Origin of the sequence: Exiguobacterium sp. TNDT2, assembly GCF_003331145.1 — a bacterium.
Lineage (GTDB): Bacteria > Bacillota > Bacilli > Exiguobacteriales > Exiguobacteriaceae > Exiguobacterium.
Genome location: NZ_QLVE01000005.1, coordinates 57,672 through 110,373 on the forward strand (window position 1 = coordinate 57,672; position 52,702 = coordinate 110,373).

Here is a 52,702-nt window from a genome sequence, read left to right on the forward strand (position 1 = left end):
TGAGGGTACTCCATGTTCTTTCTTCAAATGTCCGGTTTCCCCGGATCAGGTAAGTCGACGTTGTCTCGGGAAATCGCCCGACGGCTGGATGCGGTCATCGTCGATCATGATATCACGAAGACGGCACTGCTTGAATCGACTTCACAACACCCGCTTGACCCGGCGCTCGCCGGAAAAGTCGCCTATGATCTCGATTGGGCACTCGTCGAGTTCCATCTGTCTTTAGGACGGAACGTCATTCTAGATAGCCCTTGTCTGTATGACGTAATGATTGACCGCGGCCTAGCGATGACAGCAAATAACGGAGCCACGTATCGTTACGTCGAGTGTCTCGTCGACGACGTCGATGTAATCAATCGGCGGTTGCGCGAGCGCGACCGGAAGCTCAGTCAAATCGGAAGCGTCTCACCAGAAAATTTCGATCGGACCGTCGCCAGCAGTAAAAAACCACCGAATATGCATGCGCTTACAATCGATACGAATCGCCCGCTCGAGACGTATTTACCGGACGTCGTCGCCTATCTCCAGGCGATTGATTGACGATTCGATGCATCCTGAAACTTTTTCCCGGATGCATTTTTTTTAATTATTTTTGTATTTTTATTCTTTACAATTAATAATTATGCATATACACTTAGTCTCATATCTTGAAGGAGGAATTCATACATGAAAAAGTGGGTCATTACAGGGGGATTAGTGGCAAGTGCATTATTAGCAGGATGTAGCCAAGAGACGACGGGCGAAGAGAAAAAGACACTCGTCATGGGAACGAGCGCCGATTACTTCCCGTATGAGTTTGTCGATACGGCCAACGGGGACGAGATTGTCGGATTTGATATCGAGATTGCCGAAACGGTCACGGAACGCCTCGGCTACGAACTAAAAATTGAAGACATGGACTTCGGCAGCCTTCTCGGGGCACTAAACGCCGGACGTGTCGACTTCGTTATGGCCGGTATGACGCCGACCGAAGAGCGGAAAGAAAATGCCGCCTTCTCGGATATCTATTTGTCGGCGACAAACTTAGTCATGACGAAAGATGAGTCACTCGAGTCAATCGAAGCGCTCGCCGGCAAGAAAATCGGTGTCCAAACCGCTTCGATTCAAGAGAACATTGCCAAAGACCAAGCTCCGGAGGCAGAGCTCGTCTCATTGAACAAGATTCCAGAAATCGTCCAAGAGTTGAATACGGGTCGAATCGATGCGATGGTCATCGAGGATACGGTCGCCCAAAAATACTTGGACCAAGACGCAGGGCTCTATACGTTCGCGCTTAAAGAAGATGGCGAGAAAGGGTCTGCCGCCGCCTTTAAATTGGAGGACGACCTTCGCGATCAGTTCAACGAGGAGTTGAACAAAATGATCGACTCGGGTGAAATCGACAAACTCGCCAAAAAATGGTTCTCGATGGAGCCGACGGAATGAGACAAGTCTCGCTGCCGATTTATCCAGTCACCTATCCAGAAGGGTACCGTTTGAATCAAAACGAGAGTCAGTTCCCGGTGCCGTCCCGCCTGTATGACCAGCTCGCGACGATCTCGTTCCAAGACTTGCATGAGTATCCGGTCCAACCGATTGACGAGTTGTTCACCCGTTACGCGGCCTACGCCGGTGTCGAGCCGAATCAATTGCTCGTCGGTTGCGGCAGTGACGAGATGATTCACGTCGTCACTCAGGCATTGCTCGCACCGGAAGACGTCGTCTTGTCACCGAGCCCGGATTTCGCACTCTATCCGATCTTCACAACAATCGCCCATGGACGGCACGTGCAAGCCGATAATCTATCGTATGACGCACTCGTCCAGGCAATCGCGCAACATGAACCAAAGCTGTTGCTGTTGTCAAACCCGAACAATCCGACCGGAAAATTGTGGAGCGTCGCTGAATTGACCGAACTAGCGGGACTCGTGCCGTACTTGATCGTCGACGAGGCGTATATCGACTTCACGCCGGTGTCGAGTATGGTGGCTCACCTTGATTCATTCACAAATGTAATCGTGTTGCGGACGTTATCGAAGGCGTTTGGCTTGGCCAACGTCCGCCTCGGTTTCATGGTGGCGACGACTGAACTCGCGGCTTATTTCCGTCAGTTCGTCCCGCCGTTCAACATTAGCGGTGTCAGTGCGAAAATCGCCAACATGTTCCTACAAGATACGACTTATCTCGACGAGGCCATCGCTTGGCACGCCGACATGCGCGGACAGTGGACCGATTTGTTCGCCACGATTGGACACGTCCATCCCGCCGAGGCGAACTTCATTTACGTCACGCTCGATGAGCCGGAGGCCGTCTGGGCCCACCTCGCTTCTCATGGGGTTCACACGTCGAAACAACCGGACGGGATTCGCATCACGCTCGGCAATGAATCTGCTCTCGAAGCAGCACGTCAGGCAATAGTCACCTTTGCGTCACAACCGACAGCATAAGCAAACGACCCGACATCACGTCGGGTCGTTTCGTCATGGTATGAATTTGAGCACTTTTGCTGGATTGCCCCCGACGATAGCCCGTGCCGGAACATCTTTCGTCACGACGGCGCCAGAGGCGATGACGGCATCGTCACCGACCGTCACCCCTGGGTTTAGAATGGCACCGCCGCCAATCCATACCCGATGTCCGACCGTCACCGGCTTCCCGTATTCAAGACCTGAAATCCGTTCAGTCGGGTCGAGCGGATGCGTCGCCGTATAGACGTGGACACCGGGCCCGAGCATGCAATCGTCACCGAACGTGATCGGACAGATGTCGAGGAATACGCAGTCAAAGTTGGCGAAGAACCGTTCTCCGAGATGAATGTTATAGCCGTAGTCACATTTGAATGTCGGCTCCATATAGTAGGAGTTCCCGGTCGAGCCGAACAGCTCCGCTAACACTGCTTTTCGGACGTCGAGTTCGTCGATGCCGGACCGATTGAACCGCTCCGTCAAACGCCGGGCCTGACGCCGGTCGGCGACGAGCTCATCATCCCCGGCCAAGTAAAGTTCGCCTCGAATCATCTTTTCTTTTTCAGTCATCTGCATCTCCCCCTATTCTGTCATCATTATAGAGGAATTTCTAGCGAAACGGGGAATAGGAACATGACGAACTAGAGGAGGAATAGACAGATGAAACGAATTCTTGACTGTAGAGCCAGTGATTTCTTGACGTTCAACCGCTCGGATTTGATTGGATCGATTCGCAAAGCCGAAGGGCGGACCGTACTCGCCGAGGTCATCCCGACCGTACAACCGCTCTATCCAGAAGTGACGAACGCCGAACTCGCTCGGGCGTTCGGTGCCGATATGATTCTTTTAAACATGCTCGACGTGTTCCATCCGTACATAAAAGGTCTCGAAAGCCACGCCTTGTTCGGTAACGTACCCGGTGAGACGATGTCTGACAATCCGATTATGGAATTGAAACGACTCGTCGGTCTGCCGATTGGAGTTAACCTCGAACCAGTCGATTTCTCTGAGAAATCGGAGGATATGTATGATGTGAAACAAGGACGGCTCGCGACACGGGAAGCGTTCGCCAGAGCGTCAGAGCTCGGTATCGACTTCATCTGCCTGACCGGAAACCCGAACACCGGGGTGACGAACGAGGCGATCGAGCAAGCCATCATCAACGCGCGCCAAGAGTTCGCTGGGGTCATCATCGCCGGTAAGATGCACCAAGCAGGCGTCGGCCGTGTCCTCGACCGTGAAGCATACGTCCGATTCGCCGAGGCCGGTGCCGATATCATCTTGATTCCGGCACCCGGCACCGTCCCTGGCGTCCGGGAAGACGAGTTCTATGAAGTCACACGTGAGATTCAAGCGATGAACAAACTCGTCGTCGCTGCCATCGGCACATCGCAAGAAGGCTCCGATGAGTCGACGATTCGTGACATCGCCTTGTCCTCGAAACGTGGCGGGACCGACATCTTCCATATTGGGGATGCCGGCTTGTCCGGGATTGCCACACCAGAGAACATTCAGGCGTTATCGATCGCCATCCGTGGACGACGCCATACGTATATTCGCATGGCCGCCTCGGTCAACCGCTAATCAAAAGGAACGAAGCCGATTGTGACTTCGTTCCTTTTCTGTTACCAGTCAGTGACGTCACGGCGTGGTTTCGCCGGAGTCGTCGTCCCATGCCGTTTGGCGAGGAGCGCCTCGACGTCTTGTAACGACACGCCTTTAGCGGCGAGCAAGACGAGCAAATGGTACAAGAGATCGGCCGACTCTTCGACCAAATCTTCATCGTTCAGCGCCGCGATGACGACCTCGAACGACTCTTCCCCAAACTTCTTGGCAATCTTATCGACACCTTGATCGAATAGATAAGATGTATACGACCCTTCTTTCGGTGACGCCTGTCGTTCTTGAATCAACTTCTCTAATTCGTGAATCATCCTTCCACCTCCATGAAAAAGCAGCTTCGATTTCCCGTATGACACGTCGGCCCATTGGCACGGACACGGACCAACAGTGCGTCTTGGTCACAATCGACGTGGATGCTCTCGAGTTCGAGCGTATTCCCGCTCGACTCGCCTTTCATCCAAAGTCGCCCTTTCGAACGTGACCAGAACGTGACCGTGTTCGTCTCAAGCGTTTTCTGAATTGCCTCATCGTTCATGTAGCCTAACATGAGGACGGCGTCGTCCTCTGTCGACACGATGATAGCTGGAATCAATCCGTTTGCGTCGTAACGAACCGCATCGGCAAGTTGTGCTCGCTGCATACGTGTTTCACCTCTTCCACTGTCGTTTTCCGGTCATGCAAAATCGAGGCGAGTAACGCCGCATCAACTTTCTCAAGCGCGTCAACGACATGATTCGCGTTCCCGGCACCGCCCGAGGCGATGATCGGAATGTCGACGGCCTCGCGGAGCAGCTCAAGAATCTTTAAATCATACCCGTTCTGCTTCCCGTCCTGGTTCATCGACGTGACGAGCAATTCGCCAGCTCCGAGCTCGGTCACTTGTTTGGCCCAGTCGACCGCACGTAATTCGGTCCGATTCTTTCCACCGTACGTGTAGACGATGTATTCCCCGTCCTCAAATTTGACGTCGATGGCGATGACGATACATTGTGACCCGAACCGCTCGGCGGCCCGTTTAATCAAATCCGGTGATTCGACGGCGAGCGTATTGAGTGACACTTTATCGGCCCCGGCTTTTAAAAGTGAAGAGATGTCTTCAAGCGACCGGATGCCGCCACCGACCGTGAGCGGGATGAACACTTTCCTAGCGACGGCGCTGACGACGTCAAGCATCGTCTGACGCCGCTCCGTACTTGCGGTGATGTCTAAAAAGACGAGTTCATCCGCACCAGAGGCGTCATAATATTTGGCAATCTCGACAGGATCGCCGATGTCGCGTAACGCGACAAACTCGACTCCTTTGACGACACGACCGTCCTTCACATCGAGGCAAGGGATAATGCGACGTTTAAGCATGGCGCGCCTCCCACTCAATCAAGTCATCGAGACTGACTTGGCCGGAAAGTAGTGCTTTCCCGACGACCGCTTCATCGATGCCGGCCGCGTGGAGTGCTTCGACGTCAGTCTCGGTCGTCACACCACCTGAGGCGATGAGCGTGACCGAGACAGCGTCCCGGAGCGCCTTCATCCGTTCGAGATTCGGTCCGTTCAATTTCCCGTCCGACCCGATGTCCGTATAGAGAATCGTTTTGACGCCACGGTCGACGAGCCCTTTCGCAGCATCGATGTCTTGCAGTTCGGTCGCTTCTTGCCAGCCGTTGACAGCGACGATCCCGTCATAGGCATCGAGAGCGACGGCGACACGTTCGCCGTACTTCGCGAGCGCCCGGTCCAAGAAATCAGGATCCGTGAACGCTTTTGTCCCGAGCAAGACTCGGTCCGCACCGGTCGCCATGACCGCGTCGAGCGCTTCCTCGGAACGGATGCCCCCGCCGGTCTGAACGAAGAAACCGCACGTTTTGGCAAAGCGGACGACATCGAGATGTCTCGGTTCACCGGCTTTCGCCCCTTCTAGATCAATCAAGTGAAGCATCGGGACGCGCCCTTGCCACTCCTTCAATTTCTCATACGGGTCTCCGTACTGTTCTTCTGTATTGAAATCGCCTTCTGTCAAGCGGACGATTTTTCCGTCAATCAAATCAATGGCCGGTAGTAATCTCACGTTCGACCGCCTCCTTCCATTCTTTCAGTAAACTGAGTCCAAACGCGCCGCTCTTCTCCGGGTGGAACTGCATCCCCGTGACGAGTCCTTTTTGCACGATGGCCGGCACATCCTCCCCCATATAATCGGCAGAAGCAATCACATGGACCGGGTCGGTCACGACGTGATACGAGTGGACGAAATAGACGTCCTCATCGCGCAAAATTGAGTTCCATCCCACGTGCGGCAGACGTTTCGCTCGCATCCGTTCGACGCGTCCTTCAATCAACCCGAGTCCTTTTGTCGGCACCCCTTCCGTGCTCGACTCGAATAAGAGCTGCATGCCAAGGCAGATACCAAGGAACGGTTTTTCATGTGCCGACCGCTTCAACAGCGGAATCAGTCCCGTCTCGTTCAGCGATTGCATCGCCTGCGGGAATGCGCCGACGCCCGGAAGCAAGATAGCGTCAGCCGCCTCAATGTCGACAGGATCGTTCGTGATGGTAACGTAACAGCCGATGGCTTGGAGCGCCCGTTCGACATTGAACACGTTGCCCATACCATAATCGATGACCGCCACCTTCATCCTTCGATCAGTCCTTTCGTCGATGGGAGTCGATTCGATCCGTCTTGCCCGATCGCTTCAGCGAGGGCGCGACCGAACGCCTTGAACAACCCTTCAATCATATGGTGCGAGTTCGATCCGTAGAGCACCTCAAGATGAAGCGTCAAGCGGGCGTTCATCGCCACGGCCCGGAAAAACTCTTCGGCGAGCTCGGTATCAAAGTCTCCGAGTTTCGGATTTTTGATATCGGCCCGGTAGACGAGGAACGGACGGCCCGACACGTCGACGACGGCACGCGCGAGCGTCTCGTCCATCGGCAAATAACTCGTGCCATAGCGGCGGATACCGATTTTGTCACCGAGCGCTTGATTGATCATCTGCCCGAGGGCGATTCCGACGTCTTCGACCGTATGGTGGGCGTCGACCCACGTGTCCCCTTCGACATGGACCGTCAAATCGATTTGGCTATGGAACGCGAACAGTGTCAGCATGTGGTCAAAGAAGCCGACGCCTGTCTTGATGTCACTTTTCCCCGTCCCGTTCAAATCAAGCTTGAGCTCGATATTCGTCTCTTTTGTCTCTCGTTTCGTCTCAGCTGTTCTCAAGTGAAGTCACCTCTTCTATCGTTTGTTGAAGCAAGCGGTACGCCTCGTCCGTGCCGGCACTGACACGAATCCCGTCTGCGAACGCGCGAACGTGGACATCTTTTTCGAGGAAGCGGGCTGCCCATACTTCGCTGTCCGGTGTCTCGACGTATAGGAAATTGGCACGGCTCGGTAAGACGTTTCCAATCGGTGCGAGCAACGTTTCAAGCTTTTGTCGCTGCGTTTGGTGGAAGTTAATCGACTCATCGATGTAATCGGGGTCGTTCAACACGACCGTCGCCACGGCCGCACTCAGCCCGCTCACGTTGAACGGCGAACGGAACCGATCAATCTTCTCGATTAAGCATTCGTCGGCGATCATGAAGCCGATGCGCAGATTCGCGAGTCCGAACGCTTTCGATAGCGTCCGGAGAATGATGACGTTCGCATGGTTCGCGAGTCGGTCTTTAAATGAATCTTCCATCGTGAAATCAATATATGCCTCGTCGACGACGAGATATGGAACACGGCTGGCGACCGTTTCGAGTTCATCGAGTGACCACATCTTTCCCGTCGGATTGTTCGGGTTCGATACGAGCACGAGCTTCGGCCGTTCCGCCTCGATCGTCTCGAGCAATGATCGAATCGACAATCCGTCCGCATCCGGCTGCACAAAATTCCCGCGAGCAATATGCGTATAAATGCCGTACATCGAAAAATCGGGAATCGGGGCGGCGACGACGTCATCGGCGTCAAGAATGGCCTGACAGAGAATCGCTAGCAATTCGTCACTCCCGCTGCCGACCATGAGTTGTTGCGGGCTCACACCGGCATATGCCGCATAGCTTTGTTTCAGCGCCGTCAACTCGTCGACCGGATAATGACTCAAATCGAGCGGTAGCTCTCGGATCGCCGTCTTCAACCGCTCCGGGAACTCATACTGGCTCTCGTTTTGATTCAACGCATGTCCTTTGACCGCATGCGGGACGTAGCGGGGAATCGTCTCATAGTTCAGTCTCATACGTCCTCCAATCGGACCGCCATCGCCCGGGCGTGGCCGTCAAGTTGTTCTTGTTGCGCGATGCGAATCGCTGCGCGTGTGACACGTTCATCGAGCTCCGTCATCTGAAGGAACGTCTGTCTCCGGTAAAAATCATCGACCGAGAGACCGCTCGAGAAACGAGCCGTCCCGCTCGTCGGCAAGACGTGGTTCGGTCCAGCGATGTAATCGCCAAACGCTTCTGCGGCTTCATGACCAAGGAAGAACGAACCACCGTGACGGATGGCTTGCATATAGGTTTCCGGGTCGGCGACGGCAAGTTGGACGTGCTCGGCTGCCATCTCGTTGGCGACTTCGATTGCACGTTCGCTCGACATGATGCGTACCCCGCCTCGTTTCAATGCCTCGACCGCAATGTCACGGCGTGGTAACTCGGCCAACTGGTGTGTCAATTCCTGTTCGATTCGTTCGGCCAACTCGTCTGACGTGACGAGGGCGAGTGCCGTCGCTTCGACGTCATGTTCTGCTTGGGCGAGCAAGTCGGCGGCGACCCATTTAGGATTGGCCGTCTCATCGGCGATGATGAGTACTTCAGATGGCCCGGCGACCGAGTCGATACCGACGATGTGCGAAACGAGCGACTTCGCTGTCGCGACATAGGCGTTACCAGGTCCGACGATTTTATCGACCGGCTTAATCGTCTCGGTACCGAACGCCAAGGCGGCCACGGCTTGGGCTCCGCCGACGAGATGACACTCATCTGCCCCTGCGATTTTTGCCGCAATCAATAGCGACAAGTCAATGCCATCTGATTTCGGTGGCGTCACCATGACAATCCGTTTCACACCGGCCACTTTCGCCGGGATGATGTTCATCAAGACGCTCGAGGGATAGACGGCCGTCCCACCCGGTACGTAGACGCCGACCGAGTCGAGCGGCATGAAGCGACGTCCGAGTTTGAACATGCCATCTTCATACGCGTCGTCTTGGCGACGCTGACGCTCGTGGAACGTGCGAATGCGTTCGGCGGCGAGCGTCAACGCCTCGGTCAACTCCCCGTAAGCTTCAGGTGGCGTGAAGGCCGTCAAGTCGACCGTTTCGATTACGTCGACACCGTCAAATTTCTTTGTAAACTCTAGGAGCGCCTCATCTCCGTTTGACTCCACGGCCTCGAGAATTGGCTTAACCGCTTCCGCCCAGCTTTCACGCCGGCTCCGATTCGTTTCCGTGCTCATTTCGCTTCCTCCTTGCTTAAACGACGAATCCAAGCCTTCAATTCATCAGGATCGTTGGCGAGCGCCGTCTCACTCGTGATGAACTTGGCGTTCACCGTGAAAATCGTTTCGTATTCCTCGAGGTCGTTCGCGCGGAGCGTCGCCCCCGTCTCGACGATATCGACGATGCAATCGGCGAGTCCTGTGAGCGGTGCGAGTTCGACCGAACCGTTCAACGCAATTACTTCGACGTTCTGTCGCTTCGAAGCGAAGTGAGAGATGGCGATATTCGGATACTTGCTCGCGACTTTCAATTTTTTCGTCCCGTTCTTCCGTTCTTTCGGTCCGCAAACCGCCATCCGGCAACGGCCGAACGGCAAATCGACGACTTCGAGGACGCCAGGCGTCTTCTCTCGCAAGATGTCGCCACCGACGACGCCGACGTCTGCCGCGCCGTGCATGACGTATTTATAGACGTCATCCCCTTTGACGAAGATGAACTCATGCCCGTCGACTTCGACCGTCAGTTCGCGGCCGCGCTTTTCAGGCCAGACGGTTAATCCGACTTGTTCGAAATAGTCTCGGGCCGCTTTTTCGATGCGTCCTTTCGCGATGGCTACCTTCATAAAATCACCTCACCTAACTGTTCTAAATCAAGCGACAGCCCGAACGCCCGTCGCGATTGGCCGAAATGTCCATATAGTGAATCATAACGACCGCCCGAGAGGACGCGTCGTCCGTCGATGCTGCCTGTCACCGTCAAACCTGAATAGTAATCAAAATCCCCGGTCTGACCAAAGTCATACGATACGTTCAAACCGATGGAACGTAAATGTTCGACCGCCTGCTCGACTTCTTCGATTGCAGCCGTCAAACCTGGCTCGGCGACTTCACGCAACTCATTTAGTGCCGAGTCACCGATTAAGAACGGTAACTTCGCGATTAACGGGTATTGATACGTATTCGCGAGGTCACGGAGTGATTCCAAGTTACGGAGCGCCAAATATTGGCGGAGCGTCCGCTCAGGGATGCCGGCCTCATCCGCCACGGCGGCGACCAAGGCAGCCGAACCGACTTGGATTCGAAGCCCGTCTTGCGGCAACACCCGCTCAGTCATACTGAGGAATGACGCGATCAACTCCATATCGGGAGCGTCCCCGTCAATCCATTCGAGACCGAGCTGTTGACGCTCATGCGGCTGTCCCGAATGTTTCGGGGTACGCCGATACACGGCCCCGGCATAGGCGACTCGCATCGGCTCATGACCATCAGCGAGTTTCCGAGCGATTTGTAACGTATAGTCTGGGCGCATGACGAGCAACTCGCCATCGTTCCCGAAAAGGCGATAATAGGCCGATTCATCAAATAAGGCCAAGTCTTGATAGTGAGAATAATATTCCACGAGCGGTGGCTCAATGACACTATAGCCATTTGACTCGGCTCGTTCTAAAAATGACAACATCCACTGCTTCGGACGCAAGACGTCCTCCCCTTGCAATTCGTGCCATCCTTCCGGGATGGATCCTTTTGTATTGAACCAAATCATCGATATCACCCTTTATCTTATTATCACTTTACCAAACTAAAGTAGTGTGTTAAATTTATCAAACCAAGCCGGTGCTGTCAACCGGCGAACTCGAAAGGAATGTCGACTGATGATTGACTTTACCCGTGATGGTCACCTTCACACCCCATTTTGTCCGCATGGCTCATCCGATTCGCTCGAAGCGTATGTAAAGCGCGCCTTGAACCAAAGAATCAAGACGCTCACGTTCACGGAGCATGCGCCGCTCCCCGAACGATTCCGCGATCCGACGCCAGACCAAGACTCGGCGATGGCGCTCGATTTGCTCCCACGTTATATAGAAGCATTGCAGACGTTGAAGCGGTCGTATCCCGAACTTGATCTTCGCATCGGCTTGGAGATCGACTACTTGCCTGGGTATGAGTCCGAGACGCTGGCGTTGCTCGAACCGTATTCTGACGAATTAGACGAAGCAATCTTGTCCCAACACTTTCTCCTCGTCGACGATGAGCTCCTGCCTATCGACTTCTCAGCGGAGACGTTTCATGTCCTCGTCGAACGTATCGGCTCGTTCGAGGCCGTGATGAAACAATACTACACAGCGCTCGCTGCCGGCCTCGCATTCCCTTGGGAACGCTTGAAAGTGGACCGGATCGGACATATCGACTTACCAATCAAATACCAACACAATTACACGTGGGACCGCTCGAACGTTCAGGGCGAACAGACGGATTTGTTACAAACGATCGCTACGCGCGGTTTCGGTCTCGATTTGAATACGGCCGGGCTCCGTAAGCCTGATTGCGGCCAACCTTACGCCATTGACGTCGCGTCCGAGGCGGCCGCACTCGGCATCCCGTTCGTGCTCGGTTCAGACGCCCATACCGCCTTTGATGTCGGCGCCGGGTTCGAAATTATACAAAAAAAAGCCACGTTCCTATGAACGTGGCTTTTTCACAGCGATCTAGCTATCTAGATCCCCATTTTTGGTTGTCGATAACGATATGGCGTTCCATTTCTTCATCTATTGATAATAGTACCATACTGAACCCGCATTGCAACCCGAAAATGAAAAAAAGGATGACGTGGACGCCATCCTGACGAAGTTAGACCGCCATCTCAGCGTATAGGTCTTTCAACTCTTCCGTCGCCGCCTCGTCCATTTGTAACGCGACGAGTTCAACAAACCGGAGCGCCGGATCCGTATCTCCTGACAAAGCGACAATCTCAGCTGCGGCACCGTCGAGCGCTAGCAAAATGCCCGAGACACCGAGCGTCGGGTAGTAACGAAGCAACGCCCGAACGTGCTTCAACTCCGAAACCTCGTTTCCGTTGATTTTTAATGACTTAACGGCGAGCTCTTTATGCGTCCCGATGGCAAATTTATCTTCCCACACCTCTTCAAGTGTAATCAACGCTTCCACATCATAGGCACCATCTGTGAAACGAACTTGTTTTTCCATGTAACATTTCCCCTCTCGTTAATCTACTTTCATTATAAGAAAGAAATCCTCAAAAAGATTGTGAAATATTGAACATTATGTGTAAACTTTGTCTCACTTATACCTAGCCATAAAAAAAGGCCCCTCCGAAGAGAGACGAATAATGGAAGAGTAAAACACCATTGGCAGTACATTAATAATATAACATCGAATGTAAACGTTTACAATGTGTTTTTGAAACTTTTTTCAAGCGGCATATGTACCACGTCAATCCCACTCTCACGCATCAATTCAAGGCCATCACCATGCTCATAGCCGACCGCATAGACGACACGGGCCACGCGTGATGCGATTAAAGCGAGCGAGCAGGCGTGGCACGGTGAATGGGTCACGTACGCCGTCGCACCGAACGCGTTCGTCGAATCCGCGGCGAGCTTTCCAATCGCATTGATTTCGGCGTGGATTTCATGCTGTTTCGACCAGTGGTGGTGATCGTATGGGTCCGAACATTTAATAAATGTCACACCGTTATGGATGATCGAGACCGGTGCCTCGAGCAATTCGACAGCGTCTGTCGATACATATTCGGCTCGTTTATAAAAGCCGTCTTCCCGTTTTAAAAAGATTTCGTTACAGTTCGTATGCCCGGGTGGCGTCCCGTTCAGACCGATTGAAATCGGCTTCTCGTCCTTGACAATGACACAAGCGACACTTTTCGAGGCACATTTCGAATGGCGCACCGCCATCATGTCGGCGAACTGTAACCACGTTTCATCCCATAGCCGTTGTTTTTCCATGTTCTGATCCTCCTCAAAGAAAAGGAAAGTCTGAGTGCTCAGACTTTCCTCGTTCAATATCCAGTCTCTTTTGGCAACTCTTTGTTTTTTGAAGCGATTTCGATGACTTTTTCTTTCAACTCGTGCTCCATCCGATCAAGTTCACGTTCGGCCTCACGGCGCTTCTGACGTCCTTCTTGTTGAATCCGGAGTGTCTCATCGAGCGTCGAGAGCAAGTTTTCGTGCGCCACTTTGAGCGACTCGACCGAGACGATGCCTTTCTCGTTCTCCGTCGCGATCTCGATCGATGAGTCTTTCAACATCTTCGAGTTCTGTTCGAGCAACGTGTTCGTCGTCTTTGTGACGTCTTGCTGCATCCGGAGTGCCGTCTTTTGACGCGTCAAGCTGAGCGCGAGCACGACTTGGTTCTTCCAGAGCGGAATCGTGTTGACGACTGCCGACTCGATCTTCTCAGCCAAAATTTGGTTATTCTGTTGGATGACACGGATTTGTGGCGCCATTTGCAGACTGATCGTCCGGCTCAGTTTCAAATCATGCAATTTTTTCTCGAACCGGTCCGCGAGTTGAATCATGTCATTCAACTGTTGCAGTTTAACCTGGTCTTTCGACATCTCGACTTCTTGGCGGAGCGGGGCGATTTCATAGCTGCGTACGTGATCAAGCTTTGTCTCCCCAGCGGCGATATAGACGTTTAGTTCTTCGAAGTAACGTTTGTTCTTATCATACATTTGATCGAGCATGGTGATGTCCTTCATCAAACCGAACTTGGCCCGGTCTAAATTATGGATGACTTCTTCTAAATAGACGCTCATCTTTTCAAACTGAAGTTTGTAGTTCTCAGCCTTCTTTTTGGCCCGACCAATGAGCGGCAAGTTGTCCATGAAGCTCTTCTTCTCCGGCTGTAACATATCCGGGTCCATCTTGCGCACATTCTGCATCAAGTCGGACAACAGCTTCCCGGCGTCGCCGCCATCTTTCATCCGGACCTCGGTCAGAATTTGATCCGAGAATTGCGACAGTTCACGTTGCACGTTCGAACCAAACAACATCACCGAATCCGTCTTTTTGATGTCAATCGATTCGGCGAGTCGCGTGATCCGTTCCCGGTGTTCTTGCGGGACATCCGGATTCACTTGAATGGCTGGCACCTCGTGTTTCTCTGTCATTGCTGACCAGTCTACAGATGGGTCCGAAATTGCATCGGTCTCCGTCTTCGTTTTCGTCTGTGAGGTGAGCTCTTCTTCTGGCCATGACTGCCAGTTCGTTTCATTCGATGAAGTCATGCTTTTTTCTCCCTTCTGGTTGATCGGCCAATACTTTTTCCATCATGATCAACTCTCGTTCAAAGTCGACCGCGTCATCTTCTAACAGACGGCTGCGCTGTTGTTTGAACTTGTCGACGATGAGTCGCATATTGGTGATCAACTGTTCACGTGTCTCTTCTTGAATGACGACGCGTTTTCCTTCTAGTTCTTTAAATTTCAACACGACCGACACGAGTGAATCTAAATAAAACGTGAACAAGTCACGAACGTGTTTTGCGTCTTGTGGATTCTCGAACAACTCGGCGAACAATTCGTGCGCCTCCTTCGACACCGCCTTCATCTCACGACAGACCTCGAGGTCTTTGATTTCTGGCAAGACACGGTCGATTTGTTGCAGTTTCTCATACCCTTGTTCAATCGTCCGCTGTAAAAATTGAAGCTCTAAGTCGTCGGTCGCCTCAAACTGATGCACCGGAGCTGATTCCTCGAGTGGTTTCAAGATGCGCGAACCGACGAACGGTTCATCTTCATCGAGCAATAGTTTTTTCTTGGCCCGTTTGGCAACGGGCGCGGGTACCCGCTTCCGGCGTTTATTGTTCGACCACACTTCGTTTAACACGAGCGCCCCGACGATGATAAACAACCAAGAGAAATCAAAAACGCTTATGGCAAAATATAGGATCGCCCCGGTCAGGGCCCATTTCATCCATGTTTTCATCCGTTTCACCTCGTCTCATGATACTTCTATTGTACCTTACGTGACCCTTCAAAAAAAGTTTCGTCATCTTTATAAGCTTAGCATAATGATGCCATGCTCTCTCTCGGTCGCAAGAACGAAAAGTCATAAGCGCTCGGATACAAAAAAACCTCCCGATTCATTGAATCAGGAGGCGTTCGTCACGTTACACCGTGACCCAAGTTGACACCATGACGATAGCGACCGTCACCGGAATGACATAGCGAATCAAGAAATGCCAGACCGGGTACAGTTTGACACCAGCGCCCGATGTTTGAATTTCTTCTTTCAAAATACGTTGATCGACGACATACCCGACGAAAATCGATGTTAAAAGCGCACCGACCGGCATTAAGATGTAGCTGACGACGTAGTCCATCGAATCGAAGAACGTTCGACCGTTTAAGAACTGCATCTCACTCATGACCCCGAACGAGAGCGCCGATGGAATCCCGACCGCAAACACGATTGCTGATGACAAGAGTGTGACGTTCCGTTTTGACATCGTTTGTTTCTTTTCGTTCAGTCTATCGGTCACACCGGCAACGACAACTTCAAGCATTGCGATTGATGACGTGATCGAGGCGAACGTGAACAGTAAGAAGAACAACACCATGAAAAACCCACCGAGCGGGACTTGGTTGAAGACGGCCGGCAAGACGACGAAAAGAAGCGCCGGACCTTCCGCCGGGTCGAGCCCTGACGCGAACACGGCCGGGAAAATCGCGAGCCCTGCCAATAGTGAGACGGCGATGTTCAACAGGACGATCATATTCGCAGAACGATTGAGCGTCCCTTTCGTCTGAATGTACGACGCATACGTCAACATGGCCGCAACCCCGAGCGACAGCGAGAAGAATGCTTGACCGAGGGCGAATAAGACCGATTCCCCGCTTAAAGCTGAGAAGTCAGGCTGCAAGAAGAAGCGAACCCCTTCCATCGCTCCGTCGAGCGTCAACGAACGGATGACGAGCACGATGAAACTGACGAACAAGAGCGGCATTAAAATCTTGCTCATGCGCTCGATTCCTGCTTCGACACCTTTTAAGACAATTAAGAGCGTAATCAATAAGAACAAGAACTGACCGAACACGGCGATGCCTGGTGACGAAACGACATCTCCAAATACGGTACCGAACTCGTCAGGCGAACGTCCGTTCAATGTCCCGCTCAGTCCGAGGCCGACATAGATTAAGACCCATCCGCCGATGACACTATAGAACGAGAGCAGTAAGAAACATGCGATGACGCCGAGGTAACCGACGAGTGTCCAACGGCCGTGGCCTAATTTTTTAAAGGCGAGCAGTGCCGTCTTTTGTGTCGAGCGTCCAACGATGAACTCACCAATCAATAATGGTAACCCGAGTAAGAGCGTGAACGCTAAAAACATGAGCAAAAAAGCGCCGCCTCCACTTGTACCGGTGACATACGGAAATTTCCAAATCGCACCGAGACCAATCGCTGACCCTGCGGCCGCTAAGATGAATCCAATTTTTGAGGCGAACGAGTTTTGCGCCATTCCCATCCCTACTTCCTGTTTTCATATCTATTTTCATAATAATAGTGAAATACTAACATGGTTCAGAAACAAGAACAATAAAAAACAGAGAAAAGTCTGAATTCTTTTCTCTGTTTATTTTCATTGGGATGGGACAAGAAACGTTAACTCACTCGGTAAGACTTGGATATGCAATCGGTCCGCCTCAAAGTGTTCCCCATCGACGTCGATGATTTGAGATTCACTTAAATGGACGTTTAGTTGAGACATCTGTAAATGTACCCATTCCGGGGACGACTGTTCGAGTCCGAGCTGTTGGGTCAACAGTTGACGAATCATTGGGAAACCGATGGCCGAACTATGGACAACCTCGACGAGTCCATCCGTGAACGACTGGGTCGGCAACTTCGTCGGCACCGTCCCAAGATATGCCCCGTTTCCAATGTACAGAAAGCTGACCGGCCCGTCGTGGACGGCTTTACCATCCTGTTCGATGCGGACGTCGAACGGGTCGAGCTCTCTAAATTGACGAATCGTCGCTAAAAAATAACCGATTGACCCGAGTGCTTCTTTTTGGAGCGGATCGATTTGTCTCGACGTGTCGGCGATGAGACCGACACCGATAAAGTTGAGCCCGTACCGGTCATTGACCCGCATGACGTCGACCGGTTGGACATGACTCATCTTAAATAACCGGGCCGCCTCGATTGGTTCGACCGGTAGAGCGAGGGCACGGGCGAAATCATTACACGTGCCGCCCGGAATCAGACCGATTGTCGGTCGTTCATCTCGCGGAAGCTTCATCAAGCCATTGACGACCTCATGAAGGGTCCCGTCCCCGCCGATGACAATCAAGTGCTCGAACGCCCCACTCGTCTCGGCAAAGCGGACGGCGTCCCCTTGTCCTAGCGTCTTACGAATCAGGATCTCGTCATACAAGGATTCGACCGTACCGACGACCTCACCGAACATCGTTTCACTTGCACCGGATGTTGGGTTCGAGATAATCATGGCTCTCATAGGAGACCTTCCTGCTCCAGAAAGTCTTGTGCGACGTCATAAGCACGCTCATTCCCATACGCGACGCGGCGGTTGAGTTCAGACATTTCTTCATCTGTAATTTTGCCTGCCAATTGATTGAGAGCGTCTTCAATCTCAGGATGCTCGTCTAACGTCTCTTGCTTGAGTAACGGCGCCCCTTGATAAGGTGGGAAGAACTGTTGATCGTCTTCGAGGACGAGCAAATCGTTTTCGGCGATGTCCGGATCCGTCGCGTAAGCATCGACGAGGTTGACGTCACCACGGGCGATGGCGCGATACCGAAGCTTCTGCTCCATCGAGACGACCGATGGGAAGTCGAGCCCATACGCTTGCTGAAGTCCCGGATAACCGTCTTCCCGGTCCGTGAATTCGAGCGTGAAACCGGCCGTGATATCCGATTGCACGTTCCGCAAATCAGAAATCGACGTGATGCCTTCTTCTTCGGCATAGTCACGTGGAATGGCGATGGCATATGTGTTGTTGAACTGCATCGGTTCAAGTAACGCATAGCCGTCGTCGGCCAACGCGTCACGAGCCTGTTCATAAACTTCGCGGGCGTCATTCGAGTTCGGCGTCTCTTTCACGAGACTGGCGAGTACCGTCCCAGTGAATTCCGGGTAGATGTCGACATCACCAGATTGGAGCGCGCCCCAGACGAACGTCGTTTCACCGAAGTTAGGACGAACGGAAACCGTCAAATCGGTCTCTTCTTCAATTAACAGTTTATACATGTTCATCAAAATTTCAGGCTCAGGCCCAAGTTTTCCAGCGACGACGAGGTCGGTCTGTTGCGTGCGACCGAGCGCGAGCGGTGCCGCGATGATGAGCGCTAATACAGTCGAGACAGCGATCAATTTCGTCTTGTTCCGCGTCGCCGTCGCTCCTTCCATCTGTCGAAGCAAGAAGTCAAATAAGAGGGCGAGGATGGCGGCCGGGATGGCACCGAGCAAAATTAAATAGTTATCGTTTCGATTGATTCCAAGAAGAATCAACGTCCCGAGTCCACCGGCTCCAACGAGGGCGGCGAGCGTCGCCGTCCCGACGATGAGGACCATCGCCGTTCGAATCCCAGCCATGATGACCGGCAAGGCGAGCGGTAGCTCGACTCTCAACAAACTTTGGTTCGGCTTCATGCCGCAAGCCCGAGCCGCCTCGATGAGTGATTTATCAACTTCGTTCAAACCCGTGAACGTGTTTCGAAGAATTGGTAGCAAAGCGTATAATACGAGGGCGATCGTCGCCGGCAAGGCGCCGATCCCGACGAGTGGAATCATCAGTCCGAGAAGTGCCAAAGAAGGAATCGTTTGGATGATGGCAGTGACGCCGATGGCGGTCTCGGCCACTTTTTTGCGGCGTGTCAACCAGATACCGAGCGGGACGGCAATCAAGACGGCAATCAGCAGGGAGACGACGGAGAGCTGCAAGTGCTCGATGAGCGCCTCGACGAGTTCACCCCGCCGGTTTTGAAATGTCTCAAGCATCAACTTCACCTCTTCCGCGTTGTGTAAAATCGAGGACGAACGGGTCCGTGCTCGTTCTGATTTCATCCGGTGTACCGACGACGACCAACTCGCCGTCACGCATCAAGGCGATGCGATCGCCGAGCTTCATCGCTTCTTGCATGTCGTGGGTCACGAACAGAATCGTCTTTCCGAGCTCATCATTCAATCGTTTAATATCGTCTTGGAGCTGCCCCCGGCTGATCGGGTCGAGTGCCGAGAACGGCTCGTCCATCAAGATGACGTCAGGGTCGGCCGCGAGCGCGCGGAGCACCCCAACCCGTTGCTGTTGTCCGCCGGAAAGTTCAGTCGGTTTTTTTGCCCGTAGGACAGGGTCCAGTCCGGCAATCTTCATGAGTTCGGTCACGCGGTCTTTCGTTTTCTGTTTTGGCCAATTCAATAATTCAGGGACAACAGAAATATTTTCTTCGACCGTTAAATGAGGGAATAAGGCAATTTGTTGGAGCACATAACCGATGTTGCGACGTAACTCAAAAATATCGAATTGATAAATCTCTTTCCCGTCGATTAAAATTTTTCCGTCGGTATGATCAATCAGTCGATTCACCATCTTCATCGTCGTCGTTTTGCCACACCCTGATGGGCCGATCAAGACAAAAATCTCTCCTTTACGTACTGTCAAATCCAAGTCTTTGACGGCTAACGTCCCATCTTCATAGCGCTTGGATACATTTTGAAATTCTATCAACTCTACCCCTCCTCGGCTCGTAACTTTTCATGAAAGTCAAATATTAGTTTGCCCGTTTCCAACGTTTGTTAAACAACGCAACGTGCTCGACGCGTGGCCGAATGACCGTGTCGGATGAATCGACGCAAAAAAAGGCTCTCCCGAAGGAGAACCTGTAAATCATGGCAATGTGATTGTGATATGGCGTCGGCCCCAATTGATGGCCTCACTCTTCGTGTCGACGAGTAAATCGACGATGTTCCCTTTGATGCGTCCCCCGGTATCGAGGGCGATTGCTTGACCAACCCCATCGATTTGTACGACCGTACCGAGCGGGATGACAGATGGATCGACGGCGATGATGCGCATGCCGTTATAATAAATCGAATCTGTCACGTCATGGCCCGTCGCCGTCAAGACACGTCCTCCGTAAGAGCCGTTGTCCGCCGCATCGTTCGTATACGCCGTCGACTCCGCTTGAATGACACGTCCTTGTGTCGAAATCGGTGTCACGGTCGTACTCGACGCCGCTTGTTGCTTCTTCTCGGCCTTCGCTGCAGCTTGACGTTTCGCTTCTACTTGTCGTGCCTTCTCGGCAGCGACACGTTTTTCTTCGGCCAAACGCTCTGCTTTCGCTTTACGCTCGGCTTGTTCACGTTTGGCTTTCTCTGTTGCCAAGCGCTTTTCTTCGGCTAAACGTTTTTCTTCAGCGAGTCGCTTCTCTTCAGCAAGGCGTTTCTCACGTTCAATTTTTTGTTGGCGCTCCAACTCGATCGCCTGACGTTCTAATTCAAGTGGATTTTGGACAATTTTCTGCTCAGTCCCGATTCCAATCTGCGCGGCATCGGCAGTCGCAGCAAACACAAATGTTCCAACAGAGGCAAATAAAATCGCGATCATATATTTTAAGGAATGCATGGTCAATAGGTCAGCACCTTTCTCGTCATCTAACGAACAGGAGTAAATTTACCATGTCGTCACGACCACGAGAAGAGAGTGTGATAAAGTGAAATATTTCTGACACATCGAGCTCGGACTGGTTACAATTTGTAATATTTACAATAGACCCTTGTCTATCAACGGTTTTCATAAAAAATTACAGATTCGTTACAACATGACGTGTAACAAATCTGTAATCTGATTGTCATTCTGATTCAGCTTCAATCGAGCGTAAATCATGGGGTCGCACCATGCCCCAAGGTGCGACATCGACATCCACTTCGAACATTTTCGCACCTTCGATCGCCGACGTTTCTCCTTCGGCGACCCGATACGAACTCAAGTCATCGATGTACACTTGCCGGTCGTAATAGTTGGCCCGCGTGCCACCGATGAACGGTCGTGAACTGACCCGGTCGATGGTTGCGTACCCGTCGTCCCCTGTTTTGAAGGAGACGTATACAGTTCCCGACTCGACATCTTGTCTGCCTTCGAACGAGTCATACTCCAAATAGACAACATCACTAAAGAATGGGTCAAACGGTTCGTAAGAAGTCGCTTTGAACGTATACGTCTCCCCGAACCAGGAGACCGCATAAACGAGCAGTATAAACCCGACGGCAATCACTACTTGCACAATCGGTACTAGCCAAGGCGTCAATCGTTTCATGTCCGTGCATCCCCTCTCGTCCGACTACGGTTGCGCCACCACAACGCGAGCGACAATGCGAAGACAATCAATGCTCCAATGAGGAAGAACAGTGAAATGTCGAGTTTATCCCAAACGTAAATGAAATAAATCGTCAGTTGGACGAGCAAGAAATAGATGAAGGCGAGCACAATCGGTTTGCGGTTATAGTCTTGATAGACGAGATAAGCGAGAGCAACCACTTCAAGTAGAACTGCCAGCAAAATGCCCGAGTCTTCGAATAACGAGAATGGGATGACGGCTAGCAGGCTAACCCACATCAAGTCCGGACGTCGGAGCACCAAATAGACGGCGACAAGAACGACCGAAAGAATCGTTGCTTCGATGACGGACGGCTGTCGTTGTGACAACCAGCTCTCTGTCGCATTGATCGAGTACCCAATCGATAGGATGGCCGCGACAAACAGGTACAGATAGTTCCACTGGGCCCGCTCGCGATAGATGAGGAATAAGACATGCAAGGCGGCGAGGGCCCATAGCGGCCAAAAGCGACCTTCATAGCCGGCGTATTGACCAATTGTGATGAGAAGACCATAAAAGCCGAACCAGGCGAAAATGCGATCGAACTCGTTGTCTCCATAATGGAACCAGACCCAGGTCACAATTAACCCGAACACGATCAACGTGAGTCCGATGCCTTGAAAACTGTTCGTGATTGCCAAAAAAGCAGCGAACGCGGCCAAGAACGTGTAGATGGGATGCTTATAAATCAATTTGTGCAGGACGGCCACGGCAAGGAAGAGCCAAAATAAGAATGGGATTTGCGAGGACAAATTATAAGTCGTAAAGATGACGATTATCGTGGCGACGAAAAAAGCGACGCCCAATAGACGGAACAACGTCACATAACGTGACGCCTTCACTTGCAGCCGTTCGGCTGCGACGTACATGCCGACCATGAACGATAAGAAAATGGCTACTTTGACAAGGTCAGGAATTGCTTGCCAGTTTGCCGCGACAAAGCTAAAGAGGCTGAGTGCGAGCAAAATCGACCCGATAATCACAAGAATAGGCGGTTTGTGCTCACGTTTGTCACCGACCGCCAACTTCTTATGTTCATATTCGACCAAGCGCTGACCGGTCACTTCATCAAGTAAACCGGCCTCTTCCCATTCACGAACTTTTTTGTCAATGGACACCTGAATCATCCCTTTCAATCAAAAGGTCAGCTGGCGCGTTCGATCAATTCTAATTCAGTTTTCAGTAAAACTTGCTTCTCGAATTCGAGACCCAGTTGTTGAAATTCTTCCATGATGGAAACGTCCCCGATGACCGTATTGGTCAATACGGCAGTCACTTCAGCGACCCAACCTTCACGAGTTGACTTGACGATATCACCCACAACGAATTCTACAGACACACCCATTCACTTCCAATCTTAAATTTGTTTCTATCATTATAACCAAATTATATCGGTTTGAATACGTTTTCTTTAAGTCGTTTAAGAAATTGTGTCAAAATTTTTCCAGTCAATCCCCAAATAATGTAGTCCTCATGTTCATAGAAAGGTTCTCTCATTTTAATTACCCGTTTTTCGTACGCTTTAGCATTCGCCATCCGTTCAAACGGAATATTTTGATCTGGATTCATCGTCCATTCCATCTCGCCGTGGAACGGGTCAAGCAAGAGCAGCGTTTCGACGGGGACGGAAAACAAATGGTCGACCTCATCTGTATGACGGACGTCTGGTAGTCTTGGAATCACTCCGACGAACGGATAGATGAGCTGCCGATGCGGTGTCGCGAGCGGTTGCAGGCGACCGATGACTTCAATCTCTTCCATCGCAAGCAATAGCTCCTCGCTCGTCTCTCGGACAGCGGCTTCGACCGGTGTCTCGCCCGGATCTAGACGGCCGCCCGGAAACGAGATTTCTCCTGGTTGACGCCGCATCGTATGGGCCCGTACTTCAAAGATGACGTGCCACGTCCCGTCGATCTCGGTCAACGGGATCAAGACGGCTGCCGTATGTTCATAATTTTCTTCCATCGAGAAACTATCACGTAATTGTTGTTCCGTGATCCACGATTTGTCCATTCTCTCCACCTCGTTCTCTTTGTTTCTACACTTCCACCATTGTCTCCTCGTTTAAACGCATCAAATGTCGGAAATATCATTATTAACGATAGGAGTTGGTAGATGTGGTGGACAAACAAGTTGATGTATTGATTGTCGGAGCGGGCCCGACCGGACTCACGCTCGCGTTGACGTTAGCCAGATATGGGATTTCATTTGAAGTCATCGATCGCAAGACGACCCCGTCGAATAATTCTCGTGCCATCGGGATCCAACCGCGAACGATTGAAGTGTTTTCTCGGCTCGATATTGCCAAAGAAGTGCTCGCCCGGGCACGGACCATCGAGAAAGGGAATCTGTACTTTTCGGGTCAATGGACAGCCAAACTTGAATTTTCTCGCCTCGTCACGCCATACCCGTTCGTGACGCTGTTGCGTCAAAATGAGACCGAGGCGATTTTAGAGCAGGCGTTAAACGGACACGGGCATTCCGTCCAGCGCGGTGAATCGCTCGTTTCGTTGACACATTACCCGTCTCGAGTGCTCGCTCACCTTGAGTCAGATGCGTCAAACCGGACGATCGAAGCCAAATACGTCGTGGCGGCCGACGGGGCGAACAGTTCGATCCGACGAATGCTCGCCCTTCCATTCAGCGGTAAGTCGTTCAAAGAGTCGTGGGTGCTCGCCGATATGAAAGCCAAGTGGAACATCTCGCGCGAGGAAGTGCATATCTTCTTTTCCGACCGGGGCGTTTTAGAAGTATTCCCGCTCACGGATGATACGATTCGCATCACAGGGAACCTCGCGAGCGACGAATCGTTCAGCGAGTCGGAACTGCGTGAGTTAATTGAGCAGCGAAGCCATATGAACGTCGCCATTGATGAAGTCGAATGGTTCTCGCTCTTCCGGGTCCATAACCGCATGGTCGACTCGTTCATTCACAACCGCGTCATATTAATGGGAGACGCCGCCCACATTAACTCACCTGTTGGCGGACAAGGAATGAATACCGGGATCGCCGATTCGTTCAATCTCGGTTGGAAGTTATGGCTCCATTTGAAAGCCGGTGCCCCTTTCCGCGTCGTCGACTCGTATCGCGATGAACGGGAGCACGTGGCCCGTAACGTGCTTCAGACGACAAACGTGGCGACGGAGGTGTTACAGACGACGTTACCTGTCCTTTTGCCGTTCCAAGCACTTGGCGCCGACGTCTTCACGCGCGTCAATTTGGTCAACCAAAAAATCACGGAACGAATCGCCCAACTGCACTTATCTTATCCCGGTCATTCCCGAATTCCGTTCTTGCGTGTCACCAAAGGCAAGATTTTCCCGGAAATCGAGATCATCCGGACCGATGACGGATTGCGCACCAAAATCTCGGAGATCGCGGACGGGCGTTTCCAAGTGCTCATCCTCGATGATGATAAACGTGATGCGACCGCACTTTACGACTATTTGAACGATTATCAATCCTACTTCCAAATCATCACGCTTTCGAAGACGAGCCGTCCCTTCTTCGACCAAGGCAACGAGCTTGCGAAATCGTTGTTCATGAAGCGTGGTGTCCTCGTTATCCGGCCGGACGGCTATCTGCTTCATAAACAGCGGCACATGCGTCCTGATTCGTTGCAACAGACGATGGCCGCTTGGCTGCCGACTCTATGACAAGAGCTCCACTCATCTCGAGTGGAGCTCTGTTAGGCTTGATTGTAATAGAGTGTACCTGGCTTCGACAGCGTCAAATCGTAAAACGCCTCAAATGCTTCGATGTCCTCTAACTTGCGAAAGTCGACTTTATCTGTCTCTTCATTCGGAATTGCGATGATGATGCCGTCTTCCGTTTGTTTAATCATCCCGGTCTGCCCGTTATGGATGCGGATATAGAGCACATGCTTGTCTTCTAACAGCGTCACAGCTTCGCGACGCGATTGAATCGTTGTTTTCATGGTCATCCCTCACTTTCTTTTGAGTATACCGGTCTATCATTATTGCTTTCAAGCGGTTGCGCCCTTAAAATTATGTAAAGAAGGGGTTGAACGCTTTGAATTTGGAAACAATATTGATTATCGTCTTAGGAATCACATTCGTCATTCTTGTCTCGATTCGCACCGTCCGCAACTTGCAGTGGGTCCGATTCGGCGAGGCGTTCGGCAAACAAGGCGAGGCGCTCCTCGACGACTATACGTATTTGACAGAACAAGGCATCACATGCCGCGTCGAGCACGGTTTGCCGACCGGCCGCTTGTTCCGCCCACTCGCGAAAAACTTGGACGACCGGGTCGCCTTGTTCGTTCATCGCAAAGATGCAGAACAGGCACGGCAACTATTGAAATGAAAATGGCGCTGACTCTTCAGCGCCATTTTCATTTATGTACTTGCCGCTCCGAGCAATAGTAAGCGATGTGTTTGATCGTCGCTTCAGACAACAGCTCGAGCTTCGTCTTCGAAATGACGTCATCGATCACATCGAACGTATCGGCACAGTTGGCCTTGATACGTTCGACCTTGAGACGGGATGTCTCAGGGAAAATTAAAAACGACGTGACAGGGACCGCTTGACCGCATTGCCTCTTCAGGACGCTCCTGACGTGCTTCGTCATCCGCTCAAGCTCTTCCATCGGATGCGGATAGATGTTTTTCCAACCGAGCGACGTCTCGAGACGACAGTCCCGGTTCGTCATATGGACGGCCGACGTCGTCCGATTGATACGGACTAAAAATACGCCTTTTGGGCCGACCAACACAGAATCGAGCACATCCTCGCCGAGTTCGACCTGTTCAATCATCATCCAATCAAATCGGCACGTATGGCGGATGATCTCGACAATCTCGTCCGTGTACGACTTCGGCGGTGCGACGACTTCTTCTTTCGTGCGGAACAAGCCTTTCGTCTGTCGTTTCTCAGGTTCTTTTTTGACGGCCGTCAATACATGTAACATCTTCTCCACCTCCTCACTTTATTCGCTCGGGCCGACCTGTTTTCCGAAGACGGCTTTTTCTAAATTCGAGATCCGACGCAACATGTCGTAGTTCGATGCGACAGGCTGGGCCGGTTTGACCGGTTCTGCTTGTCCATTCGAACCGCGGCGGAGCGACTCGTTCTCTTGGCGCAACCGTTCAATTTCTTTCGTCATCTTCTCATAATCGCGGATGACGACGTCCAAAAACTGGTCGACTTCTTCTTGTGAGTACCCGCGAAGGGCGGTCTTGAATTCTTGCTTATAAATGGCTTCGGCTGTTAATTCAGTTTGCATCATTTTTCACTCCCAATGTTGTTCCCATTGTTTTTCTTCTTCAATCACGCGTAATTCTTCCGGTGTGATCAAGAATAACTCCATCTGGTGTTTTCGTTTAGCCCCTTCGACAAGAAAGCGCGGGCTTCCTCCCGTCTCTTCGTCATACAAGGTGATTAGTCCTGCTGCTTTGTCTAAAAAGAAGGCAGTTTTCGCCCGCAACTGACTCGGGTCCTCGTATGGACGTTGGGTCAGCGCTTCAAAAAAGTCAGCCTCGAGCTGCAAACGAATGAACAATTCTTGCTCATACGGCTTATACTTCTCTTCCATCTGCAAAAAAGGCGGAAATACGGCGATTTTGATCGGATACGTTTCTCTTAACTCTAACAATACTTCTCCAGCCCATAATTCACAACCGTTCGTGCCACTAAAGATGAACCATTCAGCCCCAAGTTCGATGGCTTCGACTATTTTTCGCTCGTATGCTTCTTTGATGATGTCGATGCCGGGATGGTCGGCTTTGAAGATGCCGAGCTCATGCGGCCGGTATCCGGTGATGGCGACAACCTTCATGATCGCTTCCTTTCTAGCCGATTCATCCGATGGCGCAGCGCCCGCATCTCGGTCAAAGCGGTCTGTCGAAGCACCGTCTCTTTCCTTTCCGCCAAGGCGATGGCCCGTTTGGTATAGATGATGGCCTGATTGATGTCTTTTTCGCGATGTTCGGCGTTTTTCGCCAATTCGACGAGCGCCTCGACTGTGCCGACCTGTTCGAATAGTGGCACCGCCTGTTCCATCTGGCCGGTTCGTTTCAATAACAACGCTTGACGCATCAAGGCTCGCTTCGTCGGTCGTTCAAGGCGTCCATATTCATGAAGCGCCGCTTCAGCATTGCCGAGATCGTTCAACCAGTGGGCCCGTTCTTCACCGAATGGCGTCTCATCGGCTTCGACGAGGTGACAGAGACGTTTATAGAGCGAGACGAGGCTTAGACAGTCGGCGTGATGGTGCTCGATGACGGGCTGGATGATATCCGGTTCCCGGTCCTTCACATATTGGAAATAGTGCATCGGTGCCAAGAAGCCGGGCAAATCGTCCGTCCGGGCATGGCCGAAATGGGCCTCGACCGCTTTGAGCGACACCGATTCGAGCGTCGGTTTCAAAAGACGACGTGAGGCGTGCAACAGATCGATATGGCCCACGGTCGGGAGCGCCTTGACTTTTGAGCGGACGAACGTGTGCCGTGTCTTGATTTGGGGCCAGTCGAACGACTTGCCGTTATACGTCACGAAACGGACCTCGTCGCCGATGTCGTTCAAGAAGTGATAATAGAACGCCGTCTCGAACGCCGGGTGCGGCAATACGTATTGAATCATCTCCAGATGATCGTCTTGGAAGCGCGCGAAGCCGATTAAAAAGATTGAAGTTCCCGATCCACGGAGTCCAGTTGTCTCAGTGTCCATGAACAACACCTGCTCAGACGGGACATCGACTTGGAAAAAGGGATGGGTCGACGTCGAGAGCGATGCTTTTGCCTCTTGGAACGTATAGTCATGATGCATTTCGTCTAGTGGATAAACCTGTTTCAAGCGGACGCACCACTCTTGTTCGAACGTCAAAATTTCTCCACCCCGGGCCCGCCATTTTGCTTGTTCGACGTCATCCGGCGTCACGGTCGTCTGTTTTGGTTCGTTCGTTTTAATGAGTCGTGATAGTTTTGCTTTCATATCGTTCCTTTCAATGCGTCCAACTGTCTGACGACCTGCTGTTTGAAATCACCGTACCCAATCATGCCGACGCAACGCGGACAACCGCTCTCGCACGGACAGTCCTCGACCGTACGGATGGCCGCGTCCAAAACGTCGTCGGCGTCGCGATAGAGTGCCTCGCTCAGCCCGATGCCGCCTGGGTAACGGTCATATAAATAGACGGTCGGTTTGTTCGTATGGGTCGCCTTCATTTGAATCGTCGTGAACAAGTCGAGCGTGTCACACATCAAATAGAGCGGGGCGAGTCGCCGCAATAAATCACTGACTGCTTCGAGCTGGTCTTCCATGTCGGCCTCCGAGTAAGCGAACCGTTCGTCGAGTGTGAACCAAGTCGCCGTCGTGTGCAGCTCTCGTTCCGGCAAATGAATCGGCCCGGAACCGATATTCTCGTGCGTCCCGAACTTGATTTTCTTGAACAACGTCGCCATCGCGATGACCGATACCTCCCCGAACGTCTTCACGCCGGTCGTCTTGTTCTCTTCCAACACTTTCAGTTCGACCGCCAAATTGGCGTCCGTATAGTAGTCGACGTCGACACGTCGCACATACGCTTTCTTCTCTTCGAAGTCGAGTCGCTCGACCTGATATTGCTCGGCCCCATGCAAATAAATGGCCTCGTCATGCAGTAACGTCATCGCGCTGAACGTATCCATCTCGCCGATGACTTGGTTTTTCGCGGTCTGGTCGACGATGACGACGTTCTCTTGGTCACTCGTCCGGAGCGAGATGTCATGGGCCGGGAACGCATCGGTCATCCAATAATATTTATCGGCCCGTTCATGCAAGATGTGAGCGTCCGTCAAGAAATCGAGAATCTCTTCCGTCTCTACCGTCCCGAACCGCTCCCCTTTTTGGAAAGGCAGTTCGAAGGCGGCACATTTCATATGGTCGACGAGGATGATTAAATTGTTCGGGTCGAGCCGCGCCGCTTCCGGAGACCGGTCTAAAATCAAATCAGGTTGTTCGACGACAAGTTGGTCGAGCGATGACGACGAGGCGACGAAGACCACGAGCGCCTCGGAATGACGGCGTCCGGCCCGGCCCGCTTGTTGCCACATCGAGGCGACCGTACCCGGATAGCCGTTCAAGACACACGCTTGCAACTGGCCGATATCGACACCGAGTTCGAGCGCATTCGTCGAGACGACGGCTTTAATCTCACCGTTACGGAGCCGGCGCTCGATTTCACGACGCTCCGACGGTAAGTAGCCGCCTCGATAGCCGACAATCGACTTCGGACCGAGCTCGCGCCGCGTCAGTTCTTGTAAATACGTCAACAATACCTCGACCCGAACGCGGGAGCGGGCGAAGACGATCGTTTGGATATCCGCTTCGACAAGTTTTGAGGCGATCCGCTTCGTCTCGAGCGTCGCACTCCGACGAATCCCGAGCGCCTCATTGACGACGGGGGGGTTATAGAAAATCAAATGTTTCTTTCCTTGAGGCGCCCCGTTGTTGTCGACGAGGACGACGTCTTCTTCCGTTAGCAGTTCAGCCAGCTCGACCGGGTTGGCGATTGTCGCTGACGTCATGATCCATTTCGGATGGCTCCCATAATAGGCACAGATTCGCTTCAAACGACGAAACACGTTAGCGACGTGGCTACCGAATACGCCTCGATACGTGTGCAACTCATCGACGACGATATATTCTAAATTCTCGAACAAGCGAATCCATTTCGTATGATGCGGTAAGATCCCAGAGTGAAGCATATCCGGATTCGTGATGACGATATTGCCGGCGTCCCGTACTTTCGTACGAGCCGCTGGCGCCGTGTCCCCATCGTAGGTGAAGCAACGCAAGTCGCCTTCGAGCGCTTCGACCATCTCCATCAAATCGCTGTTTTGGTCTTGGGCGAGCGCCTTCGTCGGATACAGGTAGAGTGCCCGGGCGTTCGGCTGTTCAATCATCTTCGATAAAACCGGCAGATTGTAACAGAGCGTCTTCCCGGAAGCGGTCGGCGTGACGATGACCGTCGAGTTGCCACGAGACGTCTGCTCGATCGCTTCGGCCTGATGCGTATACAGTTGTTCAATCCCACGATTATGGAGCACCCGGACAAGGTCTGGCGGCACGCTCGATGGAATCGGCGCATACCGGGCCGGCTGCGCCTCGACCGTGTGCCAATGTGTCACGTTGCTCGAAAAAACCGGGTCGGTTTTGAGCGTCTGAATCATTTCTTCCACGGAACGTTTTTTCCGCATAGAGTTCACCTTCTTTACGATTTAGAAGGTGCAAGATGTTCCACGACAGTCTTGACTTGGCTGATCCGTTCGTCGCGTACGAGCCGGTGGACGGCTGGCAAACGGAGCACGTCCATCGCTTTGAACGAATCGGCGACATGCTCATTTTCTTCTTCGAGACGTGTGATCGCATCGTCAAACAACCGTTGCGTCGACCGTCCGAACAAGACGATGGTATGTAGCTTCGTACATTTCGAATGGACCGCTTGCAAATGCTTCGTGTAACGCTGCACCGTTTTATGATAGTCTTCATGCATCGTGAGCGCTTGGCGCTTGCCCCGCAGAAGTTCAGGATAATATGACTCGTCGCCGAGAAACATTGTCTCGACGCCGATCCGTTTCAAATAAGGATGGCCAATCGTCTCTGCTAACGCTGGGTCGTCAATCAATCGTCCAAACGGGATAGACTCATCTAACAAAAGTCGTCCTATTTTCAATCCATTGATGCCATGAAGTGGGAACCCAAGATCATCGTCTTGTAGCCGGTCAATCACAAATAACACTTTCATCTTACGTTTCAATGAGAGTTGTACCATGTGTCACCATCCTATTCGCTTTCTTTTCATTATAGCAAACCATACAGAAAAACAGGGCGCTGATGTCGCCCTGTTTGCAGTGAATCAAATTATTCGCGATCGTCAGTTCCACGATCGCCATTTCCGCGTCCATTCGACTCTGAGTTCGATTGGCGGGTCACTTCCCCGTTCGAATCCGACTCCCCGTCTGTTTCATCGGTTGCCGGTTCTTCCTCGGTCGGTTCTTCCGTATTTTCTTCAGGATTTGTATTGTTCTCGTTATTTTCATCGTTGCCATTGTTTTGATCGGTTTCGCTTTGGTTATTTTCGTCATTTTGCTCGTCAGCGGCCGAATCTTCTTCTGGAAGGGTTTCTTCTGTAGCCGGTTCTTCCTCTTCTTCAGTCGGTTCTTGACTGCGTTCAACCGTGTACTGCGTTTGGAGTGGGCTTGATTGTTGGTCCCCTACGAGCTGGTTCGAAGCGTTCGCGACAATCGTGAACGTCGTCGTCCCGTTACGAAGTCCAGAAATATCGATACTCGTACCTTCAGTCGTCCCGACGACGCGTTCACTGCCGTCCGGACGTTTTTCCGTCACAGTGAACGAGAGACCTTGATAACCGTCCGCTTCGACCGCTTGACGATTGTACGACCACGTCAACGTCCCGCTGTCAGACGGAATATCGTAATTGATTGTCGCGCCGGTCGGTGCTGGAAGTTTTTGCGGTTCCAAGTCCTTCGGCTTCGTCCCTTTAACGTATAGTTCGTTGCCGAGCGATAAAACTGAATCCGGTTGCTGGAAGCGATCCGGTTGCCCTGTCGCCTTCGTCACTTCTTGCATCATATAGTCGAAGTAAAACTGAGCATGGTTTCCAGCAAGTGCATTTTTATCAGCTCCAGGTGCTTTGCCGGTCCAGACTGAAATCGAATAGTCGGTCGTATAACCAGTGAACCACTTGTCGTTTTCGTAGCCTTCCTTATCGTTCGTCGTCCCGGTCTTTCCGGCGACGTCATACGGGAAAGGATCGGGCACATACGTACCGGTTGGTGTGTTGACCACATCACGCAGTATATCCGTCAACATGTAGGCCGTGTAGTCTTCCATCGCCTGTTTCGCTTTGATCGGTGAGTTGATCGTCGAGCCGTCATTGAATTCGATTTTTTGAATCAAGTGCGGCTTCGTATACATCCCGTTCGCGCCGAGTGCCGCGTAGGCGGCCGCCATTTGTGTCGTGCTCGCTTCCGCTACGCCAAGACTGTTGGCGGGCAATATCTCGTCACCCGAGCGTGCCGGCTCGATACCGACGTTCTCGACGAACGACTCGATCGCTTCCGGACCGAACTCTTCCTGTACTTCATAGAAAGCACGGACGGCCGGCGTGTTCCCGGAAATTGTCAAGTAGTAACGCATCGTGTTGGCGCCGCGATACTCTAGATAATAGTTCTTTGGATTGAATTTATCTTTATCATCAATCGGCGCATCCATCAAAATTTTCCCGGTCGACCACTGCGCGTTCTCGATCCCTGGACCGTAATCGAAGAACGGTTTCGCCGTCGACCCGATTTGACGTTTCTCGCGCGAATAGTCGCGATAGTTCTTATCGCCTTGTTTCGGTTGCTGACTGTCGATGACGGCAACGATTTCGCCTGTCTTCGTGTTCAGCACGGTCGCTCCCATCCGGAGATCTTCCGGGAATTTCCCGTTTGGAATATTTACGTTGTCTGATTTGATGTCTTTATTGAATTTCGCATGCAGATCTTTATTGATGGACGTGTACACCTTCAAGCCTGTGCCGTAAATGTCCGACTGCTCGAGCCCATAGTCTTCCTCAAGTTCAGCTTGGACGCGGGCATAAATCGAACGTGTATACGACTCTTCTTCCGACTGGGCACCCGGCGAGATGACGTCCGCGATCTCGACGTCGAGCGCCTCGTTGTATTGTTCCTCGGTGATGTGACCGTCACGCTTCATCGCTGAGAGCACTTGCTCTTGACGGTAACGCGTGAGCTCTTGGTCACCGGCGATCGGATCATATGCGCTCGGCCGTTGCGGAAGACCAGCTAAAATCGCGGCTTCTTGATAATTTACTTCTGACACCGGCTTATTAAAGTACGTCTTCGAGGCTGCTTGCACACCCCATGCACCTGAACCGTAGTAATTCTTGTTCAAGTACATCTCAAGAATCTGTTCTTTCGTGTATTCACGTTCTAACTTGATTGCGAGCCATTGCTCTTGCAATTTACGAAGCAACTTCTTATCTGTTGACAAGAACGACTGCTTGACGAGTTGTTGCGTGATTGTCGAACCACCTTCGGCCCCGAAGCCGTCGGTCACGTTCGCGAGGACAGCCCCTCCGATACGGCGCACGTCAATCCCGTTATGTTCGTAAAAACGACGGTCCTCAATCGAGATGACCGCTTGTTGCATCACTTCTGAAATATCGTCGATTGACACGTATTCACGAATCTGACCACTTTCTTCAAGCGGTTCACCTTCAGCCGACAACAGCTGAATCGGGTACGTATCGACTAATTTTTCTTCATCGAGCGGCGGTGCGGTCGCAATCGCATAAGCTGCGTAAGCTCCTCCAGCGACGACTCCGACGATCAACAGTAATCCTAGAATAAATACGAGGCGTTTCCACATCGGTTTTTTTATTTTTCGCTTTGGCTTTGTTTGTTGCTTTGGCTTTTTCGTCGTATCTTGTCGACGTGCCATCCGACTTCGTTCCATTCACGCTTCACTCCTTCTATTTCAATCGAGCCACGCCTCAATCGCCGTCAAATAATCGACGGCGGGCATCGCCCGGGTTGGAACTTCAATTGCTTCTTGCTCGATATAGGAGAGCGGAATCGATTTCCGTCCCGAATCACGCTGTTCCCACCAAACTAATAATTGTTCCGTTGATAACACATATTGCGTATTATAGCGGCTAAACCGTATGATGACAAAACAAACCCCTCCATGCCGCTCACACTCGCGCATATGGTGGATTTGATGCTCGTGGAAGTTACTGAGCGGAAACGATGTTTTATTGTTCGTCTCTTTCGCCTCGAAATCGATGTACTTCCCGCGATACACCCCGTTATAATCGGTCGTCGACGCTTGCTTGAAATACGCCTCGGTCACTTTCGCCGCGCTCCGTTTCGGGTAATCGACTTTCACGATTTGCAGCGGTGTCGGCTTCTTATGGATGACCGCTCGTCCATGAAGTCGGTAAAACTCATTTGTGTCGTTCAGCAACGTCTCAAGGTTCATGCCTCGATTCGCATACGTCTGCGGATTAGAGCGGACCGGCGTTGCCGAAGATTTCGGCTTTTTCCCGTTCGGATAATGGAACAATGTCGTCACCCCTAGTCTCTAGTTTAACAGGTTGGTCCAGCCGTTCCTTCCGTCTGAAGTCTGATTGTCGAGTTCTGTCGCTCGACTCCTGTGTGGATTTTCCGCAATCCATATCGTACCAAACTCCCATATGTTAAACTAGTAGGTAGTTCATTGTGTAGTCAAATTGACACGACCTTGTTACGGAAGCGCTATTTATTTTTCTGAAATAAGTCTTCTACTTATTAGCCATAATCAAGACAGATTAAACGCAGATTGACGTAAGTTTGAAAAGTGTGCAAGTAATGTGCAATCAGCAGCGTAAACCAAGGTTGGAAAACAATTAGCAGGCTCAATCGGATAAGCAGTTGAGCCATGGTTGGAGGAGTAAGATGGAAACACAAAAGAAGTATGTCATGTTCGTCGACGAGACGGGCACGCCAAAAGGAAATACCCAGTTCAACCTCACCGGCGTATTGATGGAATACAAATATGCAATCGATGCCGACGAGGCCGGGATGCCGTGCGAGTTGAAGCGCCGGTTACATGCCTTCAAACGCGACGTGTTCAAGACGGAGAATATCCCACTCCATTTAAAAGAAATTTTAAAAGCCGAGCATCCGTATGGGAAAGAGGATGGCATCACGATCGATATGCTTCGTGACTTTTGGAACAAGTTGCCGGACTTCCTACGCGATATCAACTGTACAATCATCAGCGTCGAGGTCGATAAACAAAAACTTCACGACTTCTATTCAACGCCGAAAGACCCGTACGTCGTCGCATTCGCCCACTTGATGAAATCGTTTTATGCGTTTTTAGAAGAGACCGAAGCGGTCAGCGCTCGCGTTGTCTTGGAGTCACGGGATGACTATCAGAACCTACTCATCCAGAAGGCATTCTTCGATATCTTCAACTCGGGGACGGTCCATCTCGACGTCGAGAAGAGCCGCCAAAAAATCAAAGGCTTCATCTTCTCTGAGAAACAGAATACAATCTATCAGTCTGGGCTTGAAATCGCTGACCTCGTCTGTCTCCCGCTCTCGCGCGTACGTCGCGGCGTCATCGAAGTGAAACCACGGTTCGTCCATTATGGGGATGAGAACCGAATCTTCAAAGCCATCAAGGACAAGATTTACATTCGTAAAGAAAGTCCTGACCAAGATTTCCGTAACTGGGGATTCAAAAAAGTACCGATCACAAAAAAACGCCGCGAATGGAGCGACCATCCGTGGAACCATTAAACAACTGCCTTGCCGAAGCTTCGGCAAGGCAGTTGTTTGATTAACGCAAGCCCGGGAGTGTCTCCCGCAAACGACCGAGCGCATTGAGTCCGGCCAGGAACGGTAAGACGGCCACAAGCCCGATCGCCCAATCGATGGACAATATGTCGGTCAACACCCCGGCAAAGATGGCCCCAAACGCATAGCCGCTGTCGCGCCAAAACCGATAGACGCCCATTGCTGAGGCGCGCCAATATGGCTCGGCGACGTCACTGATCGAGGCTTGGAGCGTCGGATAGACCATTGCCGTCCCGATGCCGAGCATGACCGCGGCGAGCACCCATTGCCAATAGTCGGACATGACGAGAATCGCCCAAAGCGAACCGGCCTGGACCCACATCCCGGCGACGATCAATCCTTTGCGTCCGATGCGATCGCTCCATACCCCGGTGAACAGTTGGAAGAAGCCCCACGCCGCCGGATAGACCGCCACAATCAATCCGACTTCAGCTAGACTGAGCCCTTGTGCGGCGAAATAAATCGGGAACAAGCCCCACGCCATGCCGTCTTTCAGATTGGTCGACAGACCGGCCACCGTCAGACTCGAGAGCGAACGGTCTTTCCAAGTCGTCGTCATAAATACGTCTCTCGCAGAACGTGTTTTCTCAGACCCGCTCGTCGGTTGGAGCTGTACCTGATTCGTCGTATCGCGGACGAACAATGATAACCCGAGACCGATGAATGCGACGAGGACGCCAATATAAAACGGTTCCGGCCGACTGCCGTATGTGACGGCAATCATCCCAGAGACGGCCGCCATCACGGCGACGCCGCCATCACGGCGACGCCGCCATCACGGCGACGCCGACATAACCGGCGAATTCATTCAGTCCGACCGCGAGCCCACGCTCCGTCGGTTTGGCCAAATCAATCTTCATATTGACCGTCATCGACCACGTCAGTCCTTGGTTGACCCCAAGCAAGACGTTCGCCACGATGATCATCCACCAGGCCGGGGCCAACATGACGAGCACGGGGACGAATACCCCGATCCCCCAGCCGAAGACGAGCACTTTCTTGCGCCCGAATCGATCAGCGATGGCCCCTGCGAAGTAATTGACGACAGCCTTCGAGAACCCAAAGCTGATGATGAACGATAGCGCCGCACTCGTCGAGACGAAACCGAAGTCCTCTTCTCCGATGATGGGCAAGATTGTCCGTTCGAGGCCGACCATCGACCCGACGAAAAAGTTCGTCACGACGAGCAAGATAAAGTTCATTTGATTTTTTTTTATTCCAATCCGGATTTCACCCATATACATCCTCCTTGCCAATTGCTAACTGGATTGAGTATACCAAAAAAATACCCCCTCACGTATAAAAAGCGTCTTCCTGATCATTGTAATCAGGAAGACGCTTGTTCATTGTCCTGTCGCTTGCTTGGACTTCATTCGTTTCTTGCCTTCGCGGCACATGTGCAACAGCGGGCACGTCTCGCAGGCAGGACGTTGCGCTTTACAGTGGTAGCGTCCGAAAAAGATGAACTGATGATGGAGCTGAGACCATTCTTCGCGCGGGAACTTCTTCATGAGCGTGTCCTCGACTTGACGGACGTTGTCTTTCCAGCGACAGATGCCGAGCCGTTTCGAGACGCGCTCGACGTGGGTGTCGACAGCGAACGCCGGTTCATGAAACGCGACGGACAAGACGACGTTCGCCGTCTTGCGACCGACGCCAGGCAACGCCTCGAGCGATTCACGGTCGGACGGGACGATCCCGTCATGACGCTCCACGATTTGCATCGAGAGCGCCTTCACGTTTTTCGCTTTATTCCGAAACAGGCCGATGCGTTTGATGAGCGCCTCGATGTCCGCGACGTCCGCCGCCGCCATCTGCTCCACGGTAGGATAGGCCTCGAACAGACCGGGCGTCACTTTGTTGACGAGCGCATCTGTCGCCTGCGCCGACAAGGCCACGGCTACGACGAGCTCGAACGGGTTGCGGTGCGTCAGCTCACAGTGGGCGTCCGGGAACATGCGACGCATCGTGTCCGACACCTCAGTCAATTGGGCTCTCGTCAACATCACTTTTTCCTCCGTTGATAATCGACGAGGTCCTCGAGCGACTCGACGTTATGGTCTTGCCACACCCGGAGGATCTTGTCCATGTATTTGAAGTTACGCACGTTGCGTAGTTTCGCTTCCCGAAGCGCAGCCATGATCAGCTCCTCGCCGAAGCCGTCCTCGGTCAACCAGCCGACAATCTGTTCGATCTCAAAGGGGGTGATCGTCCCGAACTCGCGCTCAAACGTATGAATGATGTTCTCATTCAACGAATGGGCCGATTTATCAGGTGTCGCCCCTTCCTCGAGCGCCAGGAACAACGGGAGCAGACTGTATCGTTCGACCTCGGCCGACGCGTCGATGGCGATCAACTCTTTTTGGAGCAGGCCGAGCAATACGGCACGGGCCTCGCTCTCGGCCACGTTCATCCGGTCCCCGAGCTCACTCGGAAGCGGCATCTCGATGCCTTCCCCGATCATTTCAAGCAGATGGATGACGAGATTGAACTCGACCGGCGTCAAGTTGAGGCGACGTGCCTCGGTGAACAGTTTCCTCGGAACGACGACTGGATTTTGTTCGAACAGCTTGATTATATTATGTGCATCCATGTCGCACATCCTTTCTAGACAAATCAATCGGGGAAGACAACGTCATCCCCGATCGGCGATTATGGGTGAATGCGGTTCAAGAGACGTGGGAACGGGATCGCTTCGCGGATATGCTCGATACCGCTAATCCAAGCAACCGTCCGCTCAAGTCCGAGGCCGAAGCCAGAATGCGGGACCGACCCGTATTTACGAAGTTCGAGATACCAGTCGTACGCGTCCGTCTCATCAAGACCTTCTTTGATGATTTCTTCTTTCAAGCGGTCGTAGTCGTCTTCACGCTGCGAGCCGCCGATGATTTCGCCGTAACCTTCCGGTGCGATCAAATCGGCACAGAGGACGAGTTCCGGGTTCTCCGGGTCGACTTTCATGTAGAACGGTTTGATGTCTTTCGGCCAATGGGTGATGAACACCGGGAGGTCATGCGCGTTGGCGATGGCCGTCTCGTGCGGTGCACCGAAATCGTCGCCGTACTCGATGTCGTCGAAGCCTTCCTCTTTCAAGAACTTGATCGCATCCGTATAACGGACGCGCGGGAACGGTGCTTGAACTTTTTCAAGTTTTGACAAGTCACGCCCGAGCAGTTCCAATTCGTTGCGGCAGTTCTCAAGTGCCGATTTGGCGATGTACGAGACGTAACGCTCTTGGAGCTCGAGGCTCATGTCGTGGTCGAAGAACGCCATCTCTGGCTCGATCATCCAGAATTCGATCAAGTGACGGCGCGTCTTCGATTTTTCGGCCCGGAACGTCGGTCCGAACGAGAATACTTTCCCGAGTGCCATCGCTGCGGCTTCCATATAGAGTTGGCCCGTTTGCGACAAGTAGGCCGGCTGTCCGAAATAATCTGTCTCGAACAATTCCGTCGTGCCTTCCGGTGCGCTCGACGTGATGATCGGTGGGTCGATCTTCACGAATCCTTCTTGGTTGTAGAACTCGTACGTCGCCCGGATCAATTCGTTACGGACTTTCATGATCGCGTGCTGACGACGCGAGCGGAGCCAAAGGTGACGGTTGTCCATCAAGAACTCAGTCCCATGCTCTTTCGGTGTGATCGGATAGTCGACCGACTCCGCGATCACTTCCATGTCCGTCACCTCGAGTTCGAAGCCGAGCGGTGTGCGTCCACCGTCTGATTTGACGGTACCGGTCACCCAGACCGATGTCTCTTGCGTCACACCTTTGGCGAGCGCAAACAACTCTTCGGCCACATCGGCTTTGACGACGACCGCTTGGGCGAAGCCGCTCCCGTCACGAAGTTGAAGGAACGCGATCTTCCCGCTCGAACGTTTTTTGGCGATCCAAGCTCCGACCCGGACCGTCTGGCCTTCATAGTCTTTAAATTGGCTGATTGAAATAGTTGTCATGTTCATATCCATCCTTTCGCTTATCGAGCGTTACGTGTAATGAAGTCTTCCACTCGATCGAGCGCTTCTAATACCCGTTTTAATTCTGTTGCATAAGACAAACGGACGTAGTCGTCCTGACCAAAACCTGAACCCGGGACGAGCGCGACGTACGCCTCACCGAGGACGGCCTCGCACCACGCATCGACCGAGTCGTAACCGCTCATCGTCGCCGCCTCTTTGGCGTTGGCATATAAGTAAAATGCGCCTTGTGGCTTCAAGCAGGTGATTCCTGGGATCGCAATGAGACGCTCATAGACGATCTCGAGTCGTTCCGCGAATGAGACACGCATCATCTCGACGTCATCTTGCGGTCCGTTGTACGCTTCGACCGCCGCAGCTTGCGCAATCGACGTCGGGTTCGAGGTCGAGTGCGACGCGAGGTTCGTCATCGCCTCGATGATCGTCTTGTCACCGACCGCATAGCCGATGCGCCATCCTGTCATCGCATGCGACTTCGAGACACCGTTGATGATAATCGTCCGCTCCCGCATGTCAGGCAATGTTGCGATTGAGACGAACTCCGCCTCGCCGTAGACGAGCTTCTCATAAATCTCGTCGCTGACGACGAGCAGATCGTGCCGTTTGACGACGTCCGCAAGCGCCGAGAGTTCAGATTCTGTATAAATCATACCGGTCGGGTTCGAGGGGCTATTCAAGATGACCGCCTTCGTCCGATCCGTGATGGCCGCCTCGAGCAGCTCCGGCGTCAGTTTGAACATCGTCGCCTCGTTCGTGTCGACGTAGACCGGGACCCCGTCAGCCAGCTTCACTTGCTCCGGATAACTGACCCAGTACGGCACCGGGATGATGACTTCGTCCCCTTCATCTAAAATTGCTTGGAACAGTGCATAGAGCGCGTGTTTCGCACCGGAAGCGACCATGACCTCTGGACGAGTGAACGTTAAGTTGCTGTCGCGTTTCGTCTTCTCGATGATCGCGTCTTTGAGCGCGACCGTCCCGCCAGATGGGGTATACTTCGTGTCGCCGTCGCGTGCGGCCTGACAGGCTGTCTCGATGATGCGTTCAGGCGTATTGAAGTCTGGCTCACCGGCCCCTAGCCCGATCACGTCTTGCCCCGACGCTTTTAACGCTTTCGCTTTCGCCGTGATGGCGAGTGTCGTTGAAGGTGTCAACTGCTTTACACGTTGTGCCAATAGATGTTCCATTGAGATCCCCCTTTAGTTTCGTCAAGGCGAGTCCGTCAATTGGACCCGTCGAATGAATTCGCCCGCTTGGAGCGTATAGTACGAGTACGTATAAGACGTGCCCGCTTTTGTCACGACCTCAATCAATGCCCGTTCGTCAAAGCCGAATTTACAGCTGACGAGCGTCCCGCCGGTCTCTGCGACCGAGTCGGCACAGACTTGTTCAGAATCGACCGTTGCGATGTCCCGTGTCTCGATTGGCAATTTGTCATCGACCGGCACGAACTGGACCCGATCCGTCTCCTCGAAGACGACGTACGGTTCCGTCCCGTTAAACAGTTCGGCCCGTTTTATCGAGACGGACGGCTGCTCGTCAACGAGTCGCTCTCGGGCTTCCTCGATCATGTTCTCTTTCATCCGCTCAGTGTGGCCGACCGTGAACCAATAAATGCCACTAAATACGATGACGACACCGATGAGTGCCGTCATGAACGCAATCACTACTTTTGTCTTCCGTGTCATTCCGTCCGATAGATGGTGAACACCATCTCTTCTTTCTTCGGATCATTCACTTTTTTCTCTAAAGCAAGACCGAACATCAAATCTTGGCTCTTCAACGTGCGATTCAACAAGTCGACGATTTTGTATACATCTGCCGTCGGCTCGATTCGAACGGTCGCGAGCGTCTCAATATTCGAATTCATGATTACTCCTCCTTCAAAAACACTATACCCATTATTATAAAGCGATAATTTCACGATGCCTAGCGTTATCTCTGATTTCCTAGCCCTGTCTTCTCTTTCTCGTCTAAAAACAGCTCCAGTTCGGCGAGTGCGGTCTCGAGCGAACCGTCGATTCGGTCGACCGCCGGCAAACTGTTGATGAACTGCTTCCCGTAACGGGTCGTCTCGACGCGACGGTCGAACACGAAGATGGCACCGTAATCCTCTTTCGAACGAATCAGGCGACCGACCCCTTGTTTGAAGCGGATGACCGCTTGCGGAAGTGACAGCTCAAAGAACGACGATTTACCGGTCGCCTCGATCTTTTCAGACCGAGCCTGCATGACCGGCTGATCGGGTGGCGCGAACGGGAGCCGGACGATGATCAGGCAAGTGAGCGCCTCGCCCGGAATGTCGACCCCTTCCCAGAAGCTTGCTGTCCCGAACAAAATTGACTGGTCGATCCGCTTGAACTGTTTCGTCAAGCGGCTACGCGAGCCGCCGCTGACACCTTGGGCGAGGAGCGTGTACGCCTCATCCAATTGGTCTTTGACGGCCTCGTGCGTCAAACGCAACAGTTCGTTCGACGTGAACAAGACGAGCATCCGTCCTTTCGTCACGTTGGCGATTTGGGCAATCGAGTCAGCGATCTGTTCGACGAACCGCGGCAACGGAACTTCGTTGATGAGCGGGATATCGGACGGGACGAACAGTTTCGCTTGCTTTTTGAAATCAAACGGTGACGCCAAGACGACGCGGCGCACGTTCTCCCCATCGAGTCCGAGACGACGTTCGATGAAGCCGAATCGTCCTGAGACGGTCATCGTCGCCGACGTCAGAATGGTTGGGCGCTTGGCGAACAGTCGTTCATGCAAGAGCGGTCCGATCTCGACAGGCTGGGTGTACACTGAGGTCAACTTGCGATTGGCCAGATTGAGCTCGACCCAACTGACGGCATCGTCATCCCGCGTGAGCATCGTCTCGTAGAGCACGCTCTCGATATCACGTACGTCGCCGAGGAACGCCTTCAAATCACTGAGCACGGCCCGTTGTTTGAACGTCATATGTTCTTTATGCTCATCGAGAAGACGGTGCAGTTGCCGAAGCGTCGTCCGCAACGTGCGCAGACGGTCTTCGAGCCGTTTCGCCACTTCGCGGATTGGTCGGAACGGCTCTCCTTCCCGCTCGAAGCGGACGGTCTGCCGCTGCTCACGCTTCTTACCGAGTGACTGGAGCGCCGTGAGCAAATCGTTCAGTTCATCGTCGACGCGGGCGAGCGCTTGATCGGTCGCCTTGCTGAACGCCTCCGCTTCTTCCGCGACGGCCGTCAAATCGGCGAGCCCGAGCACGCGTGAATGGAACTTGCCGTCGGCACCGTAGCCGAACCATTTGAACAGGCGGTCAAATTGAATCGCGTCGAATGTCACACCGAAGTGATGCGACGCGACTTCTTCGACTTGATGCGCCTCATCTAAAACGAGCGGCGTATCGGTCGGTAGAATCCCGGCTTGATGTTGTAAATCAGAGAACAATAAGGCGTGGTTTGTCACGATGATGTCGGCCTCTTTCGAGCGCAAGACGGCCCGGGTGAAGAAGTCTCGGCTATACCACGGGTCAAAGCGACCGAAGTCCGAGGCTGCGTCGGCCTGGATCAGCCGTTTGAACGAGGCCGGCCCTTGTGACGCCGCGCCGGGCAATGACAACTCTTCCAAGTCGCCTGTCTCCGTCTCGGTCAACCAGACGAGGACCATCGCCTTGCACATCGCCGGGAGCAGCCCATCATTCGTTTCTTCGAGAATCATCTCGAACTTGCGGAGGTCGATGTAGTTGCGTCTTCCTTTTAAGAGCGTGAACTCGATTTCAGGGAAAATCGCTTTTAAGATTGGTAAGTCTCGATTCAACAGCTGTTCTTGCAACTGAATCGTATGTGTGCTGACGACGACCGGGCGCTTCGTCTCGAGGGCGTGATGGGCGCTCGGAATCAAATACGCCAACGTCTTTCCGGTCCCTGTCCCCGCCTCGATTAACAGCGTCGCCTCGTCATCGAGCGCCTTATAAACGTGACGCATCATCTCGAACTGGCTTTGCCGTGGCTCGAATTGACCAAACAGTGCCGGGAGCGTCTCTTCAATCGTCCGGTGAAGGAACGGCTCGAACGGCTCGCGTTCGACGGCGGGTTCGAACGTGTCGACGAGACGTCTCAGTGCGATTTTCCGATGAATATCGTACGTCGTCTCGTCATCGGCCCGAATCCCGACTTGAATGATCAAATCGTCGAGCAGCGGCTCGACGTTGCTCATCCACAACTCGGACAACCGCCGCAATTGTTTCAGCGTGACGAGCGGTAACGCGCGCAACCGCTCGACCAAGCGAACGAATAGTTCAGCCGTTGCCTCGGCGTCGCTGAGCGCGCGGTGCGCGTCGGTGTGCACGAGGTCAAACGTCTCGGCGAGCGATTCGAGCGCATGGCTCTCGAGCGTCGGGTATAGGATCCGGGCCAGTTCGACCGTATCGATCGCTCGCCCTTGGAACGGCAAGTACCCGGCTTGCTCGAGGCTTTCATTCAAAAAATTCAAATCAAAAGACACGTTGTGGGCAACAAAAATCCGCCCATCTAGCATCTTCCATATATCCGGGATCACTTCCTCAAACGTCGGGGCTTCCGCCACATCTTGATTCGTGATCGTCGTCAACTGCGTGATAAAAGGCGGGATCGGGCGACTCGGGCGTATCAAGGTACTGTAGCGCTCAATCACTTCACTCCCTTGAACGACCACCGCCGCAAATTCAATCAGTTCGTCGCCGGACTTGACGGAATGACCAGTCGTCTCCAAATCCACTATCACATAGGTGTCCATAACATCCATCCCATCTTCGGCACGCTCGTGCTTTCTGTCTGTCTCATCTTACCATAGAACGATACACGAAAAAACGGGGATGCCTCTATCGGCCATCCCCGCTCGTGTCATAGAATCGTATGCGCGATTTCTTCATAAAGAAGTTGATCGATCTCGTTCCGTTCGTTCAAGACGGCGACTTTCGGACGATGCTGTTTCGCTTCCTCGGCCGTCATCTGGCCGTACGCCATGATAATGACGACGTCTCCGACTTGGAAGTGACGGGCCGCAGCCCCGTTCAGACAGACGACACCTGAACCTCGCTCGCCCTTGATGACGTACGTCTCGATGCGAGCCCCGTTATGGTTGTTCGTAATGTGGACATGCTCGTTCTCCATGATGCCGACCGCATCCATCAGGTCTTCATCGATCGTGATCGAGCCGACGTAATGCAAGTTCGCCTCGGTGACGGTCGCTTTGTGTAGTTTCGCGTGCATAAATGTTCGAATCATTGGATTCATCCTCTCTTCCAAATCACATTATCAATCAAGCGGGCCCGTTCGAACTGCACCGCTACGGCAATCAATAGTTCGGTCGACGCGGAGGTCACCTCGGTCAACGTCGGATAGTCTTTGATCTCGACATAGTCGATCGTACTGTTCGGGATGTTCTTCAAGCGGTCCTCGAGATGTGCTTTCACGTCTTGAATCGCCTCACCTTGCGCGAGAGCGTCTCGTGCCTCGGTCAAAGCACGGTTGATGTCACTCGCATCCGATGTCTCTGTCTCCGACAAATAGACGTTCCGGGACGACTTGGCGAGACCTGATTCTTCACGGATAATCGGACAGCGCCGAATCACGACCGGGACGAAATAGTCTCGGACGTATCCTTCGATCAAGGCGACTTGTTGCGCATCTTTCAACCCGAAATAAGCGCGCGTCGGACGGACGAGATTAAACAGTTTCGAGACGACAGTCAAGACGCCATCAAAATGACCGGGTCGGCTCGCCCCGCATAGGACGTCTGCGCCGGTACGTACCGTGACGCGTGCCATATCGAGCGGATACATCGTCTCCGTGTTCGGGTAGAACAAGACGTCGACACCCGCCTCACGAGCGAGCGTCTCGTCCCGCTCGAAATCACGCGGATAGCGGTCAAGGTCTTCGTTCGGACCAAACTGGGTCGGGTTGACGAAGATACTCATGACGACGAAATCATTCTCTGACTTGGCCGCCTCGACGAGACTGAGGTGCCCTTCATGCAAATAACCCATCGTCGGGACAAACCCAATCGTCCCGGCGTCAGTTAACAGTTGCTGTAAGGCATGTGGTGTTGTGACGATGTTCATGCCTTACCCCCGTAGAGCGTGTCGAGCAGCGACTCATCCATCGTGAACGTATGTCGTTCGAGTGGGAACGAGCCGTCTTTCGTCGCCTGGACATAATTCCGGATCGCCGTCGTCGCCACTTCGTTCACGTCGGCGTACGCCTCGACGAACTTCGGCAGACGGTCGACGCCATATTTCAAAATATCGTGATAGACGAGCACTTGACCGTCCACGTCGGCGCCGGCACCGATACCGATGACCGGGATTGTAAGTGCTTCGGCAATCTTTTTGGCCAATTGATGCGGCACACACTCGAGAACGAGCATCTTTGCCCCGACCCGTTCCGCTTCGAGGCTGTCCGCGATCAGCTGTTCGGCATCCTCGAGCGATTTGCCTTGCACTTTATACCCTTCGAGCACACCGACCGATTGCGGTGTAAGACCGAGGTGGGCCACACACGGCATACCGACTTTCGTCAGACGCTCGATCGTCTCAAGCACCTTGCCAGCCCCTTCGAGCTTGATGGCGTCGGCATGTCCGTCTTGGAACAACAACGCGGCTGCTTGAAGCGTGCGGTCGAAATCACCATGATATGTCGCGAACGGCATGTCGACGACGACAAACGTGTCCCGTGCCCCGCGGCGTACGGCCTTGGCGTGATGGACCATGTCCGAAGTCGTCACTGGAATCGTCGAGTCGTAACCGAGCACGACCATCCCGAGCGAGTCGCCGACCAAAATGATATCGACGCCTGCCGCCTCGGCCAGCTTTGCCGACGGATAGTCGTAGGCCGTCAACATGACCAATTTCTCTTCTTGCTTCATCTTCTTCAATAACGCAGTCATCGTGTGCATATGATTCTCCTCCTAAATGTGGAGACAGGTTACAAAAAACGCCTTCCTACGCGAATGGTAAGAAGGCGCACGAAAGCGATCTCAAGTAGTTGAGTGTCCTTCTGTCCCTGTCAAAATGATCAAGGCAGACAAAATATAAAGTGACGGTCTGCAGTTCCGGTACACTTCGTTAGCGATAGCGTCCGGCACATTCATTATAGACCACGAACGCGTTTCCATCAATCATTCCAAACCGCGATTTCAGCTGAGTAGATTGGCACGACCAGCCCTTCCTGTTCCAACAGAAGCGCCCCTTCATCTGAAATCCCGCGCATCGTTCCAATCCGTTGCTTACCTGACGCGGTCAACGTGACCGGCTCGTCCACATAGGCGGCGTGTTCGAGCCAATGATCGCGCACAGGGCCGAACCCGGACACGAGGAACAGGTCGTATTCCGTCTCGAGCTCGGCGAGCAAGTTGGCAAGCAGTTCGCTTCGACGATACGTCTGTGTCAGTTCAAGTTTGATCGACGTCGCACGATGGGCGAGCTCGTCCGGGATGACGTCACTATTGACGTTTAATCCGAAACCGAGGATGACGGCTTGTATCCGGTCTCCTTCCGTCTGCATCTCGGTCAAAATCCCACCGATTTTCTTCCCGTTGAGCAACAAGTCGTTCGGCCATTTGATTGTGGCCGGGATGCCTTGAGCATGCAGGGCGCGCGCGAACGCGCTCGCCGCCATGAGCGTCAGCTTTGAGGCGTCGCGAATCGGCAAAGCCGGGCGCAAGATGAGGCTCGCCGCGATATTGACGTGGCTCGGGTTATACCAGTTCCTGCCGAGTTGTCCTCGCCCGGCCGTCTGTTCCTCGCTGATGACGAGTGTCCCTTCCGGAGCGTCTTTTTGCGCCAGCTCATGGGCGATGCGTTGGGTCGTGTCGATTTGCTCGAACGCATGGACCACCTGCCCGAACCGGCCTTTCCGGAACGACACGAACGCCGGTTCATCGAGTCGGTCGGTCTGACCAGATAATTGATACCCTTTACGGGGGATCGTCTCGATTGCGTACCCATCTTGCTTTAACGTTTCGATATGCTTCCAAATAGCGGTACGTGAAATATTCAATCGACGGGCCAATTCTTGACCGCTCCAGACCGCCCCGTCCTGCAACAGATTTAAGACTTTTCCGCGTGTCGAAGCCATCGGTCGGCCTCCTTTCGTAACGGTTCCGGCTCGTTGGCGAGCTTTCTCTCGAGAACAAGTCGCTCGACATGGGCGAGCAACTGTTTGATGAGCGCGCCCCGGGCCCCGATTTGGAGCGCGTCACGGCCGTCGAAGCGAAGCTCCCGGCGCGATTGGATCGCCAACTGCCGTTTCAACTGTTCAGCCGTCTCAGTCCGACCCGACATGTCGAGATACGTCGCCAGCGTCTCGGTCTTCGTCTCGTAAATCGTGAACGTATCGAGGCCGGTCGTGAACAATCGGGCGAGCACGCCCGCCTCCCGTTTCAGCGCGTTCGAACGTTTCCACGGCGTCAACCAATCGGTCGTAGCGGCATGATGGACGAACAACGCCCAGCCCCCGACCGGATTGATCGGGGTCCGCTTGTCAGCGATGACGCGGCGGATGAGCGTCTCTGTGACGTTCGGCAAGTATTGGTGAATCCCGAGGTCGACGAGCGCAGCAAGTGCCTTCCGGTAAGCCGGTCCCATCATCAGTTTCTCGAATTCGATGGCGATCCGTTCCATCGCGATATCCTGCAGTTTATGGCCGAGCGTGCGTGAGGCGCGCTGCACGTCGTCGTCGAGCCTGAAATCGAGCTGGGCCATGAAGCGGAACGCCCGCATGATACGGAGCGCGTCCTCATTGAATCGTTCGTACGGGCTGCCGACGGTCCGGATGACACGTGCTTCAAGGTCCATTCGACCGCCGAACAAGTCGACGACGTTGCCGTCGTGGAACGCCATCGCGTTCATCGTGAAGTCGCGCCGTTTCATATCTTCCTCGAGCGAGACGCCGAGCGAGACGTGGTCGGGCCGTCTCGAATCCGAGTACGTCCCTTCCGAACGGAACGTCGTCACTTCGAACGGGTGATGGTCGAGGATGACCGTCACCGTGCCGTGGTCAATCCCGGTCGGTACCGATTTCGGGAACAAGCGCATGACTTCGTCTGGAAAGAGCGATGTCGCGATATCGATATCATCCGGCAGTGTGCCGAGCATATAGTCGCGGACGGCGCCCCCGACAATATACGCCTCCCCGCCATGGACGTTGATCCTCTCGATGATTCGTTTGGCGTATTCCCATTCTGTCATCGGCCCACCACCTGTTCATACAGCGCTTCATAAGCCGTGACGATATCGGCCGAAGCGAACTGTTTGGCCCGCTCGAGCCCGCTCTTACGGAAACGTGCATGCAGTTCCCCGTCGAGCAAGATTGCCTCGAGCGCTTTCGTTGCGGCGATTGCATCTCCGCGTTTGACGACGAATCCTTCCACCCCGTCCGTGATGACTTCCGGCAATCCGCCCGCATCGCTGACGACCGACGGGACACCTGTCGCCATCGCCTCGAGGGCGACGAGACCGAACGCCTCTTTGTCTGACAATAGGATATGAACGTCGCTGATGGACAGAAGTGCCGCGACTTGCTCTTGTTTCCCGGCGAAGATGACTTGCTCTTCAAGCCCCATCTCGCTCACGAGGCGGCGCATCGCTCCCATGAGCGGACCATCGCCGACGAGGAGCAGCTTCTTGTGCGGCACGTTCATCTGCTGGAACGCCTCGAGCACGAGATCGATTCGCTTCACTGGGCGGAAGTTCGAGATATGGATGACGACCCGGTCCTGTTCGGTCAACCCGTATCGCTCCCGCAGCGATGTGTCGGCCTGCGGCTGATAGACGGCCTCGTCGATAAAGTTATGGATGACGTCGATTGACAAGTCGGACCCGATCCGCTCGAGCGTCTCGCATTTCAAGCTGTTCGAGACGGCCGTAATCGCGTTCGATTGGCGCAATCCGTACAAGATGGCCGGCTTCAATTCCTCATCTTCCCCGAGCACGGTAATGTCAGTTCCATGGAGCGTCGACACGATTGGCGTCTTCGTCCCGGCCATCTCGCGTCCGAGGGCGGCACAGACGGCGTGCGGCACTGCGTAGTGGGCATGGATGACATCAAGACCGAACGCCTGGATGACGCTTGCAATCTTCGACGCGAGCGTCATGTCGTAAGGCGGATAACGGAACACAGAATACTGATTGATCTCGACTTGGTGGAACGTGATGTTCGGATGATACGCGTTCAATCGGAACGGCATGCTTGACGTGATGAAATGCACGTCATGCCCCCGGTCGGCGAGTTTCATGCCAAGCTCGGTGGCGAGAATGCCCGACCCCCCGACCGACGGATAACAGAGGACCCCGATGCGTAGTCTCATGTGAGATCACCTGCCTTCGCGACGACGTATGGACGGGTCGTCATCAACCCTTCCGCATACGCGGTCCCGATTAAACTGCCGAAATGACGTTCACGGGCCAACACCCGCTCGAGATAGGCGTCCGTGAGTGGTGTCGCCACTCCGTCGACCGGTGTGAACTGACTGGCATAGGCCTGTAAAGCGTTTAGTTTATGCTCGATTGTCCCCGTGACGTCGATGCAGACGTCCGGTGTCGTATGGGCGTTGATCATGTATTGGTAGACGCTTGAAGGTCGATACGCCGGGACATCGGGCATAAATTTATGGATCCCGGCGTTAAAGAGCGCCTCCTCGACGAGTCGGGCGCAAGCGCCGTGGTCAGGATGGCGGTCGATGCCGTATGGATAGAGGACGTGCGTCGGACGTTCGGTCCGAATCAACCGGACAATCGCCTCGAGTTGTGTGGCGTCCCCGGTCAAACCACGGTCCGGGAAACCGAGATTGATGCGGCGGATACCGAGCACCCGATTGGCCGCTTCGGCTTCGAGCCCGCGTGTGACGACGTCCCCGTTCGAAGACAGCTCCGCTCTCGTCAAATCGACGTATAAGACGTCGACCCCGGCCTCGGTCCATTGGGCGGTCATGCCGGCGATGCCGATTTCGATATCGTCCGGATGGGCCCCAATTGCTACTATTTTCATAAAATCACCTCTTCTGTGAAAAGTATATCGGACTCATCGCGGAATGTCATATGTGGAGGGTAGTCAATCGAGAGGTTTTTCGAGTACGCTACTAGGTGGGAGGTGAACCAAATGACGGTACAATTACCGATCCGGTTTCGCAATATATTCTTTATTTTAATTGGTTCTTTTATTTTCGCGTTCGGCGTCTATCATTTCAACGTCCAGAACAATTTGGCGGAAGGCGGATTCACGGGCATCACGTTGATTCTGCGTGGTTTGTTCGATTGGTCGCCGTCAATCACGAACTTGGCGCTCAACATCCCGCTCTTCTTCGTCAGCTATAAGCTGCTCGGGCGGACGACGTTCATTTACACGCTCATCGGGACGTTCAGCTTCTCACTCTGGTACGCCCTCATCGCCAAGTATTCGAACCTCGTCATCGATTTGACGGACGACATGGTGCTCGCGAGTCTGTTCGCCGGTCTCTTCATCGGGGTCGGGCTCGGCATCATCTTTAATAACGGCGGCACGACCGGAGGCGTCGACATCATCGCACGGCTCGTCCAACGCTATGTCGGCTGGTCGATCGGCAAGACGTTCCTCGTGTTCGACTTTTTCGTCATCGTCCTCAGTTTGACGTATCTCGATATTCGCGAGGCGATGTATACGCTCCTCGCCGTCTATATCGGTGCCCGCGTCATCGACTCGATGCAGGAAGGGACATATGCCGGGAAGGCCGCCATGATCATCAGCGACCATCGCACGGCCATCGCCGACGGCATCCACGCCACAATGAACCGCGGGACGACCCGTCTTCTCGCCAAAGGCGGCTATTCGAATAAGGAACTTGAAGTCCTCTACGTCGTCGTCGGTCGGAACGAAGTCAACCGGTTGAAGACGATCGTCAAACAGATCGACCCGCACGCTTTCGTCACGTTCCACCACGTTTATGAAGTCGGCGGTGAAGGCTTCACGTTCGATGAGAACCGTGTACCACTGAAATAAAGTAATGTAGATTGTTCGTTCATCTGAGTTGCTTCGATTCGTATCCAAATCGTGAGCCAGGGACCAGTCGATTAAAACAACTCGCATTGTTTCAAGGAGGCTACATTGTGGAGAATCGTTTTTGTTCAGCGTTGTCAAACAGGCATCTCTTGACCATTTCGCTGGTGATTCTTTTGACTTCAGCATGCATGGCGTACCTGTTTGGGAATTCTTCTATCGTTTCCGTTACTGAGAGGACGACCATTGTTGCAAAGAATCGGTCTGAGACAGGACAATGGATCATTCTTGCAAATGAGAAAAAAATAGATGTGGTTGATTTCAGTACGTGGGCTTTACTTGAAGAAAATGAGGAGTACACGGTGTCTTACGAGTCAAAGGAAGCATCGACTAAGTATGTTTTGACCAACGTCGTTCCAAGCGATTATAACGGGCAATTTTGACGTTGCTCTGATTGCACTCGTCATGAGACAAAATACGAGTATGATAAAACAGGCCACTAGAAGCAGCTTAATCGCTTCCAGTGGCCTGTTTTTGAGTAAACGGTCGTAGACTCGGGTTGGGTCTAACCATTATTTGTCGATCCGGACAATCTCAAAGTCGAGTGGGCCACCCGGTGAATCGATTGTGACGGATTGACCGACGGTAGCTCCAATCAAACCGCTGCCGAGCGGTGACGTCGCGGAGATCGACCCGTTTGCCAAATCGGCCTCGAGCTCACCGACGAGACGGTACGTCTCGTC

The 52,702-nt window shown here is 53.0% G+C and carries 56 protein-coding genes and 3 pseudogenes (1 of these 59 running past the window's edge); 11 read left to right on the plus strand and 48 right to left on the minus strand.

Features of this window, described 5'->3' with window-relative positions:
* The 4 genes from DPV68_RS04800 to DPV68_RS04815 all read left to right on the plus strand — a co-directional run.
* On the plus strand, positions 1–3 hold the 3' end of the coding sequence (locus DPV68_RS04800) for a nucleotidyltransferase domain-containing protein (protein ID WP_114165674.1). Its footprint begins 720 nt before the window's first position; 3 of the gene's 723 nt are visible here — the last part of the coding sequence; its start codon lies beyond the left edge, outside the window; the stop codon is at positions 1–3.
* A 9-nt stretch (positions 4–12) separates the two neighbouring features.
* Entirely contained in the window at positions 13–540 is a 528-nt protein-coding gene (locus DPV68_RS04805; protein ID WP_114165675.1) for a P-loop nucleotide/nucleoside kinase family protein, read from the plus strand.
* Between the two features lie 126 nt (positions 541–666).
* Entirely contained in the window at positions 667–1,425 is a 759-nt protein-coding gene (locus tag DPV68_RS04810; RefSeq protein WP_034777396.1) for a transporter substrate-binding domain-containing protein, read from the plus strand.
* The gene (locus DPV68_RS04815) at positions 1,422–2,426 is read left to right on the plus strand and encodes a pyridoxal phosphate-dependent aminotransferase (RefSeq protein WP_114165676.1); all 1,005 of its coding nucleotides are present in this window, start codon (positions 1,422–1,424) and stop codon (positions 2,424–2,426) included. The genes DPV68_RS04810 and DPV68_RS04815 overlap by 4 nt, the downstream gene beginning before the upstream one ends.
* 33 nt (positions 2,427–2,459) lie before the next feature.
* On the opposite strand, the gene DPV68_RS04820 is transcribed toward DPV68_RS04815, so the two are convergent.
* Positions 2,460–3,014, minus strand: a complete 555-nt coding sequence (locus DPV68_RS04820) for a maltose acetyltransferase domain-containing protein (RefSeq protein ID WP_114165677.1) — start codon at positions 3,012–3,014, stop codon at positions 2,460–2,462.
* A gap of 90 nt (positions 3,015–3,104) precedes the next feature.
* Between DPV68_RS04820 and DPV68_RS04825 the strand changes: the two genes are divergently transcribed.
* Complete coding sequence (locus DPV68_RS04825; protein WP_114165678.1) at positions 3,105–4,028, plus strand: DUF7916 family protein; 924 nt, start codon at positions 3,105–3,107, stop codon at positions 4,026–4,028.
* Positions 4,029–4,069: 41 nt separating this feature from the next.
* Here DPV68_RS04825 and hisIE read toward each other — a convergent pair.
* From hisIE to DPV68_RS04875, 9 genes and pseudogenes are all read right to left on the minus strand, one after another.
* A pseudogene (gene hisIE / locus DPV68_RS15175) lies at positions 4,070–4,707 on the minus strand (bifunctional phosphoribosyl-AMP cyclohydrolase/phosphoribosyl-ATP diphosphatase HisIE).
* Complete coding sequence (hisF, locus tag DPV68_RS04840; RefSeq protein ID WP_114165680.1) at positions 4,656–5,423, minus strand: imidazole glycerol phosphate synthase subunit HisF; 768 nt, start codon at positions 5,421–5,423, stop codon at positions 4,656–4,658. The pseudogene hisIE and the gene hisF overlap by 52 nt, the downstream one beginning before the upstream one ends.
* The gene (gene hisA / locus DPV68_RS04845; protein WP_114165681.1) at positions 5,416–6,129 is read right to left on the minus strand and encodes a 1-(5-phosphoribosyl)-5-[(5-phosphoribosylamino)methylideneamino]imidazole-4-carboxamide isomerase; all 714 of its coding nucleotides are present in this window, start codon (positions 6,127–6,129) and stop codon (positions 5,416–5,418) included. Before hisA ends, hisF begins: the two co-directional genes overlap by 8 nt.
* Positions 6,107–6,694, minus strand: coding sequence for an imidazole glycerol phosphate synthase subunit HisH (hisH, locus tag DPV68_RS04850; RefSeq protein ID WP_114165682.1), 588 nt, complete (start codon positions 6,692–6,694; stop codon positions 6,107–6,109). Before hisH ends, hisA begins: the two co-directional genes overlap by 23 nt.
* Positions 6,691–7,278 (minus strand): imidazoleglycerol-phosphate dehydratase HisB, encoded by a 588-nt coding sequence (hisB, locus tag DPV68_RS04855; protein WP_114165683.1) that lies wholly within the window; start codon positions 7,276–7,278, stop codon positions 6,691–6,693. Before hisB ends, hisH begins: the two co-directional genes overlap by 4 nt.
* Entirely contained in the window at positions 7,265–8,278 is a 1,014-nt protein-coding gene (locus tag DPV68_RS04860) for a pyridoxal phosphate-dependent aminotransferase (protein ID WP_114165684.1), read from the minus strand. Before DPV68_RS04860 ends, hisB begins: the two co-directional genes overlap by 14 nt.
* On the minus strand, positions 8,275–9,492 hold the full coding sequence (hisD, locus tag DPV68_RS04865; RefSeq protein WP_114165685.1) for a histidinol dehydrogenase: 1,218 nt from the start codon (positions 9,490–9,492) through the stop codon (positions 8,275–8,277). Before hisD ends, DPV68_RS04860 begins: the two co-directional genes overlap by 4 nt.
* The gene (gene hisG, locus DPV68_RS04870) at positions 9,489–10,097 is read right to left on the minus strand and encodes an ATP phosphoribosyltransferase (protein ID WP_034777382.1); all 609 of its coding nucleotides are present in this window, start codon (positions 10,095–10,097) and stop codon (positions 9,489–9,491) included. Before hisG ends, hisD begins: the two co-directional genes overlap by 4 nt.
* Positions 10,094–11,017 (minus strand): ATP phosphoribosyltransferase regulatory subunit, encoded by a 924-nt coding sequence (locus DPV68_RS04875; protein WP_114165686.1) that lies wholly within the window; start codon positions 11,015–11,017, stop codon positions 10,094–10,096. Before DPV68_RS04875 ends, hisG begins: the two co-directional genes overlap by 4 nt.
* 109 nt (positions 11,018–11,126) lie before the next feature.
* Between DPV68_RS04875 and hisJ the strand changes: the two genes are divergently transcribed.
* Positions 11,127–11,939, plus strand: coding sequence for a histidinol-phosphatase HisJ (gene hisJ, locus DPV68_RS04880; protein ID WP_114165687.1), 813 nt, complete (start codon positions 11,127–11,129; stop codon positions 11,937–11,939).
* A 163-nt stretch (positions 11,940–12,102) separates the two neighbouring features.
* Here hisJ and DPV68_RS04885 read toward each other — a convergent pair whose 3' ends face one another.
* From DPV68_RS04885 to DPV68_RS04945, 13 genes and pseudogenes are all read right to left on the minus strand, one after another.
* Complete coding sequence (locus DPV68_RS04885) at positions 12,103–12,459, minus strand: hypothetical protein (RefSeq protein WP_034777378.1); 357 nt, start codon at positions 12,457–12,459, stop codon at positions 12,103–12,105.
* Between the two features lie 200 nt (positions 12,460–12,659).
* Complete coding sequence (locus DPV68_RS04890) at positions 12,660–13,235, minus strand: deoxycytidylate deaminase (protein ID WP_114165688.1); 576 nt, start codon at positions 13,233–13,235, stop codon at positions 12,660–12,662.
* A 53-nt stretch (positions 13,236–13,288) separates the two neighbouring features.
* Positions 13,289–14,518, minus strand: coding sequence for a toxic anion resistance protein (locus DPV68_RS04895; protein ID WP_114165689.1), 1,230 nt, complete (start codon positions 14,516–14,518; stop codon positions 13,289–13,291).
* Complete coding sequence (locus DPV68_RS04900) at positions 14,502–15,218, minus strand: 5-bromo-4-chloroindolyl phosphate hydrolysis family protein (protein ID WP_114165690.1); 717 nt, start codon at positions 15,216–15,218, stop codon at positions 14,502–14,504. The genes DPV68_RS04895 and DPV68_RS04900 overlap by 17 nt, the downstream gene beginning before the upstream one ends.
* Positions 15,219–15,402: 184 nt before the next feature.
* Complete coding sequence (locus DPV68_RS04905) at positions 15,403–16,755, minus strand: sodium-dependent transporter (protein ID WP_114165722.1); 1,353 nt, start codon at positions 16,753–16,755, stop codon at positions 15,403–15,405.
* Positions 16,756–16,875: 120 nt separating this feature from the next.
* The gene (locus DPV68_RS04910) at positions 16,876–17,754 is read right to left on the minus strand and encodes a diacylglycerol/lipid kinase family protein (protein ID WP_114165691.1); all 879 of its coding nucleotides are present in this window, start codon (positions 17,752–17,754) and stop codon (positions 16,876–16,878) included.
* A complete protein-coding gene (locus tag DPV68_RS04915) occupies positions 17,751–19,256 on the minus strand; it encodes an ABC transporter permease/substrate-binding protein (protein ID WP_114165692.1) in 1,506 nt (501 codons plus the stop codon). Before DPV68_RS04915 ends, DPV68_RS04910 begins: the two co-directional genes overlap by 4 nt.
* A gap of 10 nt (positions 19,257–19,266) precedes the next feature.
* Positions 19,267–19,983, minus strand: a pseudogene (locus DPV68_RS04920) (ABC transporter ATP-binding protein); the annotation flags it as partial.
* Between the two features lie 159 nt (positions 19,984–20,142).
* Positions 20,143–20,880: a 3D domain-containing protein gene (locus DPV68_RS04925; protein WP_114165723.1), complete on the minus strand. Its 738-nt coding sequence runs from the start codon at positions 20,878–20,880 to the stop codon at positions 20,143–20,145.
* 226 nt (positions 20,881–21,106) lie between these two features.
* A complete protein-coding gene (locus DPV68_RS04930) occupies positions 21,107–21,571 on the minus strand; it encodes a GDYXXLXY domain-containing protein (RefSeq protein WP_114165694.1) in 465 nt (154 codons plus the stop codon).
* Positions 21,568–22,758, minus strand: a complete 1,191-nt coding sequence (locus DPV68_RS04935) for a DUF2157 domain-containing protein (protein ID WP_114165724.1) — start codon at positions 22,756–22,758, stop codon at positions 21,568–21,570. Before DPV68_RS04935 ends, DPV68_RS04930 begins: the two co-directional genes overlap by 4 nt.
* 17 nt (positions 22,759–22,775) lie before the next feature.
* Positions 22,776–22,952, minus strand: a complete 177-nt coding sequence (locus tag DPV68_RS04940) for a DUF2187 family protein (protein ID WP_232819504.1) — start codon at positions 22,950–22,952, stop codon at positions 22,776–22,778.
* A 65-nt stretch (positions 22,953–23,017) separates the two neighbouring features.
* The gene (locus DPV68_RS04945) at positions 23,018–23,644 is read right to left on the minus strand and encodes an NUDIX hydrolase (protein WP_114165696.1); all 627 of its coding nucleotides are present in this window, start codon (positions 23,642–23,644) and stop codon (positions 23,018–23,020) included.
* Between the two features lie 107 nt (positions 23,645–23,751).
* Here DPV68_RS04945 and DPV68_RS04950 point away from each other — a divergent pair, with 107 nt between their 5' ends.
* The gene (locus DPV68_RS04950) at positions 23,752–25,287 is read left to right on the plus strand and encodes an FAD-dependent monooxygenase (RefSeq protein WP_232819505.1); all 1,536 of its coding nucleotides are present in this window, start codon (positions 23,752–23,754) and stop codon (positions 25,285–25,287) included.
* 32 nt (positions 25,288–25,319) lie between these two features.
* Here the strand turns inward: DPV68_RS04950 and DPV68_RS04955 are convergent, their stop codons facing one another.
* Positions 25,320–25,574, minus strand: coding sequence for a hypothetical protein (locus tag DPV68_RS04955; RefSeq protein WP_232819506.1), 255 nt, complete (start codon positions 25,572–25,574; stop codon positions 25,320–25,322).
* An 89-nt stretch (positions 25,575–25,663) separates the two neighbouring features.
* On the opposite strand from DPV68_RS04955, the gene DPV68_RS04960 reads away from it, so the two are divergent.
* Complete coding sequence (locus tag DPV68_RS04960; protein WP_232819507.1) at positions 25,664–25,957, plus strand: hypothetical protein; 294 nt, start codon at positions 25,664–25,666, stop codon at positions 25,955–25,957.
* Positions 25,958–25,985: 28 nt separating this feature from the next.
* Here DPV68_RS04960 and DPV68_RS04965 read toward each other — a convergent pair whose 3' ends face one another.
* The 8 genes from DPV68_RS04965 to recU form a co-directional block, all read right to left on the minus strand.
* On the minus strand, positions 25,986–26,561 hold the full coding sequence (locus tag DPV68_RS04965) for an NERD domain-containing protein (RefSeq protein ID WP_114165698.1): 576 nt from the start codon (positions 26,559–26,561) through the stop codon (positions 25,986–25,988).
* An 18-nt stretch (positions 26,562–26,579) separates the two neighbouring features.
* On the minus strand, positions 26,580–26,876 hold the full coding sequence (gene gpsB, locus DPV68_RS04970) for a cell division regulator GpsB (RefSeq protein WP_114165699.1): 297 nt from the start codon (positions 26,874–26,876) through the stop codon (positions 26,580–26,582).
* Positions 26,877–26,882: 6 nt separating this feature from the next.
* A complete protein-coding gene (locus DPV68_RS04975; RefSeq protein ID WP_114165700.1) occupies positions 26,883–27,428 on the minus strand; it encodes an SLOG family protein in 546 nt (181 codons plus the stop codon).
* Positions 27,425–28,582 (minus strand): ribonuclease H-like domain-containing protein, encoded by a 1,158-nt coding sequence (locus DPV68_RS04980; RefSeq protein ID WP_114165701.1) that lies wholly within the window; start codon positions 28,580–28,582, stop codon positions 27,425–27,427. The genes DPV68_RS04975 and DPV68_RS04980 overlap by 4 nt, the downstream gene beginning before the upstream one ends.
* A complete protein-coding gene (locus DPV68_RS04985; RefSeq protein WP_114165702.1) occupies positions 28,579–30,828 on the minus strand; it encodes a DEAD/DEAH box helicase in 2,250 nt (749 codons plus the stop codon). The genes DPV68_RS04980 and DPV68_RS04985 overlap by 4 nt, the downstream gene beginning before the upstream one ends.
* A gap of 14 nt (positions 30,829–30,842) precedes the next feature.
* Positions 30,843–31,403: a hypothetical protein gene (locus tag DPV68_RS04990; RefSeq protein WP_232819508.1), complete on the minus strand. Its 561-nt coding sequence runs from the start codon at positions 31,401–31,403 to the stop codon at positions 30,843–30,845.
* 89 nt (positions 31,404–31,492) lie between these two features.
* The gene (locus DPV68_RS04995) at positions 31,493–34,114 is read right to left on the minus strand and encodes a transglycosylase domain-containing protein (RefSeq protein ID WP_114165703.1); all 2,622 of its coding nucleotides are present in this window, start codon (positions 34,112–34,114) and stop codon (positions 31,493–31,495) included.
* A 21-nt stretch (positions 34,115–34,135) separates the two neighbouring features.
* Complete coding sequence (gene recU / locus DPV68_RS05000) at positions 34,136–34,732, minus strand: Holliday junction resolvase RecU (RefSeq protein ID WP_114165704.1); 597 nt, start codon at positions 34,730–34,732, stop codon at positions 34,136–34,138.
* Between the two features lie 362 nt (positions 34,733–35,094).
* Here recU and DPV68_RS05005 point away from each other — a divergent pair, with 362 nt between their 5' ends.
* On the plus strand, positions 35,095–35,946 hold the full coding sequence (locus DPV68_RS05005) for a DUF3800 domain-containing protein (protein ID WP_034777355.1): 852 nt from the start codon (positions 35,095–35,097) through the stop codon (positions 35,944–35,946).
* A gap of 40 nt (positions 35,947–35,986) precedes the next feature.
* On the opposite strand, the pseudogene DPV68_RS05010 reads toward DPV68_RS05005, so the two are convergent.
* The 15 genes and pseudogenes from DPV68_RS05010 to bshB1 form a co-directional block, all read right to left on the minus strand.
* Positions 35,987–37,241 (minus strand): annotated as a pseudogene (locus DPV68_RS05010) (MFS transporter).
* Between the two features lie 105 nt (positions 37,242–37,346).
* Positions 37,347–38,009 (minus strand): endonuclease III, encoded by a 663-nt coding sequence (nth, locus tag DPV68_RS05015; protein WP_114165705.1) that lies wholly within the window; start codon positions 38,007–38,009, stop codon positions 37,347–37,349.
* Positions 38,009–38,596 (minus strand): DnaD domain-containing protein, encoded by a 588-nt coding sequence (locus DPV68_RS05020; RefSeq protein WP_114165706.1) that lies wholly within the window; start codon positions 38,594–38,596, stop codon positions 38,009–38,011. The genes nth and DPV68_RS05020 overlap by 1 nt, the downstream gene beginning before the upstream one ends.
* A 59-nt stretch (positions 38,597–38,655) precedes the next feature.
* A complete protein-coding gene (asnS, locus tag DPV68_RS05025) occupies positions 38,656–39,957 on the minus strand; it encodes an asparagine--tRNA ligase (protein ID WP_114165707.1) in 1,302 nt (433 codons plus the stop codon).
* A 20-nt stretch (positions 39,958–39,977) separates the two neighbouring features.
* On the minus strand, positions 39,978–41,165 hold the full coding sequence (locus DPV68_RS05030; protein WP_114165708.1) for a pyridoxal phosphate-dependent aminotransferase: 1,188 nt from the start codon (positions 41,163–41,165) through the stop codon (positions 39,978–39,980).
* Between the two features lie 21 nt (positions 41,166–41,186).
* Positions 41,187–41,666 carry a hypothetical protein gene (locus DPV68_RS05035; RefSeq protein WP_114165709.1) on the minus strand — a complete coding sequence of 160 codons (480 nt, stop codon included), beginning with the start codon at positions 41,664–41,666 and terminating at the stop codon, positions 41,187–41,189.
* A complete protein-coding gene (locus DPV68_RS05040; protein WP_016509977.1) occupies positions 41,663–41,848 on the minus strand; it encodes a YpmA family protein in 186 nt (61 codons plus the stop codon). Before DPV68_RS05040 ends, DPV68_RS05035 begins: the two co-directional genes overlap by 4 nt.
* 65 nt (positions 41,849–41,913) lie before the next feature.
* Positions 41,914–44,733, minus strand: a complete 2,820-nt coding sequence (gene dinG / locus DPV68_RS05045) for an ATP-dependent DNA helicase DinG (protein WP_255418299.1) — start codon at positions 44,731–44,733, stop codon at positions 41,914–41,916.
* Positions 44,734–44,831: 98 nt separating this feature from the next.
* On the minus strand, positions 44,832–45,215 hold the full coding sequence (gene panD, locus DPV68_RS05050; protein WP_021067221.1) for an aspartate 1-decarboxylase: 384 nt from the start codon (positions 45,213–45,215) through the stop codon (positions 44,832–44,834).
* 5 nt (positions 45,216–45,220) lie between these two features.
* Positions 45,221–46,051 (minus strand): pantoate--beta-alanine ligase, encoded by an 831-nt coding sequence (panC, locus tag DPV68_RS05055; RefSeq protein WP_114165711.1) that lies wholly within the window; start codon positions 46,049–46,051, stop codon positions 45,221–45,223.
* Complete coding sequence (gene panB / locus DPV68_RS05060; protein WP_114165712.1) at positions 46,048–46,884, minus strand: 3-methyl-2-oxobutanoate hydroxymethyltransferase; 837 nt, start codon at positions 46,882–46,884, stop codon at positions 46,048–46,050. The genes panC and panB overlap by 4 nt, the downstream gene beginning before the upstream one ends.
* Positions 46,885–47,102: 218 nt before the next feature.
* Positions 47,103–48,065, minus strand: coding sequence for a biotin--[acetyl-CoA-carboxylase] ligase (locus tag DPV68_RS05065; RefSeq protein ID WP_114165713.1), 963 nt, complete (start codon positions 48,063–48,065; stop codon positions 47,103–47,105).
* Positions 48,038–49,177: a CCA tRNA nucleotidyltransferase gene (locus DPV68_RS05070; protein ID WP_114165714.1), complete on the minus strand. Its 1,140-nt coding sequence runs from the start codon at positions 49,175–49,177 to the stop codon at positions 48,038–48,040. The genes DPV68_RS05065 and DPV68_RS05070 overlap by 28 nt, the downstream gene beginning before the upstream one ends.
* Positions 49,174–50,295: an N-acetyl-alpha-D-glucosaminyl L-malate synthase BshA gene (bshA, locus tag DPV68_RS05075; RefSeq protein ID WP_114165715.1), complete on the minus strand. Its 1,122-nt coding sequence runs from the start codon at positions 50,293–50,295 to the stop codon at positions 49,174–49,176. The genes DPV68_RS05070 and bshA overlap by 4 nt, the downstream gene beginning before the upstream one ends.
* Entirely contained in the window at positions 50,292–50,975 is a 684-nt protein-coding gene (gene bshB1, locus DPV68_RS05080; protein WP_114165716.1) for a bacillithiol biosynthesis deacetylase BshB1, read from the minus strand. The genes bshA and bshB1 overlap by 4 nt, the downstream gene beginning before the upstream one ends.
* Positions 50,976–51,086: 111 nt before the next feature.
* Between bshB1 and DPV68_RS05085 the strand changes: the two genes are divergently transcribed.
* Positions 51,087–51,962 carry a YitT family protein gene (locus DPV68_RS05085; RefSeq protein WP_114165717.1) on the plus strand — a complete coding sequence of 292 codons (876 nt, stop codon included), beginning with the start codon at positions 51,087–51,089 and terminating at the stop codon, positions 51,960–51,962.
* 107 nt (positions 51,963–52,069) lie between these two features.
* Entirely contained in the window at positions 52,070–52,402 is a 333-nt protein-coding gene (locus DPV68_RS05090; protein WP_114165718.1) for a hypothetical protein, read from the plus strand.
* Positions 52,403–52,531: 129 nt separating this feature from the next.
* On the opposite strand, the gene DPV68_RS05095 is transcribed toward DPV68_RS05090, so the two are convergent.
* The coding region (locus DPV68_RS05095; RefSeq protein WP_198662242.1) for a GreA/GreB family elongation factor at positions 52,532–52,702 on the minus strand (171 nt) is incomplete at its 5' end.

Excerpts from the sequence above, each read along its gene's own strand:
- DPV68_RS04930 (WP_114165694.1), bottom strand. The coding sequence starts at position 21,571 with ATGAAACGATTGACGCCTTGGCTAGTACCGATTGTGCAAGTAGTGATT.
- DPV68_RS04860 (WP_114165684.1), bottom strand. The coding sequence starts at position 8,278 with ATGAGACTGAACTATGAGACGATTCCCCGCTACGTCCCGCATGCGGTC.
- DPV68_RS04875 (WP_114165686.1), bottom strand. The coding sequence starts at position 11,017 with ATGATTTGGTTCAATACAAAAGGATCCATCCCGGAAGGATGGCACGAA.
- hisH (WP_114165682.1), bottom strand. The coding sequence starts at position 6,694 with ATGAAGGTGGCGGTCATCGATTATGGTATGGGCAACGTGTTCAATGTC.
- DPV68_RS05070 (WP_114165714.1), bottom strand. The coding sequence starts at position 49,177 with ATGACAGAATGGGAATACGCCAAACGAATCATCGAGAGGATCAACGTC.
- hisF (WP_114165680.1), bottom strand. The coding sequence starts at position 5,423 with ATGCTTAAACGTCGCATTATCCCTTGCCTCGATGTGAAGGACGGTCGT.
- DPV68_RS04895 (WP_114165689.1), bottom strand. The coding sequence starts at position 14,518 with ATGACTTCATCGAATGAAACGAACTGGCAGTCATGGCCAGAAGAAGAG.
- hisD (WP_114165685.1), bottom strand. The coding sequence starts at position 9,492 with ATGAGCACGGAAACGAATCGGAGCCGGCGTGAAAGCTGGGCGGAAGCG.
- DPV68_RS04965 (WP_114165698.1), bottom strand. The coding sequence starts at position 26,561 with ATGTTACATGTATTGACGGCCGTCAAAAAAGAACCTGAGAAACGACAG.
- DPV68_RS05030 (WP_114165708.1), bottom strand. The coding sequence starts at position 41,165 with ATGGAACATCTATTGGCACAACGTGTAAAGCAGTTGACACCTTCAACG.
- hisJ (WP_114165687.1), top strand. The coding sequence starts at position 11,127 with ATGATTGACTTTACCCGTGATGGTCACCTTCACACCCCATTTTGTCCG.
- panC (WP_114165711.1), bottom strand. The coding sequence starts at position 46,051 with ATGAACATCGTCACAACACCACATGCCTTACAGCAACTGTTAACTGAC.
- DPV68_RS04975 (WP_114165700.1), bottom strand. The coding sequence starts at position 27,428 with ATGAAGGTTGTCGCCATCACCGGATACCGGCCGCATGAGCTCGGCATC.
- DPV68_RS04885 (WP_034777378.1), bottom strand. The coding sequence starts at position 12,459 with ATGGAAAAACAAGTTCGTTTCACAGATGGTGCCTATGATGTGGAAGCG.
- DPV68_RS05020 (WP_114165706.1), bottom strand. The coding sequence starts at position 38,596 with ATGGATGCACATAATATAATCAAGCTGTTCGAACAAAATCCAGTCGTC.
- DPV68_RS04935 (WP_114165724.1), bottom strand. The coding sequence starts at position 22,758 with ATGATTCAGGTGTCCATTGACAAAAAAGTTCGTGAATGGGAAGAGGCC.
- dinG (WP_255418299.1), bottom strand. The coding sequence starts at position 44,733 with ATGGATGTTATGGACACCTATGTGATAGTGGATTTGGAGACGACTGGT.
- DPV68_RS05035 (WP_114165709.1), bottom strand. The coding sequence starts at position 41,666 with ATGACACGGAAGACAAAAGTAGTGATTGCGTTCATGACGGCACTCATC.
- hisG (WP_034777382.1), bottom strand. The coding sequence starts at position 10,097 with ATGAAGGTAGCCATCGCGAAAGGACGCATCGAAAAAGCGGCCCGAGAC.
- DPV68_RS04815 (WP_114165676.1), top strand. The coding sequence starts at position 1,422 with ATGAGACAAGTCTCGCTGCCGATTTATCCAGTCACCTATCCAGAAGGG.
- DPV68_RS05065 (WP_114165713.1), bottom strand. The coding sequence starts at position 48,065 with ATGGCTTCGACACGCGGAAAAGTCTTAAATCTGTTGCAGGACGGGGCG.
- DPV68_RS05085 (WP_114165717.1), top strand. The coding sequence starts at position 51,087 with ATGACGGTACAATTACCGATCCGGTTTCGCAATATATTCTTTATTTTA.
- DPV68_RS04825 (WP_114165678.1), top strand. The coding sequence starts at position 3,105 with ATGAAACGAATTCTTGACTGTAGAGCCAGTGATTTCTTGACGTTCAAC.
- panB (WP_114165712.1), bottom strand. The coding sequence starts at position 46,884 with ATGCACACGATGACTGCGTTATTGAAGAAGATGAAGCAAGAAGAGAAA.
- bshA (WP_114165715.1), bottom strand. The coding sequence starts at position 50,295 with ATGAGACTACGCATCGGGGTCCTCTGTTATCCGTCGGTCGGGGGGTCG.
- DPV68_RS04820 (WP_114165677.1), bottom strand. The coding sequence starts at position 3,014 with ATGACTGAAAAAGAAAAGATGATTCGAGGCGAACTTTACTTGGCCGGG.
- DPV68_RS05040 (WP_016509977.1), bottom strand. The coding sequence starts at position 41,848 with ATGAATTCGAATATTGAGACGCTCGCGACCGTTCGAATCGAGCCGACG.
- DPV68_RS04905 (WP_114165722.1), bottom strand. The coding sequence starts at position 16,755 with ATGGCGCAAAACTCGTTCGCCTCAAAAATTGGATTCATCTTAGCGGCC.
- panD (WP_021067221.1), bottom strand. The coding sequence starts at position 45,215 with ATGATTCGAACATTTATGCACGCGAAACTACACAAAGCGACCGTCACC.
- DPV68_RS04805 (WP_114165675.1), top strand. The coding sequence starts at position 13 with ATGTTCTTTCTTCAAATGTCCGGTTTCCCCGGATCAGGTAAGTCGACG.
- DPV68_RS04955 (WP_232819506.1), bottom strand. The coding sequence starts at position 25,574 with ATGACCATGAAAACAACGATTCAATCGCGTCGCGAAGCTGTGACGCTG.
- gpsB (WP_114165699.1), bottom strand. The coding sequence starts at position 26,876 with ATGCAAACTGAATTAACAGCCGAAGCCATTTATAAGCAAGAATTCAAG.
- DPV68_RS04990 (WP_232819508.1), bottom strand. The coding sequence starts at position 31,403 with ATGGTACAACTCTCATTGAAACGTAAGATGAAAGTGTTATTTGTGATT.
- DPV68_RS04890 (WP_114165688.1), bottom strand. The coding sequence starts at position 13,235 with ATGGAAAAACAACGGCTATGGGATGAAACGTGGTTACAGTTCGCCGAC.
- bshB1 (WP_114165716.1), bottom strand. The coding sequence starts at position 50,975 with ATGAAAATAGTAGCAATTGGGGCCCATCCGGACGATATCGAAATCGGC.
- DPV68_RS05005 (WP_034777355.1), top strand. The coding sequence starts at position 35,095 with ATGGAAACACAAAAGAAGTATGTCATGTTCGTCGACGAGACGGGCACG.
- DPV68_RS04915 (WP_114165692.1), bottom strand. The coding sequence starts at position 19,256 with ATGCTTGAGACATTTCAAAACCGGCGGGGTGAACTCGTCGAGGCGCTC.
- DPV68_RS04925 (WP_114165723.1), bottom strand. The coding sequence starts at position 20,880 with ATGCATTCCTTAAAATATATGATCGCGATTTTATTTGCCTCTGTTGGA.
- DPV68_RS04985 (WP_114165702.1), bottom strand. The coding sequence starts at position 30,828 with ATGCGGAAAAAACGTTCCGTGGAAGAAATGATTCAGACGCTCAAAACC.
- DPV68_RS04810 (WP_034777396.1), top strand. The coding sequence starts at position 667 with ATGAAAAAGTGGGTCATTACAGGGGGATTAGTGGCAAGTGCATTATTA.
- nth (WP_114165705.1), bottom strand. The coding sequence starts at position 38,009 with ATGTTGACGAGAGCCCAATTGACTGAGGTGTCGGACACGATGCGTCGC.
- DPV68_RS04910 (WP_114165691.1), bottom strand. The coding sequence starts at position 17,754 with ATGAGAGCCATGATTATCTCGAACCCAACATCCGGTGCAAGTGAAACG.
- DPV68_RS04995 (WP_114165703.1), bottom strand. The coding sequence starts at position 34,114 with ATGGAACGAAGTCGGATGGCACGTCGACAAGATACGACGAAAAAGCCA.
- DPV68_RS04945 (WP_114165696.1), bottom strand. The coding sequence starts at position 23,644 with ATGGACAAATCGTGGATCACGGAACAACAATTACGTGATAGTTTCTCG.
- DPV68_RS04980 (WP_114165701.1), bottom strand. The coding sequence starts at position 28,582 with ATGAAAGCAAAACTATCACGACTCATTAAAACGAACGAACCAAAACAG.
- DPV68_RS04900 (WP_114165690.1), bottom strand. The coding sequence starts at position 15,218 with ATGAAAACATGGATGAAATGGGCCCTGACCGGGGCGATCCTATATTTT.
- asnS (WP_114165707.1), bottom strand. The coding sequence starts at position 39,957 with ATGACAACTATTTCAATCAGCCAATTTAAAGACTATGAAGGCCAGACG.